The sequence below is a fragment of the Marinobacter santoriniensis NKSG1 genome (assembly GCF_000347775.1).
In the GTDB taxonomy this organism is placed as follows: Bacteria; Pseudomonadota; Gammaproteobacteria; order Pseudomonadales; family Oleiphilaceae; genus Marinobacter; species Marinobacter santoriniensis.
The window spans coordinates 1-48,145 of the sequence record NZ_APAT01000010.1; the positions used below are offsets into that span (position 1 = coordinate 1).

Annotated in this window: 38 protein-coding genes, 1 tRNA gene and 4 pseudogenes; 25 read left to right on the forward strand and 18 right to left on the reverse strand. The window is 56.2% G+C overall.

The genetic code is table 11. The features are described 5' to 3' along the window. Positions 1–174 precede the first annotated feature (174 nt). Positions 175–381, reverse strand: a complete 207-nt coding sequence (locus MSNKSG1_RS03445; protein WP_008937849.1) for a helix-turn-helix domain-containing protein — start codon at positions 379–381, stop codon at positions 175–177. Positions 382–533: 152 nt separating this feature from the next. On the opposite strand from MSNKSG1_RS03445, the gene MSNKSG1_RS03450 reads away from it, so the two are divergent. Genes MSNKSG1_RS03450 through MSNKSG1_RS03460 form a run of 3 tightly spaced genes read left to right on the forward strand, consistent with a single transcriptional unit; the run spans position 534 to position 2,950 of the window. Beyond that, entirely contained in the window at positions 534–779 is a 246-nt protein-coding gene (locus MSNKSG1_RS03450; protein ID WP_008937850.1) for a hypothetical protein, read from the forward strand. After that, positions 772–2,007 (forward strand): site-specific integrase, encoded by a 1,236-nt coding sequence (locus tag MSNKSG1_RS03455; protein ID WP_008937851.1) that lies wholly within the window; start codon positions 772–774, stop codon positions 2,005–2,007. Before MSNKSG1_RS03450 ends, MSNKSG1_RS03455 begins: the two co-directional genes overlap by 8 nt. Beyond that, on the forward strand, positions 1,994–2,950 hold the full coding sequence (locus MSNKSG1_RS03460) for a TraI domain-containing protein (protein WP_008937852.1): 957 nt from the start codon (positions 1,994–1,996) through the stop codon (positions 2,948–2,950). Before MSNKSG1_RS03455 ends, MSNKSG1_RS03460 begins: the two co-directional genes overlap by 14 nt. Before the next feature lie 206 nt (positions 2,951–3,156). On the opposite strand, the gene MSNKSG1_RS03465 is transcribed toward MSNKSG1_RS03460, so the two are convergent. After that, a complete protein-coding gene (locus MSNKSG1_RS03465; RefSeq protein WP_227497946.1) occupies positions 3,157–4,122 on the reverse strand; it encodes a LysR family transcriptional regulator in 966 nt (321 codons plus the stop codon). 105 nt (positions 4,123–4,227) lie between these two features. Between MSNKSG1_RS03465 and MSNKSG1_RS03470 the strand changes: the two genes are divergently transcribed. From MSNKSG1_RS03470 to MSNKSG1_RS03485, 4 genes are all read left to right on the forward strand, one after another. Continuing rightward, on the forward strand, positions 4,228–4,671 hold the full coding sequence (locus MSNKSG1_RS03470; protein ID WP_008937854.1) for a DoxX family protein: 444 nt from the start codon (positions 4,228–4,230) through the stop codon (positions 4,669–4,671). Positions 4,672–4,674: 3 nt separating this feature from the next. Beyond that, positions 4,675–5,622, forward strand: coding sequence for a glutathione S-transferase family protein (locus MSNKSG1_RS03475; protein ID WP_008937855.1), 948 nt, complete (start codon positions 4,675–4,677; stop codon positions 5,620–5,622). A 17-nt stretch (positions 5,623–5,639) separates the two neighbouring features. Then, positions 5,640–6,485, forward strand: a complete 846-nt coding sequence (locus MSNKSG1_RS03480) for a DODA-type extradiol aromatic ring-opening family dioxygenase (RefSeq protein WP_008937856.1) — start codon at positions 5,640–5,642, stop codon at positions 6,483–6,485. 94 nt (positions 6,486–6,579) lie between these two features. Then, complete coding sequence (locus MSNKSG1_RS03485; protein ID WP_008937857.1) at positions 6,580–7,167, forward strand: ADP-ribosylglycohydrolase family protein; 588 nt, start codon at positions 6,580–6,582, stop codon at positions 7,165–7,167. Here MSNKSG1_RS03485 and MSNKSG1_RS18875 read toward each other — a convergent pair. Continuing rightward, positions 7,095–7,499, reverse strand: a pseudogene (locus MSNKSG1_RS18875) (DDE-type integrase/transposase/recombinase); the annotation flags it as partial. The gene MSNKSG1_RS03485 and the pseudogene MSNKSG1_RS18875 sit on opposite strands and share 73 nt — an antisense overlap. A gap of 203 nt (positions 7,500–7,702) precedes the next feature. Between MSNKSG1_RS18875 and istA the strand changes: the two are divergent. From istA to istB, 6 genes and pseudogenes are all read left to right on the forward strand, one after another. Then, positions 7,703–8,344, forward strand: a pseudogene (istA, locus tag MSNKSG1_RS03490) (IS21 family transposase); the annotation flags it as partial. A gap of 165 nt (positions 8,345–8,509) precedes the next feature. Next, on the forward strand, positions 8,510–9,772 hold the full coding sequence (locus MSNKSG1_RS03495; RefSeq protein ID WP_008937860.1) for a tyrosine-type recombinase/integrase: 1,263 nt from the start codon (positions 8,510–8,512) through the stop codon (positions 9,770–9,772). Next, entirely contained in the window at positions 9,769–10,758 is a 990-nt protein-coding gene (locus tag MSNKSG1_RS03500; protein WP_008937861.1) for a tyrosine-type recombinase/integrase, read from the forward strand. The genes MSNKSG1_RS03495 and MSNKSG1_RS03500 overlap by 4 nt, the downstream gene beginning before the upstream one ends. Further along, the gene (locus tag MSNKSG1_RS03505) at positions 10,755–11,771 is read left to right on the forward strand and encodes a tyrosine-type recombinase/integrase (protein WP_040886613.1); all 1,017 of its coding nucleotides are present in this window, start codon (positions 10,755–10,757) and stop codon (positions 11,769–11,771) included. Before MSNKSG1_RS03500 ends, MSNKSG1_RS03505 begins: the two co-directional genes overlap by 4 nt. An 87-nt stretch (positions 11,772–11,858) precedes the next feature. Continuing rightward, a pseudogene (locus MSNKSG1_RS03510) lies at positions 11,859–12,764 on the forward strand (Mu transposase domain-containing protein); the annotation flags it as partial. Positions 12,765–12,774: 10 nt separating this feature from the next. Beyond that, positions 12,775–13,515, forward strand: a complete 741-nt coding sequence (gene istB / locus MSNKSG1_RS03515; protein WP_008937865.1) for an IS21-like element helper ATPase IstB — start codon at positions 12,775–12,777, stop codon at positions 13,513–13,515. Positions 13,516–13,610: 95 nt separating this feature from the next. Here istB and MSNKSG1_RS19390 read toward each other — a convergent pair. Continuing rightward, positions 13,611–14,419 (reverse strand): annotated as a pseudogene (locus MSNKSG1_RS19390) (IS3 family transposase); the annotation flags it as partial. Between the two features lie 426 nt (positions 14,420–14,845). Next, positions 14,846–15,043, reverse strand: coding sequence for a hypothetical protein (locus MSNKSG1_RS03530; protein ID WP_008937869.1), 198 nt, complete (start codon positions 15,041–15,043; stop codon positions 14,846–14,848). A gap of 342 nt (positions 15,044–15,385) precedes the next feature. Here MSNKSG1_RS03530 and MSNKSG1_RS18670 point away from each other — a divergent pair, with 342 nt between their 5' ends. Continuing rightward, positions 15,386–15,820, forward strand: coding sequence for an antitoxin Xre/MbcA/ParS toxin-binding domain-containing protein (locus MSNKSG1_RS18670; RefSeq protein WP_083870962.1), 435 nt, complete (start codon positions 15,386–15,388; stop codon positions 15,818–15,820). Positions 15,821–16,178: 358 nt separating this feature from the next. Here MSNKSG1_RS18670 and MSNKSG1_RS03540 read toward each other — a convergent pair whose 3' ends face one another. Beyond that, positions 16,179–16,475 (reverse strand): hypothetical protein, encoded by a 297-nt coding sequence (locus tag MSNKSG1_RS03540; protein ID WP_008937871.1) that lies wholly within the window; start codon positions 16,473–16,475, stop codon positions 16,179–16,181. 802 nt (positions 16,476–17,277) lie between these two features. On the opposite strand from MSNKSG1_RS03540, the gene MSNKSG1_RS03545 reads away from it, so the two are divergent. After that, positions 17,278–18,156, forward strand: coding sequence for a hypothetical protein (locus tag MSNKSG1_RS03545; RefSeq protein ID WP_008937872.1), 879 nt, complete (start codon positions 17,278–17,280; stop codon positions 18,154–18,156). Here MSNKSG1_RS03545 and MSNKSG1_RS03550 read toward each other — a convergent pair. Further along, the gene (locus MSNKSG1_RS03550) at positions 18,126–23,570 is read right to left on the reverse strand and encodes a site-specific integrase (RefSeq protein ID WP_152638716.1); all 5,445 of its coding nucleotides are present in this window, start codon (positions 23,568–23,570) and stop codon (positions 18,126–18,128) included. The two genes, MSNKSG1_RS03545 and MSNKSG1_RS03550, sit on opposite strands and share 31 nt — an antisense overlap. A gap of 465 nt (positions 23,571–24,035) precedes the next feature. Here MSNKSG1_RS03550 and MSNKSG1_RS19090 point away from each other — a divergent pair, with 465 nt between their 5' ends. Continuing rightward, the gene (locus MSNKSG1_RS19090) at positions 24,036–24,470 is read left to right on the forward strand and encodes a fibronectin type III domain-containing protein (RefSeq protein WP_008937877.1); all 435 of its coding nucleotides are present in this window, start codon (positions 24,036–24,038) and stop codon (positions 24,468–24,470) included. 34 nt (positions 24,471–24,504) lie between these two features. Here MSNKSG1_RS19090 and MSNKSG1_RS03575 read toward each other — a convergent pair whose 3' ends face one another. The 4 genes from MSNKSG1_RS03575 to MSNKSG1_RS03590 all read right to left on the reverse strand — a co-directional run bounded on the left by MSNKSG1_RS03575 (position 24,505) and on the right by MSNKSG1_RS03590 (position 31,750). Beyond that, positions 24,505–27,072 carry a CHASE2 domain-containing protein gene (locus MSNKSG1_RS03575; RefSeq protein WP_008937878.1) on the reverse strand — a complete coding sequence of 856 codons (2,568 nt, stop codon included), beginning with the start codon at positions 27,070–27,072 and terminating at the stop codon, positions 24,505–24,507. Between the two features lie 33 nt (positions 27,073–27,105). Next, complete coding sequence (locus MSNKSG1_RS03580) at positions 27,106–28,740, reverse strand: FecR domain-containing protein (RefSeq protein ID WP_008937879.1); 1,635 nt, start codon at positions 28,738–28,740, stop codon at positions 27,106–27,108. Then, positions 28,733–29,461, reverse strand: coding sequence for a response regulator transcription factor (locus MSNKSG1_RS03585; RefSeq protein ID WP_008937880.1), 729 nt, complete (start codon positions 29,459–29,461; stop codon positions 28,733–28,735). Before MSNKSG1_RS03585 ends, MSNKSG1_RS03580 begins: the two co-directional genes overlap by 8 nt. Before the next feature lie 114 nt (positions 29,462–29,575). Further along, entirely contained in the window at positions 29,576–31,750 is a 2,175-nt protein-coding gene (locus tag MSNKSG1_RS03590; RefSeq protein WP_008937881.1) for a DNA topoisomerase III, read from the reverse strand. Positions 31,751–31,892: 142 nt separating this feature from the next. On the opposite strand from MSNKSG1_RS03590, the gene MSNKSG1_RS03595 reads away from it, so the two are divergent. Beyond that, the gene (locus tag MSNKSG1_RS03595) at positions 31,893–32,249 is read left to right on the forward strand and encodes a BolA family protein (RefSeq protein ID WP_008937882.1); all 357 of its coding nucleotides are present in this window, start codon (positions 31,893–31,895) and stop codon (positions 32,247–32,249) included. Next, the gene (locus tag MSNKSG1_RS03600) at positions 32,246–32,869 is read left to right on the forward strand and encodes an L-threonylcarbamoyladenylate synthase (RefSeq protein ID WP_008937883.1); all 624 of its coding nucleotides are present in this window, start codon (positions 32,246–32,248) and stop codon (positions 32,867–32,869) included. The genes MSNKSG1_RS03595 and MSNKSG1_RS03600 overlap by 4 nt, the downstream gene beginning before the upstream one ends. A 9-nt stretch (positions 32,870–32,878) precedes the next feature. Here the strand turns inward: MSNKSG1_RS03600 and MSNKSG1_RS03605 are convergent, their stop codons facing one another. Continuing rightward, positions 32,879–33,550, reverse strand: a complete 672-nt coding sequence (locus tag MSNKSG1_RS03605; protein ID WP_008937884.1) for a hypothetical protein — start codon at positions 33,548–33,550, stop codon at positions 32,879–32,881. Positions 33,551–33,766: 216 nt separating this feature from the next. Here MSNKSG1_RS03605 and MSNKSG1_RS03610 point away from each other — a divergent pair, with 216 nt between their 5' ends. After that, positions 33,767–35,386 carry a methyl-accepting chemotaxis protein gene (locus MSNKSG1_RS03610; protein WP_008937885.1) on the forward strand — a complete coding sequence of 540 codons (1,620 nt, stop codon included), beginning with the start codon at positions 33,767–33,769 and terminating at the stop codon, positions 35,384–35,386. A gap of 26 nt (positions 35,387–35,412) precedes the next feature. Here the strand turns inward: MSNKSG1_RS03610 and MSNKSG1_RS03615 are convergent, their stop codons facing one another. Beyond that, complete coding sequence (locus tag MSNKSG1_RS03615; RefSeq protein WP_008937886.1) at positions 35,413–36,060, reverse strand: MBL fold metallo-hydrolase; 648 nt, start codon at positions 36,058–36,060, stop codon at positions 35,413–35,415. 96 nt (positions 36,061–36,156) lie between these two features. On the opposite strand from MSNKSG1_RS03615, the gene MSNKSG1_RS03620 reads away from it, so the two are divergent. Further along, positions 36,157–36,819, forward strand: a complete 663-nt coding sequence (locus tag MSNKSG1_RS03620; RefSeq protein ID WP_040886621.1) for an alpha/beta hydrolase — start codon at positions 36,157–36,159, stop codon at positions 36,817–36,819. A gap of 36 nt (positions 36,820–36,855) precedes the next feature. Here MSNKSG1_RS03620 and MSNKSG1_RS03625 read toward each other — a convergent pair whose 3' ends face one another. Further along, the gene (locus tag MSNKSG1_RS03625) at positions 36,856–37,431 is read right to left on the reverse strand and encodes a Tll0287-like domain-containing protein (RefSeq protein ID WP_008937888.1); all 576 of its coding nucleotides are present in this window, start codon (positions 37,429–37,431) and stop codon (positions 36,856–36,858) included. Between the two features lie 223 nt (positions 37,432–37,654). Between MSNKSG1_RS03625 and MSNKSG1_RS03630 the strand changes: the two genes are divergently transcribed. Next, on the forward strand, positions 37,655–38,521 hold the full coding sequence (locus MSNKSG1_RS03630; protein ID WP_008937889.1) for an MBL fold metallo-hydrolase: 867 nt from the start codon (positions 37,655–37,657) through the stop codon (positions 38,519–38,521). 34 nt (positions 38,522–38,555) lie between these two features. After that, positions 38,556–40,307: a SulP family inorganic anion transporter gene (locus tag MSNKSG1_RS03635; RefSeq protein WP_008937890.1), complete on the forward strand. Its 1,752-nt coding sequence runs from the start codon at positions 38,556–38,558 to the stop codon at positions 40,305–40,307. A 21-nt stretch (positions 40,308–40,328) separates the two neighbouring features. Here the strand turns inward: MSNKSG1_RS03635 and MSNKSG1_RS03640 are convergent, their stop codons facing one another. After that, positions 40,329–41,003 carry a spermidine synthase gene (locus MSNKSG1_RS03640; protein WP_008937891.1) on the reverse strand — a complete coding sequence of 225 codons (675 nt, stop codon included), beginning with the start codon at positions 41,001–41,003 and terminating at the stop codon, positions 40,329–40,331. A gap of 77 nt (positions 41,004–41,080) precedes the next feature. Then, positions 41,081–41,157 (reverse strand) — tRNA-Arg (locus MSNKSG1_RS03645). Between the two features lie 87 nt (positions 41,158–41,244). Here MSNKSG1_RS03645 and MSNKSG1_RS03650 point away from each other — a divergent pair. Together MSNKSG1_RS03650 and MSNKSG1_RS03655 are read left to right on the forward strand one after the other, a co-directional pair. Then, complete coding sequence (locus MSNKSG1_RS03650) at positions 41,245–41,952, forward strand: TIGR04283 family arsenosugar biosynthesis glycosyltransferase (protein ID WP_008937892.1); 708 nt, start codon at positions 41,245–41,247, stop codon at positions 41,950–41,952. Then, on the forward strand, positions 41,939–42,577 hold the full coding sequence (locus MSNKSG1_RS03655; protein WP_008937893.1) for a TIGR04282 family arsenosugar biosynthesis glycosyltransferase: 639 nt from the start codon (positions 41,939–41,941) through the stop codon (positions 42,575–42,577). Before MSNKSG1_RS03650 ends, MSNKSG1_RS03655 begins: the two co-directional genes overlap by 14 nt. 7 nt (positions 42,578–42,584) lie before the next feature. Here the strand turns inward: MSNKSG1_RS03655 and MSNKSG1_RS03660 are convergent, their stop codons facing one another. Together MSNKSG1_RS03660 and MSNKSG1_RS19395 are read right to left on the reverse strand one after the other, a co-directional pair. Beyond that, a complete protein-coding gene (locus MSNKSG1_RS03660; RefSeq protein WP_008937894.1) occupies positions 42,585–45,425 on the reverse strand; it encodes an insulinase family protein in 2,841 nt (946 codons plus the stop codon). A gap of 30 nt (positions 45,426–45,455) precedes the next feature. Then, positions 45,456–45,950, reverse strand: coding sequence for a hypothetical protein (locus MSNKSG1_RS19395; protein WP_227497947.1), 495 nt, complete (start codon positions 45,948–45,950; stop codon positions 45,456–45,458). A gap of 186 nt (positions 45,951–46,136) precedes the next feature. Here MSNKSG1_RS19395 and MSNKSG1_RS03670 point away from each other — a divergent pair, with 186 nt between their 5' ends. Next, positions 46,137–48,122: an SDR family oxidoreductase gene (locus MSNKSG1_RS03670; protein WP_008937896.1), complete on the forward strand. Its 1,986-nt coding sequence runs from the start codon at positions 46,137–46,139 to the stop codon at positions 48,120–48,122. Positions 48,123–48,145: the final 23 nt, after the last annotated feature.

The window sequence follows — 48,145 nt, forward strand, 5'->3', positions numbered from 1 at the left end:
AACCTCAGCGTGCTTTGTTTCCAAATAGCGGATTGTGCATGCCCCTATCTGAAAAGGTCTGCTTTGTGGTGACAGCAAAGAAGTAGGGTGGTCCGCGACGGGTCAAGCGATGGAGCAAAACTGCGGCAAAATATGATGACTTAATGAGAGTGGTCCTTTAACCATCCCATCTGCTCAATGATCTTCTTGCAACTCGAGCAGGTCTCCCACCTCACATTCAAATAATCGGCAGAGTTTCTCAATGGCTTCCAGGTCTATCCTTTGCGCTGTTTCTTTGTAGAGCAGGGTTACGGTATTCCTGTTAAGACCCGTCTCTCTGGCTACGTCCACGATCTTCATTTTTCGCTCGCCCATCAGCCGAGCGAGATGGCATCGAACCATTTCTGATCATCCTTAATTAAAAAATGTCATCCAGAATGGCAAAAAATGCTTGCAAATGTACTTTTGTTGCTTAAAATGTCATTTAGGATGGCATTCTGATATGGAGAATGTCTTTTGTTGATTTAGCGTAGCGCAACAGAAGGAAAATTTCGATGGAAAATTCCTACACCTACCTGACCACTGAAGAGCTGGCTGGCCGCATCAAATATGACTGCCGCACAATTCGTCAATGTCTTAAAGACACGGTACTGCTGGAGGGCAAGCATTACATCAAGCCTTTTGGCCGACGGAAAATTCTCTTTCTCTGGGAAGAAGTTGAAAAGGAAATGCTGGTCAGTGCCCGTGAGCACGAACACCTGTCAATTCCCATGGCAAGCGGAGCGGTATGTCATGGGTAAGGTGAGAGAGCGTAAGGAGACCGGCAAGCTTTATCTGGATTTTATGTTCGAGGGGCTGCGGTGCAGGGAACAGACCGCGCTGCCGGATACGCCGGCCAACCGTAAAAAGTGCGAAGCACTTCTTCAGAAAGTTGAGGCCAAAATTCTCCTGGGTGAATTCGATTACGCTGAATTCTTCCCGGGCAGCAAGAACCTGAAAAAACTGGCCAAGGCAGGGGCGCTTTCTGGAAGCAGCCGGGCTTCAAATGTAATGGCTGATCCGGATCAGGAAACCGATCAGTCGCCGCTGTTCCCTGATTTCGCCGATCTGTGGCTCCAAGAGAACAAGATCCAATGGCGCGCTTCTCATCTGCGCAATGTTGAGTCCATTCTTGAAAGCTCCCTTAAGCCGGCGTTCAAAAACAAGCGCCTGACCGAGATCACCAAATCGCACATCCTGGCCGCGCGCAACAAGCTGGGGGCCCGTAAGGGCAGGGGAGGCAATGCCCAAATGGCCCCCAAAAGCATTAATAGCCACATGGCGATCCTACGTATGATTCTGACAGAGGGGGCCGAGCGCTACGACTTTGCCAATCCCTATCGCAACATCAAGCCGCTGAAGCTGAAAAAGGTCCAGATCGAACCCTTCTCGATGGATGAGGTAGATAAGATCACCAAGTACGTGCGGGAGGACTACCGCAACTACTATCAAGTCCGCTTCTTCACGGGCATGCGCACCGGCGAAATCGATGGCTTGAAGTGGGAGCACGTGGATTTTGAGAAGCGCGAGATTCTTGTTCGCGAGACGCTGATCAATGGTAAGACCGAATACACCAAAACCGATGGCTCCCAGCGGGAAATCCCTATGTTTGGCCCGGTTTATGACGCACTCAAGGCACAGCACGCGGCAACCGGCAAACTGAGCAAGTTCGTATTTTGCAATCGTCTCGGTGAGCCGCTTGATCACAACAACGTGACCAAGCGCGTCTGGTACCCCTTGCTTCAAGCTCTGAACTTGAAAAAGCGGCGGCCTTATCAGACACGGCATACCGCAGCCACGTTGCTGTTGGCATCTGGAGAAAACCCAGAATGGGTAGCTCGGGTGTTGGGCCACTCCTCCACCGAGATGCTTTTCAAAGTGTACTCCCGCTTTATTCCGAATGTGACCCGTATGGATGGCAGCGCCTTCGAGCGTTTGATCCAAAGCCGTGTAACCGCCAACCAGGAGGTGGACAATGAAACTGAATGAGCTTCGCCCAATTCTGAAGGAAACCTTCAGCGGCGCTTACCGGCTGACTGGACGGGTAGCGTGTTTTGACGATGAGGGCATTCCCTATCTGAAATTGCGCCTGAGCAGCTGTGTTCATGATTGTGTGGTGCTGGCAGTGATCGACTCCATTCCCATCCCAGAGCGCTTGGGTCATATGGAACTGGTCGTGGTCAAAGGGCAGGGTTGCGTTGGTCAGGAGGAGGGCGCCATCCTGTTGACGGACATCCGTCGGCCGCTTCCGACCGATGTGGCTCGTCTGCCGGCGCTGCAAACGTTGCCGCGGCTGTTTTGTCCAAAGCCGGACTCGCTCGACCAACTGATTGATGCAGTGCGCTCCCTGCGGTGCGAGTCGCTGCAGATGTTTGTCAAGCGTGTGCTGGAGCGTCGGGACCGCCTAGAAATCTTCCTAAAAGCCCCGGCCAGCAAGAACTACCACCATAACTATCCCGGTGGACTACTGGTGCATTCGCTGGAAGTCGCCAAAGGCGTTCTCAACATGGTGCATATGAATGAACCGCAGATGGCGAGAGGCATGCAGGAAATCGGTTTTGTGGCCGGACTCCTCCATGATATTGGCAAAACCTACACCTTTGATCTCAATGGTCGGTCTACTGCTGCTGCTCGCCTTTGTGGTCACGGTGATCTGACCCTGGAGGCCTGCGCGCCCGGGCTGGCGTATCTGGACAAAGTTGATCCGGATGCTGCATTAGCCTTGCGCCATATTTGGACCTGCGCTTCTCCGGGAGCTCGTTACGGAGTGCCTGCCGCAATGACCCTCGCTCGCTATGTTCGGGATGCCGACGGACAGAGTGCCATGGTGAACAACCAGTACCAGGCGTTCCGGCGTCGAGAGGCTCAGGGATTCGGTCGTCTGGGGCAGAATGTCTACTGGATACCATCGTTTGATGCAGGGTGGCGATAAGAATGAAATCGAAAGGGTTGAGTCATTACTTGCCTCACCCCTTTCTGACTCTATTCGGGAACGACAGCATCGTAATACAAGCTGTCGTTTTCTGATGATTTGCCGCCTCGCCTTATTAGCTGCCTGGCCTCGGTGACTCGTAAGCCAGAGCAATAGAGACCGGGGCTATCCATTTGTTGGGCTGACTTGGCCTATCGATGATGCAGCTATTCAAACCTGTCCCAGTAGGGCGGCTCGCCAAAAAAGCCATCGATAAAGTCAATAAAGCTCCGAACCTTGCTCGCCAACAATTGGCGATGTGCGTACACCGCGTAGAGCGCCATAGGCTCCGGCTCATGTTCGGGCAGAATGACCTTCAACTTGCCTTCCTTTACTGCAGAGCCGGCAATGAAGGTGGGTTGTAAGGCAATTCCGGTCCCGGCAATAGCCGCTTCTATAAGCACATCGCCGTTGTTGCTGATCATCCCTCTTGTGTTTTCGCGACTACTATCCTGAAGCCATTTCTGCAGCGAATGGCCGGGATCCATGTTCATATAACTGTAACGCAGATACTTGTGCTCTCTCAGATCTTCCGGTCGCCGGGGGGTGCCGTATTGCTCAAGGTAGGCAGGAGACGCGCAAAGAACCAGTCGTACCGGAGCCAGTCGTTTCGCAATCAGTGAGGAGCTCTTGAGGTGGCCAATTCTCAGCGCAATATCGAAACCTTCTTCCAGAATGTCGACTTTCCGGTCGTTCAGTTGCAGATCAATGCCGACGGCGGGGTGCTTTTTTTGGAATTCACTCAGCAGAGGGGCCATATGGCGAATGGCAAACGAGACCGGTGCACTTATGCGTAACAGGCCCTGAGCCTCGGCTTGCAGATTACCGAGCTGATTCTCCATGTCATCAATGTCGTTGAGTACCTGTTGGGCGCGTTGATGATAATGAGTGCCGGCTTCCGTCAGGTGAATTCTCCGAGTGGTGCGATTAAGCAGCCGCACCCCTAAGTGTGTTTCAAGCTGCGAAACGTACTTGCTGACCAGCTGTGGCGATATCTTCAGCCGTTCCGCGGCGCGGGTGAAGGTGCCTTCACTGACCACGGTCACAAAGGCACGCATGGCTTCAATTCGATCCATTGGCTTATCCTGCGGAGTACATCCTTTTTTAACAACGTTTTGTTGATAATAAAGCAACAATAGCCATCTTAGTCTTTCGATTTGGTGATAGTAAAGTGGTCACATCACTTGAAGCATAAGCTTCGGGCTCAACTAACGAGAGAAAGATTCGAGGTGGCGATCATGAACAATCAATTTGTACAGGCATTATTTCAATCCAACGGCGGGTTTGCCGCACTGGTTCTACGGGTGCCGGTTGGCCTGATCCTCGCCGCCCACGGCGCTCAGAAGCTCTTTGGCTGGTTTGGCGGTTATGGACTGGAAGGCACCGGGCAATGGCTGGCAAGTATTGGACTGGAGCCGGGTTACCTGATGGCGTTACTGGCCGGCAGTGCCGAGTTCTTTGGCGGCCTAGCGCTGGTGCTTGGTCTGCTGACACGCCCTGCGGCTGTGATCGCGGCCTTCACCATGCTGGTGGCCATATTTGCTGTCCACATCGGAAACGGGCTGTTCATGTCCAATAACGGTTACGAATATGCCCTTACCCTGTTTGTCGTCACTCTGGCGCTGGTGATTCAGGGCGGTGGCCGGTTTGCGCTGGATAACCTGTTTCAGAGAGAGGGCTGAACCATGCTGGTAAACGGAGTCTGGAAAGAAAACTGGCAGCCTGTCCAGGCCAAAGATGAGGAAGGGCGCTTTATCCGCCAGACCTCGCCCTTTCGCAACTGGATCACGCCGGATGGCGCCCCGGGACCGACCGGGGTAGGAGGCTTCAAGGCGGAACAAGGACGTTATCACCTGTATGTGGCCTATATTTGCCCCTGGGCTTCGCGAGCATTGATGGCTCGCGAGCTGAAAGGGCTGAAAGACGTGATTGGCGTGACTGTTGTCGATCCCCGGCTGACTGATCAGGGCTGGCAGTTCGGCGGCTATCCGGGTGCGGATGAGGACGCGCTTAACGGTGCTCGCTATATGCATGAGCTATACACCCGGGCGGATCCTCAAATTTCGGGTCGTGCCACTGTGCCGGTCCTCTGGGACAAACACACAGGCACTATCGTCAATAACGAGTCCGCGGATATTCTGCGGATGCTGAACAGTGCCTTCGCAGGGATTGTTAATGAAGGGCCGAATTTGTACCCGGAATCGCTGTCAGGCGAAATCGACAGTCTCAACGAGTATTTGTACACAGACCTGAACAACGGGGTGTATCAGGCCGGCTTTGCGTCCAGCCAGGCGGCTTACGACGAAGCCTACAACAAGGTGTTTGCTGCTCTGGACGAAGTGGATTCGCGGCTGGCCGACGGGCGCGTTTATCTGTTTGGTGACCAGCTGACCGAAACCGATATACGCTTGTTCGTGACCCTGGTGCGCTTTGATGCGGCCTATCACAGCCTGTTCAAGTGCAACCGGAATACCCTGAGAGCCATGCCGCGTCTGCACGACTACATGCACCGCATATTGGCGCTCGACGGCATTGCAAATACAGTAAACCTTGAACATATCAAGGCCGGCTACTATTCCATCAAGGCTTTGAACCCAAGTGGCATTGTTCCGGCAGGGCCGGGAGAACTCTGAGCACAGGAGTGATCGCCATGAACACTGAAACCGATGTGCTGTTTATCTCCCATGGGGGCGGGCCAATGCCACTCCTGGGGGATCCGGGACACCGAGAAATGGTGGCGCGGTTAACGGAGGTTGCCGGTAAGCTTCGCAAACCCTCCGCGATACTTGTTGTTAGCGCGCACTGGGAGGCGTCGGTGCCGACGATCACCTCCAGCGCCAGACCTCCGCTCATCTATGATTACTCTGGCTTCCCACCGGAGGCCTACAATATCCAGTATCCCTGTCCCGGGGAACCGAAACTGGCGTGTCAGATATACCAGGCGCTGGATCAGGCGGGGATCCGGGCGCGCCTTGACGACCAAAGGGGGTTTGATCATGGCCTGTTCGTGCCGCTCAAGCTGATGTATCCGGCGGCGGATATTCCATGCATTCAGTTGTCCCTGGTAAACAGTCTGGATGCCAGTACTCACCTGGCTATTGGCAAGGCACTGCAGGCAGTGGACTACGACAACCTGCTGGTGATTGGCTCGGGCTTCTCATTCCATAACATGCGGGCGTTTTTCTCCGCCAATACGTCGGAGGTTCAGGCTCGCAACCAGGCGTTTGAGGACTGGCTGGAGGAGACGTGTGCCGATAACTCAATGCCGGAATCGGAGCGGGCAGAGCGCCTGGCTCATTGGGACCTTGCCCCCCCATGCCCGGTTCTGCCATCCCCGGGAAGAGCATCTTCTGCCTTTGCATGTCTGCTATGGCCTAGCGAACAAGGCGAGCGACGCTCATATCTCGGCAACCATTCTCGGCAAGAAATCAGGGATGTTTTATTGGCGAATAGAGAGGCTCGGTTAAAGCGCCAGGCGTGGACTTTTCGTGTTTAAGGCACGTAAAACCGCCTGGTAACGGCAAAATATCCGTGGATCTTGTGAGAAAGAGTGGTTTTGGTAAACCAAAGCTGCAGTCGAAGGAGGAATCATGATCAGTCCTGCGGAAATCAAAGATCGCGCCGTAGGTTCAATAATGGGCGCTTTCATCGGCGACGCACTTACAGTGGGTCCGCACTGGTATTACGACCTCAAGGAATTGCGACGGGATTACGGTGATTGGATTGACGGATATACTGACCCCAAACCCGGCAGATATCATGATGGCCTGAAAGCCGGTCAGTTATCACAAGCAGGCTTTATTCTGACTCTCATGCTGCGGTCTCTGGTTGAGGCTAAAGGTTATAGTGAGAAAGATTTTTGCCAGCGAATGGACCAGGAGCTGTTTCCTCTCCTTGACGGAACGCCATCGAGTGGGCCTGGAGGCTATACCAGCCAGTCGATACGTGACGCTTGGCGCAAGCGGGTTCAGCAAGATTTGCCCTGGGGCCAAATTGGTGGGCATGCGGATACGACTGAAGCTATCGAGCGAACCCTTGCGATCGCTGTCCGTTATGCATTTCAACCCTCGGAATTATCGGCTGCAATTACCGAAAACTGTAGTGGTCAACTGATCCCGGACAGTATTTTAAGGTTTTCCTCAGCAGCAACAGGCGAAATGCCGTCGTTGAATGCGTGAGGTCGTTGCCGGTTGTAGTAGCCCATCAAATAGCTCCCAACATCCTTTTGAGCCTCAGGAAGATCTCGGTAACCGATGGCCGGTATCCATTCAGATTTCAGACTCCGGAACAGCCTCTCCATCGGGGCATTGTCCCAGCAGTTGCCTCGCCGGCTCATGCTCTGGGTCATTCGATAGCGCCAGAGCCTCTGACGGAACTTACGGCTGGCGTACTGACTTCCCTGATCCGAGTGGAACATGACTTTCTCTGGCTGACCACGCTGTTCCCAGGCGTGATCCAGAGCTTTTACTGCATATTCCGGCCCATCATGAACACCCATTCCGGACGAACGTGAACACCAGTTCTGGTTTAACGTGAACAGCCATTCCGATTGAAGATGAACACTTTTCCGGATTTTCCGGAATCGGTGTTCACGATGCCGGAATCAGCGTTCACATTCCCGGAAACGGTGTTCACGTTCAACCGGAATCCTTCTTAACGCATTGTTTATTCAACCGTTTGCTACTCTGATTCCTTTTTCTGGGGAGCGGAGTTGTGCCAGCAAAGAGAATTCCAATGCGTAAAATCAGAGAGGTGCTTCGTCTAAGGCTGGAAGCCGGGCTCTCGATCCGGCAGATCAGTGCCAGCACCAAGACCAGTGTCGGGGCCATCCAGAAGCTATTGGCCCGGGCCGATGCCTTGAACCTCAACTGGCCGTTGCCCGATGATCTGGACGATGGCCGCCTTGCGGCCCTGTTCTATCCCGGTGCCGACCCCACTACATCGACTCGCTACCAGGTGCCTGACTGGGCCACCGTTCATCAGGAACTCAAGCGTAAAGGGATGACCAAGCAGCTGTTGTGGGAGGAATACACAGCCCAGTATCCCAATCGCTGTTACAGCTACTCCCAATACTGTGACCGATACCGGCACTGGCTGAAGCAGCAGAAGCGCTCGATGCGCCAGACTCACAAGGCGGGTGAGAAGTGCTTCGTGGATTACTGCGGCCCAACCGTGCCGATCATCAACCCGCAGACCGGTGAGGTACGCACTGCTCAGGTGTTCGTGGCGGTGCTCGGTGCCTCCAACTACACCTACGCTGAAGCTACCTGGAGCCAGAGTTTACGAGACTGGCTATCCAGTCACGTGCGTACCTTTGAGTTCTTCGGTGGCATTCCGGAGATGGTCGTTCCGGATTATGTGTCCCGGCACATAATCCGGCTTATGTTCCCAATCCCATTATGTTCCGTTCACCCTGGAAGCCCTTGAATCCATAGGGAGGATCCCGTGTAAAAGGACACATAACGACAGATGCCGTTTGGGCGCATGATTTCCTTTCCTACATCCAGAAAGGAGATTGTCATGTTAGAACATTACTTCGTTAAGCCCGATACCATCGATGCGATCCGCGCTTCCTGGATCGCGGAACCGATTGAGCAGTACGTTGCGTGGTTAGCCGGGCATGGATACAGGCCCAGGGTAATCTTGCGGCGAGTCCCACTCCTGAGGCAGTTTGGCGAGTTTGCTCGCGATCATGGTGCCACGCAGTGGAGCGAGCTTCCGACTCATGTCGAGCCTTATGTAAAGCACTGGGTAAAGGTTCACGCCAAGAACGCATACCAGGCAAAGCGATGGGTGGCTAATGATGCTCGTACACCGATCGAGCAATTGCTGTCCCTGATGTTGCCCGATTTCCGCGGAACAGGTCGGAGACGGACCAGTCAAGATCCCTTCCTGGTTCAGGCACCGGGGTTCTTTGTTTATCTGCGTGAAGAACGGGGCCTGCGTGAGCTGTCTCTCCGGCACTATGGCCATTATCTGCATAACCTGGAAGCCTACCTGGCGCGAATCAACCTGCTGCATTTGTCCGAGCTCACTCCAGCCATACTCAGTGCGTTTGTGATGGAGAGCGGTCGCCGATTGAGCCCGCATTCCATGACGGGGCTGTGCAGCTCCTTGCGAGTCTTCCTGCGCTACCTGTACCGCGAGCAGCTGATCAATCGCGATCTCGGCGCTACCGTAGAGTCCCCGCGTCGGTATCAGCTGGCCGATCTCCCGCGTTCGATCTCCTGGGACGACGTCCGGCGCATGCTCGATGTTGTTGATCGGCGCAGTGCTCTGGGCAAGCGCGACTATGCCGTTCTACTTTTGCTCGTCACGTATGGACTGCGCGGCCATGAGGTGGCCGGATTGACACTGGAGCATATTGACTGGAAGCGAGAACGCCTGTTGGTGCCGCAGCGCAAGGCGGGACACACCACTGCGTACCCTCTCTCTTCAGTAGTAGGCGAAGCTATTCTCGACTACTTAAAAAATGCACGCCCACACGTCGAGGAGCGAAGGCTGTTTTTCCGGGTTGTGGCGCCCGTCCGACCTGTGACGGCGGTTACTGTGTCCAGCCGCGCGACGCACTACCTGCGCAAAGCGGGTATTAATGTCCGTCGCCCGGGTTCGCACACCTTGCGCCACACTTGCGTACAGCGATTGGTCGATGCCGAGTTCAACTTCAAGGTTATCGGCGATTACGTTGGTCATGCATCGCCAAGTTCCACCCGCATCTATACCAAGGTGGACGTGGAAACCCTGCGCATGGTGGCGCTGGACCACGAGGAGGTGCTGCCATGACCGCCTCCTTCCACAGCGTACTGGGCAAGGATTTTTCGGCTTACTTGAGTTACAAGCGCGCGCTGGGCCGAAAATTTGATACTGAAGAGCTCGCCTTGCAATTATTCGATCGCTTTTTGGTCGAGGAACGGGTGAGTGATGCGGCGTTAGTGCAACCGGCGTTGATTGAGGCCTTTCTCGTTTCGCGGCCACGCACTCGCCCACGCAGCTATAACCACCTCTTGGGGGTGCTCCGCTGCTTTTTTGCCTGGCAGGTGACCCAGGAGCGGCTAGCGCATTCTCCGGTTCGTGCTCACCCTCAGCCGGTGACTTCCCAGCTTAAACCCTTCCTGTTCGAACCGGCTCAGGTGGAATACATCCTGACGTTGGCGTCACAGCTTCCGGACAATTCCCGGGCACCCTGTCGTGGCATGGTCTACCGAACAATCTTCTCGCTGATGTACGGTTTGGGCCTGCGTGTCGGCGAGATTGTGCATCTTCGGTATCGCGACGTCGATTGCCAGCGCAGCCTTCTGGTGATCGACAAGAGCAAGTTTGGCAAGACGCGTTTGGTCCCCTTTGGCCCGCGCATGGCGCAACAGATCGCTGTCTATCTACAGTTTGGCGTTGATCGGTATGGGTCATGGCAGCCGGATGATCCGGTATTTTCTTTCAGCTTTTTCCCAGAGCGCAAGCCAATGCGTATTGAGACGGTCAGTCAGACATTTCACCACTTGATACTGAAGATGGATCCGTACGTGCCACCTGGCGTACGCCAACCTCATCTGCACTGCCTGCGCCATTCCTTCGCGGTCGCAACTCTGCTCCGCTGGTATCGCACCGGCGTGGATCCCAAACAACGGCTCTTTCATCTATCAACCTTCATGGGCCATGCCGACCCGGCATCGACTGCCTGGTATCTGACCATCACCGAAGCACTGCTCCGGGAGGCGAGCCAACGGTTCGAGCGGTTCGCCGATCCCCGCAGAGAGGAGGAGCTATCATGACGGATCAATTGGGGCGTCTCGTCTTTGCCTTCTTAGAAGATCACCTTAAATGCCAACGGGGGCTGCGCCCGGCCAGCATCCGAAGTTATAAGGAGAGCCTGCGCCTGTTCTTGCAATTCGCTGCAAAGGATAAGCATTGCCGGATCACCCGCTTGGAACTGGCTGATCTCACTGGCGAGCGAGTGCGCCATTTTCTGCAAAACCTTGAACAGGAACGTGGTAATGGGGTTAGAACCCGAAACCAGCGCCTGGCGGCGCTGCATACCTTTTTCGAGTATCTTGCCGGCCGTGAGCCCTGCGTGCTCGGGGAAGCACAGCAAATTGCCTCCATTCCCGTCAAACGCTGGCAACCGGGCGAGACTCTGTATCTCGAACGCGACGAGATTAATGCTCTGTTCGCTGCCTTGCCCACCGACCACCCTCAGGCTCTGCGCGACCAAGCCTTGCTTCGCTTCCTTTATAACACCGGAGCACGCGTACAGGAGGTAGCGGATCTGCGCGCAACGCACCTGGCACTCGGTTCTGAGCCCCGAGTACGGCTGCATGGTAAAGGTGACAAATGGCGTACCTGTCCTTTGTGGACGCGAACGGCGGGTCTGATGCAGGACTTACTGGAGCAAAATCGGCAACGACGCCACTCCAATGACGCTGTCTTCCTGGCCCGCAACAGTGCGCCGCTGACCAGATTTGGTATCTACAAGATCGTGCGGCGTCATACCGTCAAGGTGGTGAAGAAAAGCGCAGATGGCACAGTGCGGCACATCTCACCCCATGTCTTACGCCACACGACGGCCGTGCATTTGCTTGAAGCAGGTGTCGAGGTCAACGTCATCCGCGCCTGGCTTGGACACGTCAGTTTGGAGACCACCAACCGATACGCCGAGATCACCCTCCGAATGAAAGTGGACGCGCTGCGCACCTGTGAGCCTGTTTGGGATTCTCCGGCGGAGTCCCACCGAAAGCCAGTATGGCGATCCAATTCCGAGCTGCTGCAATGGCTGGAATCCCTGTGATCGTTATGTGCCCCAGTGCAAGGGGGCCTCCCTATGGTTTCAAGGTCTTCCAAAGTGAACGGAACATAATGGGATTGGGAACATAAGCCGGACAACCTGCGCAGCGGTGTCAGCAAGGCCTGTCGGTACGATCCAGAACTGAACCCCAGCTACCAGCAACTGGCCGAGCACTATCAGGTGGCCATCCTCCCGGCCAGGCCCTACAAGCCCAAGGACAAATCGAAGGCGGAGGTCGGCGTGCAAATCGTGGAGCGTTGGATCCTGGCCCGGTTGCGTCACCACACCTTCTTCACTCTCGCCGAAGCCAACCAGTGCATCCGGTCACTGCTTGAAGAGCTGAACAGCCGCCCGTTCCGGCGGCTGCCGGATAACCGGCAAACAGCCTTCGAGACACTGGATCAGCCAGCCCTGCGTCCCTTGCCGAAACAGCCCTATGAGTACGTCGAGATCCGGCGTTGCCGGGTCAATATCGATTACCACATCGAGTTCGACCAGCATCATTACTCGGTACCGCACCAGTACGTGGGCGAGCAGGTGGAAGTCCAGGCCAGCGATCATCTGGTGCAGGTCCACTTCCGGCAACGCCAGGTGGCAAGTCACCCACGGCGTCACAGGCCGGGCACCACCACCGAAGCCGGTCATATGCCTGCCCGGCATCGAAAACAGCAGCAATGGACCCCGGGGCGTCTCAAGAGCTGGGCCCGGGACATCGGACCAGACACGCTGATCTGGGTCAGTGATCGACTGGCTGAGCGGGAACACCCGGAGCAGGCCTACCGGGTCTGTCTCGGGTTGCTCAACCTGACTCGGGAGTACCCCAGCCAACGCCTGAATGCCGGCTGCCGCATCGCCAATCGGGAAGGTCTGAACCGGCTGAAGCACATCAAGGCCATTCTCCGGAGCAACCGGGACAAGCTGCCGGAGCAGTTGCCCCTGAACGCCGAACTCCCTCAACACCACGAGAATATCCGTGGCCCGAAGAGCTTCCACTAGGACATCACCCATGAGCACAACACAGACCCTGGCACGACTGAAAGACCTGAAGTTAGGCGGCATGGCTGCCGCCCTGGAACACCAACAAAACCAGCTGGGCACGTACGACGAACTGCCGTTCGCCGAGCGCCTGGAACTGCTGCTTGACCGAGAGTTCCAGACCCGAGAGCACCGGAAACAGGACCGCCTTGTACGCCAGGCCCGCTTCAAGCTCCGTGCCTCGATCCAGGACATCGACTACCAGCACCCCCGCAACCTGAAGAAAGCTCAGGTGGCCCAGCTGGCTCAAACCGACTGGCTGGAGCGTGGCCAGAACCTGTTGATCACCGGCCCCTGCGGTAGCGGGAAAACCTACCTGGGCTGTGCACTGGGGCATCAGGCTTGCCTGAACGGCCTCAGCACCCGGTATTACCGAATCTCCCGGTTACTGCTGGAACTGACTCAGGCCAAGGCTGACGGCACCTACCAGAAGACGCTGAACCAGCTGGCCAAAGTGAAGTTGCTGATCCTAGATGACTGGGGACTCGAAGCCCTGAAACCGGCACACCGGAACGACCTGATGGAGATCATGGATGACCGTCACGGCACGCACTCAACCATGATCATCAGCCAACTGCCTACGGATCAGTGGTATGCCGCCATCGGCGATAACACCCTGGCTGATGCCATCCTGGACCGACTCATGCACAACGCCCATCGCTGGGCTCTGAAGGGGGAATCGATGAGAAAACGACTTCAGGAAATTGACTGAACGTGAACACCCGGAGTACAAACTCCGGTGGGTGATGCGTTAAGAATTGAGGTGTTCACGTTCAACCGGTATGGGTGTTCACGTTCGCGGGAATACGCATTTACAGCCAGGTCCGCATCCGGACTGGATGACATCGCCCAGCCAACAACCCGGCGGGCGTACAGATCCAGTACCACAGCCAGATAGCTCCATCGCTGGCCGCTCCAGATGTAAGTGATGTCACCACACCAGACTTGGTCGGGCTGCTCTACCGCAAATCCACGATCCAAGTGGTTCGGGATATCTGGCCGTTCAACGGTAGCCTGCTTGTAAGCGTGAGGGCCTGGCTGCTTACAGATCAGCCCCAGTTCGCTCATAAGTCGTCGAACCTTGAAGCGACCGACGACAACACCTTCCTCGCTGAGCAAGCCTTTGATTGTCCGGCTGCCGGCAGAGCTGCGGCTCTTGGTAAACAGGCGGTTTACCTGAGCCTTCAGGGCCAAACGCTCTACATCCACATGGTTCCGCCGTTGGCGGTACTCGTAATAGCTTGAACGACTGATATCAAACGCATTGCAGACCATTTCAACAGGCATTCGCTCACTCAACTGGTCTATCAGCGCGTACGATTCATGTCGTCCGACATCAAGAGAGCGGTAGCCTTTTTTAGTATGTCTTTCTCCTGTTCAAGGCGCTTGCAGCGGGCTTCCAGCCCCTGGATACGGCGCTGCTCCGGGGTTAACGCCTTGCCCTTTGGGGTGACACCGTCACGCTCCTCGGTCAGTTGGTTAACCCAGCGCCGGATAGCGCTTTCACCAATTCCTAGAGACACGCTCGCCTGGGGAATCGTGTAACCTTGATCCAGCACCAGGCTGGCTGCTTCCTGTTTAAACTCAGGAGAAAAAGAACGTCGCTTTCTGGTCATCAGACACCTCGCTTATGGTGGCGATATTACCACCTACGTTGGTGTCCGGAATCATTGAACCACTACAAGTGCCTGCTCACTCAATGTTTGGCATTCTTTAACCAAAAGCTGTAACGAATTGACTCGGGCTACATGGCTATCTGGGCCTCTATCTAACCCCCTAGCCCCTCCGGACCTTAAAACCTCAATCTCCTTTGTGGACAGCGGGGGAGTCTCGCTTGCCTGTTTGGGTAAAGGCTCGCCAGGGTAATCAATGTTTGCGGCTTTCAATAACCTCGAAAGATAGGCCTCAGAGATACCGAGACGAAGCATCACTTGGGAAACGTCATTGTTGAGCGTATTGGAATGAGCCACGTTACTGATTTCTCCATAAGCGTTATATACGTTCGGTGATCTCATCTTGAACCTGGTGCGGCTCCTGAATTCCTATGGGCAACGCTCATCGGACTCAAAGTACTCATCCCAGACGGGGTCGGTTGGCCGCTCGTAGAGTTTGACTGTGCCCCTGAGCCGTTCCAGGGGTGTAAGCTCCTGCGGAAGCGGTTCAGCCAGTTCCTTGGCATGGGCGCTATTGGCATCAAGATCCTTCAGTAATTCTTTTTCCATAAGACGTTTAATACTCATAGAGCGCTCCTGCAATATTGCATGGTCACAACTAACAGCTTCAGAAGTCTGCTCGCCTATCAGGCATGTGCATGTCTGCGATGTTCCCGCGGATTTCGCAGGTGTTAACCCGGTTAGCGGTTTTTGAGATCTTCTAGTTCCTGATACCGCGACCAGAGGCACCATGCAGTCAGTACACCTGCACCCACAATGCCAATCGCCATAGCCGTCAGAATGCCTGTTTCAAGATCCATAGTTGCCCCATGCATGCGTAATGTCTTTACTATACGATCATATTCTATGTGGTGAAATCTTGGAGACGGTGAATCAACTTCCGTGTTCTCAACAATACAGGTCAACTCAATGAATCAGAACAACTCACAACGATGTCCTGACATGGTTTTTGGCTGTATTCCCGGGAACTTGTTCGCTGACCATATGGCTTTCATTCATGCAGTTCGGGCCGGTATTCCGGGGCATTGGCTGGCCTCTGTCATCCAGTCATCCGGGGCAGATGAGGGAATTGCAAAAGCGCTTGGGGTGCCGCCAGAACAGCTTGAAGCTATGTGCCAAATTGAAGCCCTGGATATCAGAACATCGGAAGCGGTATTGGAGATTGCGAGAGTGCTTTCGTCATGCTTTGCAGTGTGGGAGTGCCCAGCATTAGCAAAGCAATGGATGAAAAGTGGGGTGCCGGCCCTGGGTGATGAAACCCCCGTCAGTTTACTGGATACCCACGAAGGCCGGCGTTGGGCAATGGATGTTCTTCAAAAAATCGAGGGTGGCCAGTTCAGCTAGGGCCTCACGCTGAAAGGTTCGGTGGAGTAACGATCGGCAGGTTACTATTAGCGAAATGGCCGATTTCACTGGCTAGGAGACATGTATCCGAATAGAAGAAGAGCTTGAGGTCATTGCACGAAAATTATCCGAGCTTGAGAGGGGAAAGGCTGCCCTTCAGGGCCCGCTTCAAACCTGATCGCTCCACGAACTACGCCAGTAGGTTATTGCTCTGATTTCAAGTAAATAGACTGAGGCTGTCGTCGGTTGCCGATGAAGAAGGATTGGTGAGCGCTTCCACTATGGACGGAGTGTCCGCATCGAGCCAATCACTTGGGTTCATCGATACGTCACTCCATGCTTCGATGGTGGAAGGTGTTTAATGTACCGCTCCGTCAGTTTCCCATAGTCGTTCATGGTTCTCGATCAGGTCGCAAATAGCGACAAGAAACGAATGGGGATCATCGACAGGGAGATCGTCGTCCGGGCCAGCGACTCCCTCCTGGATAGCCCAAGCCGCAAGCTTGAGAATTAGCCGTTGCCTGCGATTGTGCAGGACTGTCTGCTCTTTATTTGCCTTGGACAGCTTCGCTTCGAGATTCTCAATGTTTTCGGAATCTGTTGCTATGAGGTCATTTAATGACGCGATTTGTGCGAGAGTATGACGGGCATTCATGGATATACCTATATGACGGTTAGCGTTGCAGCTTAAAAAATACTTTTACAGAGCCATAAATTGGTCTGCTCGTTGGTAATGCATTCTCAAAATATTTTCTGCAGATATATTTGAGATGAGGGCAGGTTAACGAAAAATCTGGGAGGATAGTTCGGTCTAAATGCGCTAAAAATGCAATTAGCCCAGTATTCTCAAAGGGCAACCACTTGGTCGGCGAGAGGGATATTTGTGGGCGATTATTAACGATGCCTGAAAAGTTTGGGCTCCATGTAACCACATGCCCAGAGCTATGGCGCAACAAAATGGCCAAGATTAAATACTACACACTGCAAGGCCGACAATTTGGCCCGAGCCATTGTAAAATTCAGAGTTGCGTTCCTTATTGCGGTTGGGTATAAAAGTATTTGGTAGCTGGCCATCAAACAGCATGTCAATCAAGCTCTAGTTCAGTTAGATCTAGAGTCTTTCAGAGGGTTCACTCCTCGACCTCCAAAGCAAACAGCCAACCGGCTTTTGCACTTGTCTTTAGCTGGAATCCTTCTCCAGCGTATCTGACAAAAAATTCAAGTGAATTCGAAAGCGCTGGAATCGCAAAGCGGTTCACGATATGCGTTTCTATGCCCAACTCTGTGAAGAATTCCCGCCGGCATTCGAATCCATTCTGATTATGGCCAGGACACTGGCACCCGATGACCATCTTTTCCCTTGAGAAAATATCGTCGCCTAAATGTTTAATTTTTAGTCAGGCAGCCACTGCAATTGTCTGCGGGGCTTATCAGGTTTTTGTTGTTTCGGAGGTTTTATGGAATCAAACATTTCTACTGGCGCAGCCACTCCATCCTCCCCGCTGCTCGTGGGAGTTGTCTCGCCATTTGATCAAACAGTCTCAATTTCCAGCGAAGGGGTCATCGAGTATGAAGACACTCAGGTCGCAAATCCGATCATTCGATTATTTGCTGAATTTGTCGTCAACGTCATGAATGAGTTTCTAAGTCAGTTTCAGCGGGATCACTATGTTTCCGTTTCGTCTGCTGCATATATCGCAACCAACTACGCGGGGGAGTGCGTGATATTTCGAGCTATTTATGTGGATGGCGATGCCGCCTGTGCGTTGTTGGGCAGCCTACGGGACATTCTCCAAGAGTTGACGTCTGGCATCACAGGCGCTCGCTCGCTTTTCGACCCACCTGCCTGTGATTCGCTGAATTCGGACGAACTGATGTGGGTTCAGATGCAAATTGAGGAGTTCGTCGAGCGGCACTCGGGGAAAAAAATTGGCATGCCCTTCGGCGTGCAGTTTGAACTAGGCGGCGACGTCGTGATGCCGATCCAAGGTCGTTTTTGCGAACGGCCATTACGACAAACAGTGACAGAACAGGTAGAAGGCGTTGCATGGCCAGACGGTTTTTCTGAACAGAGCAATCGGATTCAACTGATTCGAGTCGATGCAGCGGGTTATCTCGAGAGGGGGCCGCTCGTGTTCCAGGCAAACGACGCAAGTCTCATTCGCGTTGCATGCGAGGGAAATTTTCGTCGGCGGTTTTGTCGGTTCACCGGAATAAAAACGCGTGACAGCGCTGGCAAAAACGAATTCCTACAATTGACCTCGTTGGAACTCTGTAACGAGGACTCGGTAAACAGCGCTCTGTTTCAGGACTTTGATAACGCAGGAGGTACATGATTTGAGGATGAGCTGCGGAAGATGGCCAGGAGCATGCCGGTTGCGAGAAAAGCTATGGCGAGTTCGCCAGCATCATGGATGATGCCTCCAGCCGTCCGCTCCAGAACCAACCCACCGAATGCCCGACCTCTATAGGAGGCCCCCCGGAGATGTGTTGAAAATGGATCAAGCTGCAACCGTTTGCCGTTGCCGGAGGCTTCATATTCGCCCAATACCCGAAAACCGTATTGTGTGAGCAGTGCCGTAGCATATTCATTATCGAATCGAGCGACGACTCGATAGCGATGCTCTCTAACCTCAAAATAATCCAGCACTAAATTTACTAACTGGCAGTGGGACGGTTGATCCATCAATAGGTGCCTGTTTCTGCCTGTAAGGAAAGGTAGTTCTGTGAGGTCAGGGACAACGGTGTTCTCGCACGGGTCGACATCAGACAGCTGCTCCACATGGGCTATCAGACGGCGCCATCCATCGTCAGAGATTGACTGCAGGAGTGCATTTGGTAGCTGCGTGCCATTAACCCAGGCCTTCTTGTCGGACCGTGTTTTGAAGCGCATGTTGGCATTTGCCTGCTGAAAAACTCCCTGCAATACAGCGGTATGATCAGGCCGTAACTGCATGAGCTGGCCAGCACGTTCATAGCTCAGGCCCTGTGAGACGAGTCGAAGCAGCCTGAATATTCGGGTCAGTGATAGTTTTGGAAATAACAGCGCAGAGGGCAGCTCACTGGCAGAGTACGTCGGGGCATGTTCAAAATCTTTAGTATTGAGAGCACTACTCAGCAACCTGGCCCTTTTGTGGACTACCGGTGTAAGCGCATCCGCCCAGTCGGTCATCAGGTGGTTGTAATTTTTCATGCCTGTTCGCGGGTGGCGGTGCCCCATGATGCGCGCGAGTGCCATGCCGCTCCGTCGTGAAGTGTCGGACACATTTCCCAGAATCACGAGTCTGAGAGATGAGGAGTCCGGATTGTCAGCAAAGTCTCGGCTGAAAGGCGTTTCGAGGCCCAGCACCGCCGCCGCAATGCGGTTGTAAAAACTGTGGCGGCAATGATGCAAAATCATTGAGGGGTTGCCGGTGACTCGCCGCAGCACCTGTATCAGTGCGGGTGGGATAAGGCTGCGTAGATTGGTGATATCCACGGACCCGTTCACCAGGTCGCAGAGTATTGGCCGGTTAGTTTCACTGCCAGCAATCGCCGTATAGCGCCCAAGAACCCGGTCTATTAAGGAACGTTCCGTCTCCGCTAATCTGAATAAGAGCGGCACCGCGCGCCGTCCGGACAAGCTTTTAATTTCACGATACCGATTATTCCGGATAAGAACCCACTGATAAGTGTCTGCTACACACCAGTCCGCTCGGAGTAGCCCGATCGCTTCCTGGGCTCTAAGCCCAAAACGGTACGTTAGCAATAAAACAAAACCCAATATGAGCCGGTAGTCGGTCTCCAACTCTGTCATTGACTGGATGTCGCGCTGGCAGGCTAGGTATTCCGCCTCCGTCAACAAACCTGGTCTAACCTGGCGGCGATTATCTGAAAGATCCAGCTCACTCCAATCCGGAGTTGCGACGCCGTATGCTTCTGCCCACCGGAAAAAATCGCGGAGTCGTCTGCTAAAAAAACCTATTTGAACAGATCTGGATCGCGTGTACTCCAGCATATCGGCGCATAATGCCGTGATCTCGTCGTCATCCAGTTCGAGTAGATTCACTTCATAAGCCAGCCCGGAAAATACGCCAGTCAGCGAGCTGAAATAGGTCGACAGTGTGTTTTGTGCAAAGGGATTGAATTTTGACCATTGGCGTCCTTTCCCTTTTCGGATGGTATCGCTTACCCAGTAACCCACCATGACGATGGCGCTAGGCACTTTGCCGGCTCTCTCTTTCGAGAGTTTATCGATTTGCTGTGCAATTTTTCCGGCTTGTGGTTTGCGGTACTGGTTTAGTATCTCCGTTATTTGGCCGAAGTAATCACGAGCATTATTTTGAAGTGTCTGTCTGTCACTCTCGCGAAGCCGATTACCCGGAATCGGGTTTGCTGCAATTTCCGGTGAGCCGTCGTCGGGAACTGTCGTTCCTGGCAGCAACCGTTTTTTACCCTCGCTAATTCGCAGATAGTCATTCAGTGGCGGACTGGTCGGAGGCTGCCGCTCACTGAGAGCGCCGGCCACCATTCCGGGTAACTGGATGAGATTTACCTGTTCTACGATCCTGCAAAGGCGAGACAGTAGGTCGGAGAGTGTTTCGGTTTCCCGGGAGTCTCCTGCCCCCCGGGTTTGGGTAGCGAGCCTTTTTAAACTTTTGGGGCAGTCACAGGTCTCTGGGTCTATCGATTTTTTAAGTCCTACGCCATGGCCCAACAGGCTTGCCGTTTTATAACTGATTTCGTGCCGCTGGACCGGAGTCGAGAAGTGATCACCCAGCTCTTCGCTGTATTCAAAAAAATACCGTTTGCCATTTTGAATCAGCCGAAAATTTCTTCCTTGAACGACATCATTCAGTAAGCGTCGATAACTCAGCCGCTTCTCAATGCACAAAAGAGCCGCTCCGAGGCTAAGAGCCTCGAATTTCGACAATTGACTTTTTATCAGTGATGACCCCGTCTGCGCCGCCCACACCAAGATCTGTGGCCATATATTGAGGGCTGTCGGTGCGAAGGACGTGATCAATGAGCGTTCCTGACGGATTCGGGCGAGACGTTTTCGGACGGTGTAGTTTTGGTTTCCTGAACGCTCCAGAATTTTAGTGAGTTCTGCGAAACGAATGGCTGCGTGAGGGTGAGGCAGGCGATTTTCTCTCAATAGCATTTTGTTACCGAGCTTTTCTGCGTCCTCTTGGCTCAATTCATCGAGGGGCTTTTCGCCCATAAAAAGCTGTATGTCCTGTCTCGCCGCGCGAATTGCGTTCTTGAGGGTTTGTCGGCGCTGTCGCTGACGTGCGCGCTGACCAAACAAGTCAGGTTCTTGGTACGACGACGATTCGCACGGAGGCTCTTTCAGCGGCGGGAGTTTGTTTGGGATCTCCGGTGTCTGGAATGCGAGTTGATCAACAACGCTATTAAGGGCATCCCGATAATGTTCTGCGTCATTTTGCCAACAACGAGGAGAGTAATCTCCGTAGCTGGCGACGCTGCGTTCGGCATGGCCCATCCATCCATCGATGACTTCTGCGTTCACGCCATTGCGGTAAAGTTGCTGTGCATACCGATGGCGGAACAGATTGGCGGGCAGGGGCCATTCGAAAAGAATGCCACCCGGAAGGCCCTTTTCTGAGCACGAATGCCATTTAAGATTTTCATCCAAAAGGAAGAAAAAAGGTAATGCCGTAGTCGTTCCTGTATTGAGGCTGGCTATCTCCTTGGATAGGCCCACTCGCCTTTGGGCAATGATGGGCGCAAGACGCTCCAGATAATCCGCATACGCCTGGATAACCTCAACGACCTTATCCGGCAAGGGAACCACGCGCCCGTTATGTAGATTCTCGTCGGATTTATCATCGATAAAGACTAAAAGCTCATCAAAATTGAAGTGTGTTGCGGACTCGAAAGGATCCCGGAGGGGCCGCGAACCGGTCCCGGCGTACAGGGCCATAACGGCATATTGGACCAGAAGATTATGGTAGGTGACCAAATCTGAATTGCGGGCATCAATTAAGCGAGTTGTTGCTTGCTGAATCGCATTGTTGAGAACGGATTCAAGCGGTTCCAACACACTACCGATCAAATTGGGACGGGAAGCGTTGTCTGCCGTTCGTTGAATCGATAGCTCAAAACCGCGTTCCACGGTATCTATATCCCAGGCGCCGTAGCCGCAAGCTCCAGGCAACGCGCTGTTATGATGAGAAGCCAGAAGGCGAGACAGGTTATGGTCCCCTGACCGGTCGAAGACCCGTTGACTCCAGATCTGCCCGAGCTTTGCGCTGGTTACTCTCGGAAAGTGTTCGCCCGCTTGCTGGTGAAACCACTTTTCAAGGCCTATCGAGGCTACGGTCTGCCACACATTCAGTAGGAAACGGGCGGAATCTGCCTTCCCCTGCAGGCCAATCGTCGTTAAGGCTTTTGAAACGTTTGTAGGAAGAGCGATCCTCATCTCATCCTGGAATGGCTGAACTGCATCATGGGCGCTGCTATCGGGTCGCCAACTATTCTGTCGTCGGGGAGGGCGGCGTTGTACGTACTGAAAATCTGGTGTCAGGGTCCAGTCGTCATTGATGTTTTGCTGTATTTCCAGGTTTTCGATGAGCGCCAATGAGCGTGAGAGTCGGATAGCCAGCCAGACCAGTGCAGATCCCAGTCTCAGGGTTTTATCCTCGGCCAGAAGGCTTGCGGATATCCAGCCCTCAATCATCTTTAGCTCCGGTGGAAGCACTTTCTCCCAGCTCCAGGGGAGAAAGTGGGACAGTTCCGCCGATTGAATCAGAACACTGCGGCAGGAGACCGTTTTTTCTTCCGGAGAATCTGTTGGATCAACTTTTACCAGTAAACAAGGGTCTGGCTCATCATCTTCATTTCCATAACCATTGAAGTCATCGGGCCCAACCGGAATGGCTTGGCATTCGATCTCGCCGTGTTGAAAAAAGGGCCATCGGGGTTGGTTCGTTTCCAGGTCAGGAAAGGATCGATCAATAGGAATTCGACCGGTATCTTGTGTAATCGGAACGCAATTGCCCTGAGCAATAGCTGAAATTGCATTCAAGAAACGTTGGGAAGACGGTGTTTTGGATGCGTCATGTCTGAGTTGCTCGGCTGCCGAACCAATGGCCTGGCTGAACCGCTCGAAAGAGGGGTGGCGTCCGAGGAGGATTCGCCGGGTCCGCTCAAGAAGGCGATCAATGATTACCCAGTTCTGGTCGTTAATGCCAACAATCAAAAACCGACTGGCCGCACTGATGTTGGCATCCGCAGGATAATGATTCTGAACCACTCGTTGGGCTCCGTGAACGACCAACCAAATCCGGAGCATTTTGCGGAAGAGATAGGTTTCTCGGTCTTCAGTGAATGCTAACGGGTTGGTTATTAGTGCCAACAGGAATGTTCGGGATTTGAGACCTTTGAAGAGACGTCTGGTTTTATCGGCTGCCCCAGCATTAGGGAGCGGAGCATAGGCATGATGGATGATAGGTTCCGACGAGAATGTCTTTACAAACTGTTGTAGTTTTTCAACAATTGGATTTGCATGCCACAGCGCCAGAATTTCGGCGGCTTCAGGGTGAGACAGTTCAGTGACGAGGTTACCAATCCCGACGGTTCGTTCATCAAGCCCAAGTGTGATGTGGATAACCGCAAGCGTATCAGCGAGGCCGTTTTCCTGGGCCCAGGATTCGAGTTGCTTGAAAGCCGCGCCGAGCCCGAAGGTCATTTCTGCTGGTTCGTTTTCTTGGTCACTGTGACGGTTTTGATCCGCGTTGTTTGTCATTAATTGATCTGGTTGCTTTTCGCTAATTTGAGTTTAAGCCCTGCTATCATAAGGTTTTTCGTCAATTTAAAGCAAATAGGGACATTTTATATGTCCTTATTTCATCAGTCTCATAACCCGAAGGTCGTTGGTTCGAATCCAGCCCCCGCTACCAATCAGAAAAAAGCCGGCACTAGCCGGCTTTTTTCGTTTCTGGAGCGTCGTCAGTGACGCCCTTGTCGTGCCTATTTCCCTGCCTTCGCTTCCGGTTTCTGGTCTTACGACATTTGTCGAAGCTTTAAACCGTCTCCTCCGGTTGTTTTGGTCATAAATTGCCCAAGTGTCAGTAACTTCCCCTAAGTAATTACCAGAACCTGTCGAAAAATTGACAATTTCGTAATTGGCTTGATGACGTCTTTCACATCGATAATCCCCGTTGTTTTATAGAATTTGACAAAATCGACGAGAAAATGGTGCGAAAGACTTATGAACAGCGTCATTAAAGTGTCAAAGGCTTGGGGTGTTGCGATTGTGTTCGGAATGCTGCTCGCTGGCTGCGGCGGCGGGGGATCATCTTCTGATTCAGCCCAGTCCTCGGCGACACAGGTTGGCCAGGGTGGCAGCGCGGCTTCGGCGACCGATGCCAAAAAGGCTGTACTGAGCTGGAGTGCGCCTTCAACCCGTGTCAACGGCGAAGGGATTGCCATGGGCGAGCTGGATAAATACGTCATCCGCTACGGTCAGGATGCCAGCAACCTGGACCGGGAAGCCGTGGTCGACAATGCCGCTGAAGATGCGGCCATGTCCTATACCGTGGATGGTCTCAGCACCGGCACCTGGTACTTCACCATCCAGGTTCAGGACATCAACGGTCTGATGAGTGAGCCCTCAGAGGTGGTAAGCAAGAGCATTGCCTCCTGAGGAAGTGCGCCTGCTGATCTGAAGCCGGAATCGGTCAGGTCAGCGGGTTGGCAATCGGGAGCTTCATGGTAAAAGAAGTTCCCTCCCCAGCAGTCGAAGTCACCGTTATCTCTCCCCGATGTTTCTCCACAACGGTCTTGACGAAAGAAAGCCCGAGGCCGGTTCCGTGCACGCCACTCAATTCACTCCTTTTCTGGCGCCGATACCGGTCGAACAGGCTGGGAAGCTCGTGGGGATCGATACCGCTGCCTTCATCCGTGATCGTCAGGCAGGCGAGGTGCCCGGCCTGGAATACCTGGATGATGACGGTGGATGCTTCCGGACTGTACTGAACGGCGTTGGTCAGAAGGTTGATCACCGCCCGTTCCAGCAATTCCGCGTTACCCTTCAGCCATAGATCTTCGGTGCCCTGAAGCTGAAGCCGGATTCCCTTTTCGGACGCCTGCTCGCTCACACTGTCCCGGGCATTTTCAACAATGGCCAGGAACTCGCATTCGTAAAAGCGGGTTTCTGTGAGCTGTTCCGCCCGGGCCAACTGAACGAATTCCTCGGCGAGGTGATAGCTCCGCCGTGCCAGCTTGCCCAGCTGTTCAAGCTGCGAGGGCTCTATGTGGGCCGGATCGCGCTTCAGCTGCTCGATAAGGGCAAGCTGTGACACCAGGGGGGACCGGACATCGTGGGAGATGAAATCAATGGCTTCGCGATGTTGGCGTTGTTGTTCCCTCAGCTCCGATATGTCGGAGATATTGGCGATAATGCCGTTCTGTTCGACCTCGGGTAACGCGAAAGGGGCAAAGTGGATCAGAAAGTCCTTGTTGTGAATGCGCAGGTCCACCGTGCGACTTTGTTGCAGGGTGAGGGTATCCGAGACCGTCTCGTGCCAGGGCGGCGTTTCGCGGGGGTCATGGCCCTCCAGGAGGTTGGCCAGAGGAAGCCCGTTCAGGCTCGGCATGGGTTCTCTGAACCACTCCTCGATATGGCCGTTGGCGAATCTTATAACGCCTAATTCGTCGGTTACGATGACCCCATCTGGCATGCGTTCGAAGCTGCGGCGGATAAATTGCTGCATCCGCTCCAGTCGCTCCGTGGCCGAGCGCAATCGTTCGATGCGTGCCGAGATGTTTTCCCTTGAGGGATGGTAATGGCGCGAGGGCGCTTCGGCGTCCAGGTCGAGGCGTTGAAGATAGCGCTGAATAACCTCCCGGCCCAGATCGTTCGGTAGGGTAAGGCCAAGGATGTAGCTTTGCGGACCTCGTTGCAGACAAATCCAGCTCCTGCCATCGAGGTGCGTCCATTTTCCGGGTGTCAGGCGTTCCGGGATGTCTCCGGTGCCAAGACCTTTGCAGGACAGAATGTCTTTCCCGGTAGTGAGCAGCCAGCCTTCCGGCTGGAGCAGGGCTTTCAGCTGGTCGAGGAGTTGAGCCGGGTGGCGACGGCCAGGCTCGGGCAGAGAGACTTGAGGGCTGCGGGCCAGATCATCCAGCTGACGGTTCAGGAAGCGATTGGTCATGGCCAGGCGCAGACCGCTGGAGGCTGGAAAGGCGAACAGTGGTATCAGTAGAGCGTTTGCCACGGGAATCCAGACTCTGGCACCGAACAAGGCAGCCAGGAAGATCAGGCCGAGCCCCAGCATTGTGGCAAGGCATGCAAAAAGGGTTCGGGTGGGCCGCATGCGGGGCAGGAGCACACAGAGCATGGCGAGGGTCAGCAGGCAGAGTGCGTACTCCATCCATTCGGGTGCCTTGCGAATGAGCAGTCCCTGAGATTGTGCTGAATAGGCATTGGCGTGGAACTCGACACCGGACATGGGGCGGCTCAGGCCGGAAAAAGGGGTCGGCAGAACATCGCCGAAGCCCGCTGCCGTGGCTCCCACGAAAACCACCTTGTTCCTGAATATTTCCGATGAAGGCGGCTGCTGCAGCACTTGCGCGTAGGAGTAGGTTGGAAGGGTTCCTGCACCGCCGGTCATGGGCACTGCCCGGTATTCATTGCGAACGTTCACGAATGACGGTACATCGATATCACTCTGACGCATGGGCTCTGCGCCCGTCGCTGCGAGGGACAGACTTGGCCAGAGGGTTCGCTCAAGGCCATTGTACAGGTAGAGTCCCCGGGCCACGCCATCGCTGTCCAGTTCGACATGGGCATGACCGAGGTTGTACGCGGCGGCCGCCAGCACTGGGGCCGGGAGTTGTTCGTTCAGCAAGTACTGCGAGGTTGGTGGTGACAGGTAAACCGGGAGCACCACGTTGCCGTGGGCTGTCATCGCCCGCGCCAGATCAGAGTCATCGGCAGATGGCTCGGGAAACAGCACGTCAAAAACGATGGTCCTCGCACCCGCGGCTTCGAGTTTTCGAATCAGCGCGGCATGGCGCGATCGGGGCCAGGGCCACCGTCCGAGCTGGCCCAGGCTCCGGTCGTCGATCGCAACAACCACTACGTTCGCTGAAGTGGGCGCCGGGTGGGAGGTGATGGCGGTATCGTAGAGCCAGTAGTCGAGCCGTTGCGGCAGGGCCGAAGCCTGTAAAGCCGCCAGTATGACAAGGAGGATCAGGCCCAGGCTCCAGGGAGTCGTTCTTATGATTGGCAAATCCCGGTTCATGAGCCCCGCTTGGTCATATGTCTGCTGAAGAGATTATTCCAGGTACAGTTCCCTCCCTGGTCCCCAACGGCTGGTCAGGGGCCCATTCGAGAGCGCTTTCAGCCGCACAAAATACCGCCTTCCGGGAATCAGACGCAAGGCTGCGGTGGTATCAGCCAGGGTTGCTTCCTTGATGATGTTGCGGAACTGCGGCCCTTCGGACAGCTGCAGTCGATATTCGCTGGCAGTATCCACCTTTTCCCAGAAGATGCGGACCTGGCTGTTGAGGTAGTTCACGCTGATGATCCGGGTAGGCGGCAGGCTGCCGTTCACCACCAGTTTTCGGGCTTCTGATTCGGTGACGGACGTGCCGCCGGCTTCGGTAACGACCCGCCAATAGTATTCGCCAGGGGATAGCGGCCGGGAGGGCAATGCCTGATTTTCCGGTGCCCACTCGCTGGTTGTGATCAGGTCGCTGAAGCTGTCGTCCCCGGCAATCTCGACTCTGGCAACCTCGTTGCTGCCATTGAGTTTCCACTGAAACTCGGGCATGTCGTCGTTAGCGGTTGCACCCGGGGCTGGGGAGACCAATGTTGCGGGTTGCGCCTGCAGGTTGACATTCAGTGGGAGAGAGGCCGGCATGCCGGCCATTCCCCGGTTATCGAGAGCGGCGAGCTGAACCTCGTACTTGCCGTTGTCCAGAAGGGAGATGTCGAAGTCGGTGCCGTTCACCTTCCGGCTTTTGACCCATTGGCCGGTGTCCTTCTCGAAAATATCCACTCGATGGGCAGCGGCGCCATCCTGAGACCAGCGCAACGCGACCGGCAGGCTTGTGACATTCTCCGGAATTGGCTCCACCGCTGGCGCCGGGGGTAAGCGACGGATGCGAAGGCCGCCTGCTGAATGGGTGGAAAGGCTGGCACCATAGCCGGCGGGAACTCGCTGGGTTTTGCCTCGAGGGCCGAAATCCACAATGCCCTTGGTGACCTGTAGCTCTGTGCCTGCAGGCGACGTCTGCACGGTAAACGCGGTTCCCCGGACGGCCGCCACGGCCGACGGCGTCTCGATTTCAAAACGGGCGCCGCCTTCCATAACTGGCTTTACGCGCGTATGGACTTCGCCCTTGTTCAGGCGCAGGCGCGTATCGACCATGCCCGACTTGCCGTACTGGGTCAGGCGATTGAAAATGAGCCGCGAATCCGGTGACAGACGTACCTCGGAGCCGTCAGCGAGTTCAACGGTGGCCGTTCCCTGCGCGGAAATGATCTCATCACCGACTCTAACGAGACTGTTGGCCGTCAGTGGACGCTTTTGCCCGTCCCGGCCGGAGATAAGTTGCACGGTGCCGCTGACCGAGCGAACCATGGCTGGCTCTGGCTGCCGGCGAAGCCAGTTGAGGGGAATGCGGAAGCGATCACCGGTATCGACCACGGCGTTTTGTGGCAGTTGATTGTACTGACGCAGCTGGGCGACGCTGTGTCCCGTTGCCAGCAGCTCCGAGGCGACGTCAGAAAAGGTTTCGCCGGATTTGAGTGTGTACGTCCACTCCGGAACACTGCCGGATGTGGTTGTCGCAGGGCGACTGGCCGATCCCTGCGTCAATGACAGTTCGGCATGCGCAGGCAGGCCAAGTGACAGAAACGCCAAGGCAACGAAAGCCGTTCTCAGTTGGAGTAGACTTTTACTCATTCGCCGCACGGGGAGTGGTATCCAGAATGTCGTCGGCTGCCTTCATGGCTTCAAGCCGATAGCCTCGCTGATAAATGGTTTTTATACGGAAGCCGTTTTCGGGATTGAGCCCGAGCCGGCGCCGAAGTCGGCTCATGTGCGTATCGACCGTGCGGGTATTGATGTCCCGGGCCAGTCCCCAGACCCGCTCCAGCAGCATTTCCCGAGTCAGCAGTCGGCCCTGGTTCTGGAACAGGAACAGGGTGAGATCGAAATCCTTGTCGGTCAGCGTCAGCGGGTCACCGTGCAACGTAATGCTGCGTTGCTGAGTATTGATCTCGAACGGACCGTAGTGGAGGACTTCTTTGTCGTTATCCGGGTTGCTTCGACGAGCCAGTGCGTGGATACGGGCGATCAGTTCCGCCGGACGGGCAGGCTTCGACAGGTAATCATCGGCACCGGCGTCCAGCGCTCTGACGATGTCGGTTTCACTGTCTCTCTGGGTCAGGAAAACCACCGGAATCGGCCAGTTCAGTTGAGCCCGTACCCCCTCCAGCACATCGATACCCGTCATGTCCGGGATCTGCCAGTCGAGAATCAGCAAGTCGTAGCTACGATGCAGAACGGCGCTCAGAAAGGCCTGGCCGGAAGGAAAGCTGTCACAGTGGTGCCCGTTATCGGACAGGATTGTCTGGATGTTTTGCGCCTGTTCGTGTTCGTCTTCAAGCAGAGCAATGCGCATCTTGTTTCCTCCGGAGATGTGTCTGCCCGGTCTGTATCTGGACATCCGGGATTCTGGGGCAGACCCTGCATTTTCAGGCGATTATCCCAAAATGTAACGGGCGAATCAGTATCGTTATGTAGATTTGCGTAAATTGATGGCCGGCTGCCCGTCGAGGTCATCTACTGTTTGTCGGCAGCCTGGGAAATTACTGCACCCCCAGAACCAGCCTTTTTTGCCTTTCCGACGGACCAGTGGTGAAAAGCAATGGGGGCAGGGCACGGGTTTCTGGCTGGTTCCGTCGGTTGGTGCGGCCTCCTCAATGGGGCGTGTTCCGCGGCAGTCCGGATACCGTGTGCAAGCGTGGAATCGACCGAATTTTCCTTCCCGTTCGACCATCGGCGCCCGGCATTTCGGGCAATGGGGCCCTGTCAGTGGCTGTTCCGGTGCCGGTTGGTTCGATGGCGATCCCGGCGGTGCGTTGATGAAAGCGCGAATTTCCCGTTTAAGCGTCTCCAGAAACGCGCGGGGATCGCCCTCACCCTGGCGTATGCTTTCGAGGGTGGCCTCCCACACGGCGGTCCGGTCTGGCGTTGTGATGGATTCGGGCAGAGCTTCAATCAGGCGCCGCCCTTTGGTTGTCGCCCGGATGTGCCGGCCTTCCCTGAACAGGTAATCCCGTTTGAACAATGTTTCGAGGATGGCTGCGCGGGTGGCTTCCGTACCCAGGCCATCGGTTTCCCGAAGGGTTTTTCGGAGCTCTCGGTCACTGACAAACCGGGCGATGTTGGTCATCGCCGACAGCAGGGTGGCGTCCGTAAAGTATTGCGGAGGCTGGGTCTTTTTTTCCGTGACGGTCGCCTGTTGGCAATGGACAGGTTCGGTTTTTTCCAGCCTGGGCAGGGGTGCCTTGGCCGTCTCGGGCGGGCCTTCGCGACGCTTGGGCTCCAGTGCTTTCCAGCCTGGTTCGATGATCGCGGTTTCCGTTGCCCGGAACCGGTGATCGGCAACCCGGACGGTCAGCTTCCCCTCCCGATGGATAGCATCCGCCGAAAACTGCATGAGGTAGTAGCGGCTGACCAGGTCGTAAATATTTGCCTCGGATTGCGAGAGCTTGCCGCTGGGTGTCGGTCGGGTTGTCGGGATGATGGCGTGGTGGGCGTCCACTTTTGCGTCGTCCCAGGCTCTGGTCCTGCGGCTGGTGTCCACACGATCGGTTGCCTCTGCGAGGCCTGGTGCGACTCGCCGGATGGCATTGATCACTTGCTGGCGCTGGCCATAGTGTTCCTCCGGCAGGTACCGGCAGTCGGAACGCGGATAGGTGATCAGTTGGTGTCGCTCGTACAGTCTCTGCGCAGTGTCCAGTACATCTTTGGCGCCCATCCGGAACAGACGCCCGGCCTCGATCTGCAGGGCCGAGAGGGACAGAGGCAGTGGCGGTGTTTCCGGTCGGTCCCGGAACTGCGACTCGACGATGGTTCCCGGGCGATCCTCGACGCTCTGGACGATGCGCTCCGCAACGGAACGGTCCATAAGCCGGTTGTCTTCGTCGAGGCTATCGGCGAACGACTCGTCCGGAAGCCAGCGGGCGGTAAAGGGCCGTGGATCGGCCTCCGGCTCCCGGGCCTGGAACTGGGCGTCAATCCGGTAGTAGGGGCGGGGCTCGAAGTTTTCGATCGTGGTGTCCCGCTCCACCACCAGTCCGAGAACCGGTGTCTGAACCCGACCCACGGAATACACGCCCTGTTCGCCCTGTTGCTGGTAACTCAGTGTGTAAAAGCGGGTCAGATTGATGCCGTAAAGCCAGTCGGCCCGCTGTCTTGCCAGTGCCGAATGTGACAGGCGCCGGTATTCCCGGTTGTCCCGAGGGGCGCGGATGGCTTTCTCGACGGCCGACGGTGTGAGGTCGTTGATCAGAATTCGGTAAACCGGTGCCTTGGTGCCGGTATATCGAAGTACTTCGTCCACCAGCAGTTGGCCCTCGCGATCCGGATCCCCCGCGTGAACAATGCTCTTTGCCTGCCGGATCAGTGACTCAAGGACGCCGAGTTGCTGGCGGACGCTGTCTTTGGGAACCACTTGCCATCGGTCGGGAATGAGGGGCAGGTCTTCTCCCCGCCATTTTTTCCAGGTCGGGTTATAGTGGCCGGGTTCTGCTGGCTCCAGCAAGTGGCCGATGCACCAGCTGACCGTGGCGGCGTCCTCGCCTTTGCCGCAGCGGATCCAGCCCTGACCTTTCTGGTGGGGGCCGGGCAATGCGGCGGCGATGGCGCGGGCCAGACTGGGCTTCTCGGCAATATAGAGTTGCATGATGTCGGGTGTTACAGGATTGGCGTTGGAATGTGGCCCTTTGGTGGTTTGGTGTCAAGGGCCTTGCCTGGTGTAGTAGACTTGAGGCTCTGTGCTGTGCGCTCTTGGGCACCCACAAAATTTTTCAAAGGAGTTTTGCCGAATGCAAGTACAGAACACCATTGAATCCAAATTGAAAGCGGCGTTTGAGGGCCCTTTCCTTTGGGTTGAAAACGAGAGTCACATGCACAGCGTGCCGCCGAATTCGGAGACGCATTTCAAGGTGACGTTGGTTTCTCCCGAGTTTGAAGGGCAGATGAAAGTCAAGCGCCACCAGGCGATTTACAAGGTCCTTGCGGAGGAATTGGCTGGTCCTGTTCATGCTCTGGCGTTGCATCTGTATACACCTGAGGAGTGGGATGCTGCAGGTCAGGCGTCTCCGGCTTCTCCGAACTGCATGGGCGGATCGAAAGGGGATCCGGCAATGGCGATGAAAACCGGTCAGGGGGAGCATTCATGAGCCAGTTTTTCCAGATTCATCCAGAGACGCCGCAAAAGCGACTGATCAACCAGGCGGTGGAGATTCTGCGTAAGGGCGGGGTTGTCGTGTATCCGACGGATTCCGCGTACGCCATTGGTTGCCATCTTGGTGACAAGCAGGCCGCGGATCGGATCAAGCGTATTCGCAAGCTGGACGACAAGCACAACTTTACCCTGGTCTGCCGCGATCTTTCAGACATTGGCGTGTACGCCAAGGTGGACAACACCCAGTATCGGCTACTGAAGAATTTCACGCCGGGACCCTATACATTCATTCTGGATGCCACCACGGAAGTGCCCCGACGGTTGTTGCATCCCAAACGTCGGTCCATCGGAGTCCGGGTTCCGGATAATGCGATCGTTCAGGCGTTACTTGGGGAGCTGGGCGAGCCTATCATGAGCAGCACCCTGATCCTGCCGGGCGAGACAGAGCCCATGACAGACCCGTACGACATCCGGGAGACCCTGGAGCACGACCTGGATCTGATCATCGATGGCGGCTTCTGTGGACTTGAAGCGACAACGGTGGTGGATTTCACCGGCGAAGCCCCTGAGGTTGTCCGGGAGGGCAAGGGCGACCCAGCTCCGTTCCGGGTATAACACTGGCGTTCAGGCGCGGGCGTTCAGGCTGAAGGCGTACATTTGCCCATTGCCGGCTGCCTCGATTTGCTGAGCGCCTGCGGTCTTTCTCAGTGTGTCATACCGGTGAATGACGTCGTGCAACCCGTTGAATTGCTGGTTCTCGCTGACGAGATTGTCCAGTAGCGGGTTGTTGACGCCATAGGCCTGATTCAGTTTGACCGCGTTGTCCATGAACCGGAGTGTGGGCTCCGCGCTGCTCAGCCGGTTGAACGCTTCTTTGAAAGCCGTATTGTTGTTGAGATCCTTCTCGATCTGCTGTCGGATGTTATCCGACATTTTCCCGTCGACTTTCAGCTCACCATGATCCTTCCTGCTCACATTCATCGTGGTTGCCGGGTGCAGGTTGTACTCGGCAAGTTTGTGCCGCAAGGTCTCCCGCACAAAGGCAACATCCTGCCCGACAGTTTGCTTGTAATTGGTCAGCGGCAGTTGCCGGGTTTTCCTGTCCGATGGATTGGCCATCCCGTCTGAAGGGGTAAAACGGTCGTCCCCGGGAGCCCCGGTGGGTTCCGGAGTGACCGGCGCTGCAGGCTGGGCTTTGCTGGCGGATTGCTCCCGCGTTTCCGCAGAGGCACGGCGATTCTCCATTGCCTGTTGGAATTGTGAGCTGGCCTGAATCAGTGATGCTAAAAGGGACATGGATTTCCTCCGCCGGCGGCGTGTCTCGGCGCCGAAAAATAATCACTGAAACGACTGAATGCAGAATCCGGGCCATCTTCTGAGGTTGGTCCGGGATCTGATCTGGATCAGGGAAAGTTTGACGTTTATCTATACAGTTCTGTGCCGAATTGTCGTCAAAGAAGACATGAGTCAACGTTCACATTGCCGAAGCCGGCATCCAGCAGTCGAGTTGCCATGAAAAAACAATATTCCATCCGTTTCCTGCTACTGGCGGCTCTGGCCGCAGCCTTTTCGCTCGTTCTGGTTCTGACGGTCCTCTACAACGCCAGAGCCCAAAGCGATCATCTTGAGGAATACACGCACCGTTATGTCGACGGGCTCGCCAAGTCCTATTTCGACGGCCTCAACACCATGATGCTGACCGGTACCATGGCCAACCGGGAGATGCTCCGGCAGAAATTTGCAGCGCCTGAAGACGTTCTGGATGTGCGGGTGATTCGCGGCGACCACGTCAAGCAGGTGTTCGGGAACGGGCTGGCCGAGGAGGAACAGCGCGGAGCGATGGATGAGCGAGCCCTCTCGGGTGAGCGTATCCAGACCTATACGGAAGGCGAGGATGGGCGCGTTTATACCCTGATCGAGCCGGTCATTGCCCGGGAAGACTACCAGGGGGTGAACTGTCTGGGGTGTCATCAGGCCAAAGAGGGCCAGGTATTGGGCGCCATTCGGGTGGACTACTCCATGGCCGACAGTGACGCCCGCCTGCAACAGCAGTTGCTGGCCAGCGGTGGGATTCAGGTGGTGATTTTCGTCACCGTCTTTCTGCTGACCGCATTGGTTCTGGGGCGGCTGGTGTTTGCCCGCCTCCGCCGTCTTCATGACCGGATGGACGAGATCTCACGCAACTCGGATCTGACCATTGAGCTGGATGTGCATCGAAACGATGAAATCGGTTCCGTCTCCCGGGCCTTCAACAGGATGATGGCCAAAATACGGGAAAGCATGAATACCGTTCTGGATAACGCCGAACGCGTGGAGCAGGCCGCCAAGAGCATTTCGGTCAAGGCGGAAACCACGGAAAAGGAAGTCCTGGCGCAACGGGACAACACCGACCAGGTTGCGAGTGCCACCACGGAAATGGCGGCCTCGGCTGTTCAGGTCCGGGAAAACGCGATTCACACGACCCAGAAATCGCTGGCCACGGTCGAGTCAGCCGGAACCGGGGAGACCCTGGCGAGAAATGCCGTCGAAGGCATTGAGGCGTTGAACACAGAGGTCCAGGACGGGGCCCGTCGGATCGAGTTGCTTGACCAGCGTACGAGCCAGATGACCGATATGCTCAAGGTAATCTCTGATATTGCCGATCAGACCAACCTTTTGGCCCTGAATGCGGCGATAGAAGCGGCACGGGCAGGAGAGCAGGGGCGTGGATTTGCCGTCGTCGCCGACGAGGTGCGCGGGCTGGCTGCAAGGACCCAGGATTCCACCGGCGATATTCGCAACACCATCGAGGGCCTGAAAGCGGAAGTGGTCGATTGTGTGGGCACCATGCGCCATGCCTCGGAACTCGCTGGCCAGCAGGTGGACGCTATCCTGAGCGTGGAAACGGAGCTTCAGGAGATTGCGTCAGCCGTCCGGGAAATTACCGGTCTGAACGAGGAAATGGAGAGCGCTGCGAATGAGCAGAGCCAGGTCTCTGAATCCATCAATCAAAACGTGATCGAGATCAGTCGGTCGAGTGAGCAAACGTCGGGCGATGCTCAGGAAACGGCGCGGATTGCCGGCGATCTTCTGGCCATGGCGGAAAGCCTGCGTCGTACCATCGAACAGTTTCGTCTCAACCAGTCCCGATAGCAGCGGTTGGCACCGGGGTTGAGGGATCAGCCCCGGTGGTCCGAAACAAAAGGATTGCTTTTGCGCTCCTGGCCGAACGTCGACATGGGGCCGTGCCCCGGAATGAAGGCCACTGCATCGCCAAGCGGGAACAGCTTTTCCCGGATGGACCGCACCAGTGTGTTGTAGTCCCCCTTCGGAAAATCCGTCCGACCGATTGATCCCTGGAACAGAACGTCGCCAACGAGCGCCAGTCCGGATGCCTGATGGAAAAACACCACATGGCCCGGCGTGTGGCCGGGGCAGTGCAGGACTTCCAGGGTTTCTTCACCGACAGTCACTGTGTCACCGTCCTCCAGCCAGTGATCGGGTGTGAACACCTCCGACGCAGGAAAGCCGAACATCTGTGCCTGCTGGGGCAGTCCCTGGATCCAGAAATTATCGTCGCGATGCGGTCCCTCGATCGGCAGTGACAGCGCTTTGGCCAGCTCGGCGGTGCCTCCGGCATGATCAATGTGCGCGTGGGTCAGAAGGATCTTCTCGACGGTCACACCTTCCTCTGCAATGGCGGACCGGATTCGATCCAGGTCACCGCCGGGATCCACCACTGCGGCTTTGCCCGTGGCGTCGCACCAGATGAGGGAACAGTTCTGTTGGAAAGGCGTGACAGGAATGATTCTGTACTTCAGGGACATACCTTTTCTCGAACGGAGTGGGTCAGGGGTATCGGGTTATCATACCAACAATGGTAAGGTTCCGGGCTGACTCATGATAGAGGGTAGGTAATGACGATGACAGCCCTGGATACGCTGCAGATCGATACCGGTGATCATCCGGAGATAACGGTAATCTGGCTTCACGGGCTGGGTGCCAGCGGCCACGATTTCGAGCCTGTGGTTCCCGAGTTGGCCTTTGGTAAAGGCCGGCCGGTCCGGTTTATCTTTCCCCACGCGCCGGATATGCCGGTCACGGTGAACGGTGGCATGGTGATGCCGGCCTGGTACGACATCCTCGCCATGGACATTGATCGCAAGGTCGACGAACCCCAGCTCAAGGTTTCTGCCCGGGCAGTCGCCAGGCTGATCGAGCAGGAGCGGGATCGTGGCGTCGCCAGCGAGAATATTATTATTGGCGGGTTTTCCCAGGGTGGGGCGGTCGCCTACGAGCTGGCGCTGAGCTATCCCGAACGGCTTGGTGGACTCTTCGCATTGTCGACCTACTACGCCACCGCAGAGACCATCGAACTATCCGAGCCCAACCGGGAACTGCCGGTATTCATCGGCCATGGTCGTTTCGATCCGATCGTTCCGGAATCGCTTGGCCAGGCGGCAAAAACGCAACTCGAGAGCCAGGGATTCCAGCCCGAATTTCATTCCTATGGCATGGACCACAGTCTGTGTCTGGAAGAAATCCGGGATCTGGACTCGTTTCTCGAGCGGTGCCGTGAACAATAGCCACCTGGCCGTTGTCTGATTGCCGGCTCCGGACAATCAGCGCTCCGGCTCATAGGTGACGACGAACGCGCCCCTGAGTTCCCCCTCGGAGAAACCGGTGGCCTGGTCGTTCGGATAGAGTTCCGCCAACTTCGCCTTTACGCCCGGATCAATGGATTTGCCATGACATCCGAGGCAGAGCTTCTGAGTGGGAATGGCGCTCATATACTGAAAGGCGGGTTGTCCGGTTGCATCCGATACCTGCCAGGTTTCGACTGGCTTGCCATTTTTTACCGGCTGTCGGTCCATGGCCTGCAGTTGCAGCCGCTGCCATTCAGTTGGCGTGTTTCCGGGGTTGCGGACCTTGAGACTGGTGCGGCTGATGGTCCAGGCGCCCTTGCTGTTCGAGGCGGCAATCTCCGGAGCCACGGTATTACATACTCCGATTCCATTCTCTAATCCCCCTTCCTTGATGGCTGCCTGCAGAGCCTGCTTTAAAGATCCTCCGAAGTCCTTGACCATGGTGCGTGCTTCAGCGACCAGGGCTTCCGTGGATGGGCTGTTTTCCTGCGCGATGGCGCCGACGGGAGCTAATGCGAGCAGTAGGGCGGATGCCAATGCGGGCCGGTTCATAGATCACCTCCTGATGAGTCCTGTTTAACCTGTCAGTATAGAGCTCGTAGCCGTTCCGATATTGATTTATCCCGGTGGTGCGACGATCTGTCGCCGCGACAACCGGCAATTGACCAGTCCTATCAAGCTCATCGATTCATTATTCCATAACGAACTATCGTTATTCCATAAAGTATGTTTAAATTGTGGGCAATGATTCATACCCCAAAGGGAGGGCAAGACTGTGCAGACGCCGCTGGTCACCCATTTCTTCGACGAACCGACCAACACGTTCAGCTACGTGGTTCGCGACCCGCAAAGCTCGGCATGCGCCATTATCGATTCAGTGCTGGATTTCGATTATGCAGCGGGCCGAACCGATGTCCGTTCCGCCGACGAGATTGTCCGGCATGTCAGGAATAACGGACTGACCGTTGAATGGATTCTCGAAACTCATGTGCATGCGGATCACCTGTCGGCCGCCCCGTATCTTCAGCAACAGCTGAACGGCCAAACCGGCATTGGCGAAAAAATCGTGGATGTTCAGGAAATCTTCGGAAAGGTCTTTAACGCCGGTACGGACTTTGCCCGGGACGGCAGCCAGTTCGATCGCCTGTTCAAGGAAGGCGATACCTTCCGGATTGGCAAGCTCGAAGGTCGCGTTCTTCACACCCCTGGCCACACCCCGGCGTGTCTGACCTACGTGATTGGGGATGCCGCGTTTGTCGGTGACACGCTCTTCGCTCCGGATTCCGGGACAGCCCGCTGTGATTTTCCGGGAGGCGATGCCCATACTCTCTACCGTTCCGTCCAGAAAGTGCTGGCACTGCCGGGTGACACCCGGATCTTCCTGTGTCACGACTACAAGGGCGCCGGGCGCGACGAATTCCTTCACGAAACAACGGTGGCTGAGCAGCTGGCGAACAATATCCATGTGGGTGAAGGCATGAGCGAAAGCGATTTCGTCAGGCTCAGAACCGAGCGTGATGCCACATTGAACATGCCTCGTCTGATTTTGCCGTCGGTGCAGGTCAACATGAGGGCGGGTGACATGCCGCCGGCAGAGGATAACGGCCAGGTGTACCTGAAAGTCCCGCTCAACCGCTTTTAAGGGGAGTCCGGTAACGCAAGGAGTTCGATAGGAAATGAAGCGGATTGCCAAATTCCTGCCCATTCTGGGTTGGCTGAAAACGTACCGGGGCGACACCTTCGTCAGTGACACTCTGGCTGCGGTCATTGTTACCCTGATGCTCGTGCCCCAGGCACTGGCGTATGCGTTGCTCGCGGGGTTACCTCCGGAGGTTGGACTGTACGCGAGTATGATCCCGCTGGTGGTCTATGCCGTGTTCGGAACCAGTGCAACGCTGGCCGTCGGCCCCGTGGCGGTTGCCTCGTTGATGACGGCTTCCGCACTGGGCGGAATAGCGGCTGCCGGAACGCCGGAGTATGTGGGCGCCGCCCTGGTGCTGGCAACGCTTTCCGGCCTGATCCTTGTTGCCATGGGCCTCCTGCGTCTCGGGTTTATGGCCAACTTTCTGAGCCATCCCGTGATTTCCGGCTTCGTCACGGCATCCGGAATACTGATCGCCGGCAGTCAGATTGGCCATATCCTCGGGATCAAGGGCGGTGGCCACAATCTGATCGAGATGGTTCACGGGCTCTGGCAGCAGCTTGGCGGGATCAATCCAATAACCCTTTTGATTGGCGGTGGGGTTGCGGTGTATCTCTACCTCTGCCGACGCTACCTGAAAAAATGGCTGACAGGCCTGGGGCTTTCAGCGCGTCTGGCAGACCTGAGCGCTAAAGCCGCGCCGGTGTCTGCAGTGATCGTGACGACGCTGGCCGCGTGGCATTTTGACCTCGGAGCGGCCGGGGTAAATCTGGTCGGCGACGTTCCCAAAGGGCTTCCAAGCATCAGCCTGCCGTCCCTTGACCCGGAGATCTGGGCCACGCTGGTGCCGGCGGCTGTGCTGATCAGTCTTGTGGGTTTCGTGGAGTCCGTATCCGTGGCCCAGACCCTGGCAGCCAAAAGGCGCCAGAGAATTGATCCCGACTCTGAGCTGATCGCTTTGGGGCTGGCAAACATGGGTGCTGGAATCAGCGGGGGCTCCCCCGTCTCAGGAGGCTTCTCCCGGTCTGTGGTTAACTTCGAGGCCGGTGCTCAAACTCCCATCGCGGGCGCGCTGACTGCCGTCGGCATTGCACTCGCCACGCTCACGCTGACGGGTTTCCTGGCCTTTCTGCCCAAGGCGACCCTTGCCGCCACGATTATCATTGCGGTGTCCACACTGATTGACTTTGCCGCGATCCGGCGAACGCTGGCCTACTCCAGGGGCGATGCCGCAGCCATGCTTGCGACCATCATCCTGACGCTTGTTCAGGGTGTCGAAGCGGGCATTCTCGTCGGGGTGGGGCTTTCAATCGGCTTGTATCTATATCGCACGAGCCGCCCCCACAGCGCTGTTGTCGGTCGCATTCCCGGTACGGAGCATTTCCGGAACATCCGGCGCCACGACGTGGAGATCGATGAGGAGACCCTGGTACTGCGGGTGGACGAAAGCCTTTACTTTGCCAATGCCCGGTTTCTGGAAGAAACCGTATTGGAACTGGTATCCGAGCATCCCAGGGTCAAAGAGCTGGTTCTCGCCTGTCAGGCGGTGAACGCCATTGATGCTTCGGCGCTCGAAAGCCTTGAGACGATCAACGCACGTCTGAGAGACGCCGGGATTCGTTTGCATCTTGCAGAGGTGAAGGGGCCGGTTATGGATCGGCTCAAGGGAACCGATTTCTGTGCGGAACTGACCGGCCAGATCTTCCTGAGTACCTACGATGCCTGGAAAAACCTGGTAAAGCCCCCAGTCGACAAACCCTGTGAATCGGGGGCTCCGGTTATCTGATTGGGTCAGATAGAGCCGGGGCTACCATGCCAGCCAGATAACGTGGCGGGCGCCCTTGCCAGGACGCAGCGCACGAACGGTCACTGGCTCCACGGAAAACCCGGCGCGGCGAAGCCTCTCGGTAAACGCCTGCTCCGGGCCGGCGGACCAATAGGCCAGGATGCCCTCGGGGCTCAGAGAATTCTGGGCGGCAGCAATACCCTCCGGGGAATAAATCCAGTTATTCTCCTTGCGGGTCAGGCCTTCCGGTCCATTATCCACATCCAGCAGGATGGCATCCCATTGTCCGTCGCCGGTTCTGAGTAGTTCTGCGACATCACCGATATGTACACTCGCCCGGGGATCCTTCAGCGGGTTTCCCGCGGCGGCTCCCAGGGGGCCCCGGTTCCATTCCTCCACTTCGGGAACCAGTTCTGCCACCGTTACCCGGGCCTCTTCACCCAGCGCTGATAACGCTGCGGCCAGAGTAAATCCCATCCCCAGGCCGCCAATCAGGACGCGGGGCGAGGGTAGTCCGGCGATACGTTCACAGGCAAGGGTGGCCAGAGCGTCCTCGGAACCATGAATACGGCTGTTCATAAGCTCTCCGGTGGTGCCGGCGATCTTGATCGAGAATTCATCATTGCGTTGCAAAAGGCGAAGCTGTGTCCCCTTGCCGGGAATCGTTGCGGTGCCGATTTCAGTGAAGCGGGCCATTTGGGTTCCGGATAGATAAACGGATTCGCAGTTTAACCTGCGTGGTTCAGGGAGAACATGTCTGGGGAAGGAAAAGCTGGTACCCCCGGCAGGACTCGAACCTGCTACCTTCCCCTTAGGAGGGGGACGCTCTATCCAGATGAGCTACGGGGGCAAATCTTTGAGAAGGCCGGTATGATAGCGGGCAAGGGCTTGTGGCTCAAGGTGTTGTCTCAGTTGAAAGATCTTCCGGGAGCGGGGTGTGTCTGAAGGGTTCGCGTTAAGCGTGATTGTTCCGGTGTGGAATGAGGCCGATGGCATTACCGCTACGCTGAAGGCTCTGCAGGACATTCGGGCGGCCGGCCATGAGGTTCTGGTGGTGGATGCCGGCAGCCCGGACGGCACGGCCGATCTGGCTCGTCCGCTGTGTGACCGGCTTGTGGTCTCGGAAAAGGGGCGGGCCGCACAGATGAATGCGGGAGCGTCCGAGGCCCGGGGCAATGTTTTTCTCTTCCTTCACGCGGATACCCGTTTGCCGCCCTCGGCACTTGCTGACCTGGACCGGTTTTTCCACAGCCGTCGGTCGTGGGGGCGTTTCGACGTTCGCCTGAGTGGTGGTCGCTTTCTGTTTCGTGTGATCGGCTGGTTCATGAATCGGCGGTCCCGTCTCACCGGAGTCTGTACCGGCGATCAGGCCCTGTTCGTGCGCCGCGCCCTGTTTGAGGATCTCGGCGGGTTTGAACCGATTCCGTTGATGGAGGACGTCGAGTTCTCCAGCCGATTGGCGAGGCGGTCGAGGCCTTTTTGCGTATCGGCACCGGTGGTAACCGACAGCCGGCGATGGGAACATCTGGGGCCATGGCGCACCATTTTTTTGATGTGGCGTCTGCGTTGGCGTTACTGGCGTGGTGAATCGCCGGAGACACTTTCACTGTCCTATAGAACGGATGTCCGAAATGCCCGACACTGAACGCGCCGCTGATGCGGTTTTCCTGCAGTTTGCCAAATGGCCGGAAGCCGGTCGTGTGAAGACCCGCTTGATGCCTGAGCTGGGTGCTGACGGAGCTCTGGACGCTCATAACCGGCTCACGTTGAGTGTGCTGGACAATCTGTGTGCCACCGGCTATCCGGTTCAGTTCTGGTGGGATCGTCTCTGCGAAGGTGACCTTGCGGACGCGGCGACCATTCTGCAGGAGGTTGAGGGCGCGGGACTGGTTCAGAAGACGCAACAGGGGGCGACCCTGGGCGACCGGATGGAGGCGGCCCTGTCCACATCGCTGCAAGCCCATTCGCGGGCGCTTGTGGTGGGCAGCGATTGCCCATCGGTTGATCCGGCCTATGCGCGAAAAGCCGTCGAATGCCTTGCTGGTCATGATGTTGTGCTTGGCCCCTCCGAAGACGGTGGGTACGTCCTGATCGGAGCGGCTCGTGTGGTCGAAGGTATGCTTTCGGGAATTGACTGGGGAACGCCCCGGGTGCTGGCTCAGACCTGTGAGAGGCTGGAAGAAAAGGGGCTCAGCTTTGCGTTGCTGGAGCCCCGATGGGATGTGGATGAGCCTGAGGACTGGCTGCGGTTCCTCAGGCAGGTTCAGTAGAGCGGGCTCAGCTTGCGGGGACCGGCGGCCGGGCGGTGAGTGTGCTCAGCGCCTTATCCCGGTCCAGCCCCTCGCCGCCGGTGACGACTCTCAGTGCCTTCTCTCGCTGGAGCAGGGCCGCACGATAGACCTTCATCAAACCATCCCGGGTTACGTTGCTGACGGCTTGAGCCAGTTTTTGCCGGCTGTCGAAGGTGTCCACGCCCCGATCAATCTCGTGCCAGTAGCGACTGGAAATATCACCAAGCTGGCGGTCCTGTTCAAGGATCTGACTGATGACGGCCTGCTTTTCCTGTTGGAGCCGCTGATCCGAAATGGATGCCAATGTGTCCGAGAAGCGCTGGAAGAAGGCGGTCACCGCCTGGTCAATGTCCGCCGGTGAGGCAGAAGGGGACTGAACCACGAAGCCCAGCGCCGGCGTTTCCAGCATCTCGAAAGGCGTGGCATAGACAATGTAGCCGAGCTGGCGGTTGGTACGGATATCCTCGTAAAAGGGGCTGCTCAGAATCTGGCCCAGTAACCGGTAGCGAGCTCGTTCCTCGAAGCTGGTGTTTCGACCCTGGACGTAGAGCGTATAACCGGTGTCCGGATGATCCACTGAAAGGGAAACGTCGATTTCCTTTTCCGGCAGCTCCCGGATGCGACTGCGGGGCACTGACTGGTGCTCGGATTTTGCCAGCACAATGGCATCAACCTGCTGGGTCAGGTTCAGTGCCGCCGCCCGCGTCAGATTTCCGTGGGCCAGCATTACCGGATCCACACGGCTCAGGAAATTCTGCGCGAACGATTTCAGCTCCGGGAGTGTGACTTCACGTGCCGCTTTCAGCTTCGCTTCCCGGCTCCAGGTTCCTTCGATCAGCGCCGTCTGGATGAAGTCCGAGGTCTGTCTGACCGGACGCTCCTTGGCCTGGTTCAGGAGATTGTCGATCAGGTTCTGACGTGCAATCTGGAATCGCTGTTGAGTCAGCTCGGGATGCGCGACCTGCATCAGGATGCGATTGAGCAGCGTGTGCAGTTTATCGTCATACCCGCCAACCCGGATCGTGATGCCTCGCAGGTGCGAATAAACGCTGTAATCAAGTCCCGCCAACTTCGCGGAATAGGCCCAGGCGTTGAGGTTGTCCTTGATGGCGTCCACCAGCAGGTTGGTCAGCACCGCACTGCGTGCACTGGCCCGAGCCGCAGGCGTGCGCAGGCTGATAAACACGTTCGCCTTGGGCGTTCCGAAACGGGTATCCTTTGCGTACCAGACGTTCATATCCTGGCCGGTTTGCAGGTGTTCGGGCCGATCCATGGTCTTTCCCGGAACCATGGCCAGGTCCTGCGGGATAAACGGATTGGCTGTCGGCAGCTTCAGCTGCGCCGCCAGGTCAGAAGGCCCGCTGGCAAGAATTGTTGCAGGATCAATCGCGGACATTTGCCACTGGGTGTTGTACCAGCGGGTGCTCCTGGGATTGTCGAGCTTGGGATCCGGTTCAAGCTTGAATACCATCACGTTCGATGGCGTCAGGCGATCAAGGATGTCCCGGTATTGATCCGGTGCGTATCGATCCATCAGATAGGGGGCCTGCAGGATGTCACGGGCCGGATAGTGTTGAAGCTGGCTGGCCAATCGCATGGCTTCATGCAGGGGATCACCCTGTTCCCGGAAACGGAAGTCGATACGCGCCAGCTGCTGCATTTCCTTGAAACGGGCTTCGGAGATCCCTTTTTCGCGGATTCGCTGGATGTAGTCGAACACCAGTGGCAGGACATCCTGGCTGCGTTTGAGTCCTTCGGGCGTCAGGGCAATCGAAATATCGAGCGTGGCATTGCTACCGGTGTCCATACCCAGGCCTGCAGAGAGACTTTCCGCCAAACCGGCCCGTTTCAGAACATCGAACAGGCTGCCGGGGCCCTCATGTCCAAGAAGATTGGCCACGTAACTTGCTGGCTTCGTCCGGTAAAGATCCTCTTGGGAGGGGATGGGGAAGCTGAGGGTCAGTCGCCGTACGTCTTTGATCGCATCGACGGTCACTTCCGCCGGGAGAGTGTCCGGCGAGTAAAGCGGCTGATCGTGTTTGGTGCGGCTCAGGTGGCGGTTTTCGATGGCGCTGAAACGAGGCCGGACCATGGCTTCGAGCTTGTCGAGGGACTGGGGCCCGTACACTGCCAAGGTCATCAGGTTGGACGAATAATGGGTTTTCCAGAACCGGACCAGATCCGGCCGGAGTGGGTTGTCTTTTGTGTTTTCGAGGGTGGTCAGGTTGCCCACCGCAAAGTGACTGAAGGCGTGGTCCGGATTGCTGACCGCTTTTTCCACGGAGTAAAGCCGGCGCCCATCGTCTTTCTGCTTGGCACTGAACTCCGAATGGACCGCCTTGCGTTCACGATCGACCAGGTCTGGTGTGAACAAAGGGGCGGCGAACTGCTGAGCGAAACGGTCCAGTGCCTGAGGAAGAAAAGCGGACTGGACATCGAAGAAGTAATTGGTGTTCTGAAACGCCGTGAACGCATTATGATTGCCGCCGTGGCTCTTGATGAACTCCTGATATTCACCGGCCTTTGGGTACTTTTCAGTACCCAGAAACAGCATGTGCTCAAGGAAGTGAGCCAGGCCCTCGCGATCTTTCGGGTCGTCACCACTGCCCACTGCCACGTTCAGGGAGGCAGCGGCCCTGTCTGCTCCCGGATCGGAAATCAGCAAAGCTTTCAGTCCGTTATCAAGCTCAATGTAGCGATACTGGTTGTTGTCATTGGGACTCTTGACGGGCTGTTGCGAGGCCACGGCCTGGGTGGCCAGGAGCAACAGACCGCACAGTACCGAGAACAGTCCGAAGGAACGGGTAGGTAATCTTCCGTTGGTCATGGGGCCTCTTTTTTTGTCTGGTGGACAGAATCAGTGCATCAGTGCGTTTCGCGTAGCCTCGGGTTGCTGGTCCAGCGTTTTGCGGGCGAGTTCGGCGGCCTTGTCGGCATCCAGCTGGCCCGAAGCAATCCGCTCAAGAACCGTCGCCATAATCGCCACGGACTGACGATACTCGGCGAACTCTGCCTGGAAGGCATGGTCGATTGCCTGGTAAACCGCTTCGATTTTCTGTTCCCTCGAGTCTGTATTCTCCGCCGTATCGTTGATGGCTTTGAGGCAGGCTCGGGCGATGGCGATGTATCGTTCGGTGTTTGGATTGTCGTTCTGCATGATTGCGCGTGTAAGACCTTGATGGCTGTGAGGTGGAATGACGCCCGTCAGGGCGAGAAGTTCCTGATTATCGCACTGCATGACGGTTGTTTCATGGTTTTCCGGTAATGTCCGGTGCGAACCGGCAATCCACTTGCGCTGTGCTAGTCTCAGAGAGATGTATCGTTGCCGGGCCTGCGGTGGTGCGGTTCCCATGGCAAAGCTAGAGTAAAAGCTCTATATAAAACAATGGCTTAAAGAGCAAAAGCTCTAAAAAAGTTCGATACATGAACGTTGCAATTAAGTACAATGCCGGCGTTTCCGGAGAAATATTCGACTTTAGTCGTATATGGGGCCGGCATGGATGGACAACAAACAAGCAACAGGCAGGGTGGAAAATCGATGAATTACTTCCTCACAGGTGGAACCGGATTTATTGGGCGTTTTCTGGTGGAGAAGCTGCTGGCGCGCGGTGGCACGATCCACGTTCTGGTGCGTGAACAGAGCCAGGACAAGCTTCAGATGCTGAGAGAACGCTGGGGGGCAGATGACAGCCAGGTCAAGGCCGTGATCGGTGATCTCACCAGTCCGAATCTGGGTATTGATTCCTCGACACTGGAATCACTGAAGGGCGAGATTGATCACTTTTTCCACCTTGCGGCCGTTTATGACATGGGCGCCGATGAGGAAAGCCAGCAGATCGCCAATATTGAAGGTACGCGAGCTGCGGTTCAGGCCGCCGAAGCCATGGGTGCGAAGCACTTTCATCATGTCTCCTCAATTGCGGCGGCCGGTCTTTTCAAAGGTATTTTCCGCGAGGATATGTTCGAGGAAGCCGAGAAGCTGGACCATCCGTACCTGCGAACCAAGCACGAGTCCGAAAAGGTCGTCCGGGAAGAGTGCAAGGTACCTTTCCGCGTCTATCGTCCGGGTATGGTTATCGGGCACTCAAAGACCGGTGAAATGGACAAGGTCGATGGGCCCTATTACTTCTTCAAGATGATCCAGAAGATCCGCCATGCGCTTCCTCAGTGGGTTCCCACCATTGGCATCGAAGGCGGTCGTCTGAATATCGTGCCCGTGGATTTTGTGGTCGATGCCCTTGATCACATCGCGCACCTTGAAGGCGAAGACGGGAACTGTTTCCACCTGGTGGATTCCGACCCCTACAAGGTCGGCGAAATCCTGAACATCTTTTCCGAGGCCGGTCACGCGCCGAAAATGGGGATGCGGATTGATTCCCGCATGTTCGGCTTCATTCCGCCGTTCATCCGTCAGAGCCTGAAGAACCTGCCGCCGGTCAAACGCCTGACCAGCGCGGTACTGGATGACATGGGCATTCCGCCATCGGTGATGTCTTTCATCAATTACCCGACGCGCTTTGATGCCCGGGAAACCGAGCGCGTACTGAAGGACAGCGGGATCGAAGTGCCTCGCCTGCCGGATTACGCGCCGGTGATCTGGGATTACTGGGAGCGCAACCTGGATCCGGACCTGTTCAAGGATCGGACCCTGAGGGGCACCGTTGAAGGTCGTGTCTGCGTGGTCACCGGTGCGACATCAGGCATTGGTCTGGCGACGGCTCAGAAACTGGCGGATGCGGGGGCGATTCTGGTGATTGGTGCGCGCAAGCTCGAGCGGCTCAAGGAAGTGGCAGCGGAGCTGGAGTCCCGGGGTGCCAGTGTTCATGCCTATCCGTGTGATTTCTCGGATATGGAAGCCTGTGATGAGTTTGTCAAAACGGTGCTGGATAACCATGGCCACGTGGATGTATTGGTGAACAATGCCGGGCGTTCCATCCGCCGATCACTGGATCTTTCCTTTGATCGTTTCCACGATTTTGAGCGCACCATGCAGCTGAATTACTTTGGGTCGGTACGCCTGATCATGGGATTTGCGCAGACGATGCTTGATCGTCGCCGCGGCCACGTCGTGAATATTTCGTCCATCGGCGTGCTGACCAACGCGCCTCGGTTCTCGGCATATGTTGCCTCCAAGTCCGCACTGGATGCCTTCAGTCGTTGTGCGGCGGCCGAATGGTCCGATCGGAATGTCACGTTTACCACCATCAATATGCCGCTGGTGAAAACGCCGATGATCGCACCCACCAAGATCTACGACTCGGTGCCGACGCTCACGCCGGACGAAGCCGCTGGAATGGTGGCCGACGCGATCGTCTACCGTCCCAAGCGCATCGCGACCCGTCTGGGTATTTTCGCCCAGGTGCTTCATGCATTGGCGCCGAAGATGGGGGAGATCGTCATGAATACCGGTTACCGGATGTTCCCGGATTCACCGGCCGCCGCCGGCAGCAAGTCCGGCGAGAAGCCGAAAGTGTCCACAGAGCAGGTGGCGTTTGCGGCCATTATGCGCGGCATCTACTGGTAAGGGGATGTTCGCGCCATAAAAAA

Excerpts from the sequence above, each read along its gene's own strand:
- MSNKSG1_RS03610 (WP_008937885.1), top strand. The coding sequence starts at position 33,767 with ATGAAAAAACAATATTCCATCCGTTTCCTGCTACTGGCGGCTCTGGCC.
- MSNKSG1_RS03600 (WP_008937883.1), top strand. The coding sequence starts at position 32,246 with ATGAGCCAGTTTTTCCAGATTCATCCAGAGACGCCGCAAAAGCGACTG.
- MSNKSG1_RS03625 (WP_008937888.1), bottom strand. The coding sequence starts at position 37,431 with ATGAACCGGCCCGCATTGGCATCCGCCCTACTGCTCGCATTAGCTCCC.
- MSNKSG1_RS18670 (WP_083870962.1), top strand. The coding sequence starts at position 15,386 with ATGAATCAGAACAACTCACAACGATGTCCTGACATGGTTTTTGGCTGT.
- MSNKSG1_RS03615 (WP_008937886.1), bottom strand. The coding sequence starts at position 36,060 with ATGTCCCTGAAGTACAGAATCATTCCTGTCACGCCTTTCCAACAGAAC.
- MSNKSG1_RS03540 (WP_008937871.1), bottom strand. The coding sequence starts at position 16,475 with ATGAATGCCCGTCATACTCTCGCACAAATCGCGTCATTAAATGACCTC.
- MSNKSG1_RS03580 (WP_008937879.1), bottom strand. The coding sequence starts at position 28,740 with ATGAGTAAAAGTCTACTCCAACTGAGAACGGCTTTCGTTGCCTTGGCG.
- MSNKSG1_RS03475 (WP_008937855.1), top strand. The coding sequence starts at position 4,675 with ATGCTGGTAAACGGAGTCTGGAAAGAAAACTGGCAGCCTGTCCAGGCC.
- MSNKSG1_RS03660 (WP_008937894.1), bottom strand. The coding sequence starts at position 45,425 with ATGACCAACGGAAGATTACCTACCCGTTCCTTCGGACTGTTCTCGGTA.
- MSNKSG1_RS03485 (WP_008937857.1), top strand. The coding sequence starts at position 6,580 with ATGATCAGTCCTGCGGAAATCAAAGATCGCGCCGTAGGTTCAATAATG.
- MSNKSG1_RS03450 (WP_008937850.1), top strand. The coding sequence starts at position 534 with ATGGAAAATTCCTACACCTACCTGACCACTGAAGAGCTGGCTGGCCGC.
- MSNKSG1_RS03605 (WP_008937884.1), bottom strand. The coding sequence starts at position 33,550 with ATGTCCCTTTTAGCATCACTGATTCAGGCCAGCTCACAATTCCAACAG.
- MSNKSG1_RS03550 (WP_152638716.1), bottom strand. The coding sequence starts at position 23,570 with ATGACAAACAACGCGGATCAAAACCGTCACAGTGACCAAGAAAACGAA.
- MSNKSG1_RS03530 (WP_008937869.1), bottom strand. The coding sequence starts at position 15,043 with ATGAGTATTAAACGTCTTATGGAAAAAGAATTACTGAAGGATCTTGAT.
- MSNKSG1_RS03595 (WP_008937882.1), top strand. The coding sequence starts at position 31,893 with ATGCAAGTACAGAACACCATTGAATCCAAATTGAAAGCGGCGTTTGAG.
- MSNKSG1_RS03480 (WP_008937856.1), top strand. The coding sequence starts at position 5,640 with ATGAACACTGAAACCGATGTGCTGTTTATCTCCCATGGGGGCGGGCCA.
- MSNKSG1_RS19395 (WP_227497947.1), bottom strand. The coding sequence starts at position 45,950 with ATGGGAACCGCACCACCGCAGGCCCGGCAACGATACATCTCTCTGAGA.
- MSNKSG1_RS03635 (WP_008937890.1), top strand. The coding sequence starts at position 38,556 with ATGAAGCGGATTGCCAAATTCCTGCCCATTCTGGGTTGGCTGAAAACG.
- istB (WP_008937865.1), top strand. The coding sequence starts at position 12,775 with ATGAGCACAACACAGACCCTGGCACGACTGAAAGACCTGAAGTTAGGC.
- MSNKSG1_RS03575 (WP_008937878.1), bottom strand. The coding sequence starts at position 27,072 with ATGAACCGGGATTTGCCAATCATAAGAACGACTCCCTGGAGCCTGGGC.
- MSNKSG1_RS03460 (WP_008937852.1), top strand. The coding sequence starts at position 1,994 with ATGAAACTGAATGAGCTTCGCCCAATTCTGAAGGAAACCTTCAGCGGC.
- MSNKSG1_RS03585 (WP_008937880.1), bottom strand. The coding sequence starts at position 29,461 with ATGCGCATTGCTCTGCTTGAAGACGAACACGAACAGGCGCAAAACATC.
- MSNKSG1_RS03545 (WP_008937872.1), top strand. The coding sequence starts at position 17,278 with ATGGAATCAAACATTTCTACTGGCGCAGCCACTCCATCCTCCCCGCTG.
- MSNKSG1_RS03495 (WP_008937860.1), top strand. The coding sequence starts at position 8,510 with ATGTTAGAACATTACTTCGTTAAGCCCGATACCATCGATGCGATCCGC.
- MSNKSG1_RS03500 (WP_008937861.1), top strand. The coding sequence starts at position 9,769 with ATGACCGCCTCCTTCCACAGCGTACTGGGCAAGGATTTTTCGGCTTAC.
- MSNKSG1_RS19090 (WP_008937877.1), top strand. The coding sequence starts at position 24,036 with ATGAACAGCGTCATTAAAGTGTCAAAGGCTTGGGGTGTTGCGATTGTG.
- MSNKSG1_RS03620 (WP_040886621.1), top strand. The coding sequence starts at position 36,157 with ATGACAGCCCTGGATACGCTGCAGATCGATACCGGTGATCATCCGGAG.
- MSNKSG1_RS03670 (WP_008937896.1), top strand. The coding sequence starts at position 46,137 with ATGAATTACTTCCTCACAGGTGGAACCGGATTTATTGGGCGTTTTCTG.
- MSNKSG1_RS03590 (WP_008937881.1), bottom strand. The coding sequence starts at position 31,750 with ATGCAACTCTATATTGCCGAGAAGCCCAGTCTGGCCCGCGCCATCGCC.
- MSNKSG1_RS03470 (WP_008937854.1), top strand. The coding sequence starts at position 4,228 with ATGAACAATCAATTTGTACAGGCATTATTTCAATCCAACGGCGGGTTT.
- MSNKSG1_RS03640 (WP_008937891.1), bottom strand. The coding sequence starts at position 41,003 with ATGGCCCGCTTCACTGAAATCGGCACCGCAACGATTCCCGGCAAGGGG.
- MSNKSG1_RS03455 (WP_008937851.1), top strand. The coding sequence starts at position 772 with ATGGGTAAGGTGAGAGAGCGTAAGGAGACCGGCAAGCTTTATCTGGAT.
- MSNKSG1_RS03505 (WP_040886613.1), top strand. The coding sequence starts at position 10,755 with ATGACGGATCAATTGGGGCGTCTCGTCTTTGCCTTCTTAGAAGATCAC.
- MSNKSG1_RS03445 (WP_008937849.1), bottom strand. The coding sequence starts at position 381 with ATGGTTCGATGCCATCTCGCTCGGCTGATGGGCGAGCGAAAAATGAAG.
- MSNKSG1_RS03655 (WP_008937893.1), top strand. The coding sequence starts at position 41,939 with ATGCCCGACACTGAACGCGCCGCTGATGCGGTTTTCCTGCAGTTTGCC.